The 57671-nt window shown below is 44.6% G+C and carries 33 protein-coding genes and 3 pseudogenes (2 of these 36 only partly in view); 11 read left to right on the top strand and 25 right to left on the bottom strand.

Annotated elements, in window-relative coordinates; genetic code table 11:
• The 4 genes and pseudogenes from HMPREF9007_RS16990 to HMPREF9007_RS17005 form a co-directional block, all read left to right on the top strand.
• Positions 1-213, top strand: the final stretch of a protein-coding gene (locus HMPREF9007_RS16990) for a CusA/CzcA family heavy metal efflux RND transporter (protein WP_008760886.1). Its footprint begins 4113 nt before the window's first position; only the last 213 of its 4326 coding nucleotides appear in the window; the start codon falls outside the window, past its left edge; the stop codon is at positions 211-213.
• Between the two features lie 76 nt (positions 214-289).
• Positions 290-1219 carry an efflux RND transporter periplasmic adaptor subunit gene (locus HMPREF9007_RS16995; protein WP_008760885.1) on the top strand — a complete coding sequence of 310 codons (930 nt, stop codon included), beginning with the start codon at positions 290-292 and terminating at the stop codon, positions 1217-1219.
• Positions 1220-1281: 62 nt separating this feature from the next.
• A complete protein-coding gene (locus HMPREF9007_RS17000; RefSeq protein WP_008760884.1) occupies positions 1282-2340 on the top strand; it encodes a histidine kinase in 1059 nt (352 codons plus the stop codon).
• Positions 2341-2357: 17 nt separating this feature from the next.
• Positions 2358-3148: pseudogene (locus HMPREF9007_RS17005) on the top strand (LytTR family DNA-binding domain-containing protein).
• A 130-nt stretch (positions 3149-3278) separates the two neighbouring features.
• Here HMPREF9007_RS17005 and HMPREF9007_RS17010 read toward each other — a convergent pair.
• The 24 genes and pseudogenes from HMPREF9007_RS17010 to HMPREF9007_RS17120 form a co-directional block, all read right to left on the bottom strand.
• A pseudogene (locus HMPREF9007_RS17010) lies at positions 3279-5617 on the bottom strand (GH92 family glycosyl hydrolase).
• Positions 5618-5630: 13 nt separating this feature from the next.
• The gene (locus tag HMPREF9007_RS17015) at positions 5631-6425 is read right to left on the bottom strand and encodes a basic secretory family protein (RefSeq protein ID WP_008764203.1); all 795 of its coding nucleotides are present in this window, start codon (positions 6423-6425) and stop codon (positions 5631-5633) included.
• A 29-nt stretch (positions 6426-6454) separates the two neighbouring features.
• Positions 6455-8794, bottom strand: a complete 2340-nt coding sequence (locus HMPREF9007_RS17020; RefSeq protein ID WP_008760882.1) for a GH92 family glycosyl hydrolase — start codon at positions 8792-8794, stop codon at positions 6455-6457.
• Between the two features lie 6 nt (positions 8795-8800).
• Positions 8801-11086, bottom strand: a complete 2286-nt coding sequence (locus HMPREF9007_RS17025) for a GH92 family glycosyl hydrolase (protein WP_008760881.1) — start codon at positions 11084-11086, stop codon at positions 8801-8803.
• 281 nt (positions 11087-11367) lie between these two features.
• On the bottom strand, positions 11368-12603 hold the full coding sequence (locus tag HMPREF9007_RS17030) for a DUF4302 domain-containing protein (protein ID WP_008760880.1): 1236 nt from the start codon (positions 12601-12603) through the stop codon (positions 11368-11370).
• 25 nt (positions 12604-12628) lie between these two features.
• A complete protein-coding gene (locus HMPREF9007_RS17035) occupies positions 12629-14155 on the bottom strand; it encodes a C2 family cysteine protease (protein WP_011109041.1) in 1527 nt (508 codons plus the stop codon).
• Positions 14156-14212: 57 nt separating this feature from the next.
• Entirely contained in the window at positions 14213-16177 is a 1965-nt protein-coding gene (locus tag HMPREF9007_RS17040) for a RagB/SusD family nutrient uptake outer membrane protein (RefSeq protein WP_008760878.1), read from the bottom strand.
• Positions 16178-16201: 24 nt separating this feature from the next.
• The gene (locus HMPREF9007_RS17045) at positions 16202-19354 is read right to left on the bottom strand and encodes a TonB-dependent receptor (protein ID WP_008760877.1); all 3153 of its coding nucleotides are present in this window, start codon (positions 19352-19354) and stop codon (positions 16202-16204) included.
• A 631-nt stretch (positions 19355-19985) separates the two neighbouring features.
• Positions 19986-23933: a helix-turn-helix domain-containing protein gene (locus tag HMPREF9007_RS17050; protein ID WP_032850267.1), complete on the bottom strand. Its 3948-nt coding sequence runs from the start codon at positions 23931-23933 to the stop codon at positions 19986-19988.
• Positions 23934-24237: 304 nt separating this feature from the next.
• Positions 24238-25629, bottom strand: a complete 1392-nt coding sequence (locus HMPREF9007_RS17055) for an alpha-L-fucosidase (RefSeq protein ID WP_008764196.1) — start codon at positions 25627-25629, stop codon at positions 24238-24240.
• A 78-nt stretch (positions 25630-25707) separates the two neighbouring features.
• A complete protein-coding gene (locus tag HMPREF9007_RS17060) occupies positions 25708-27063 on the bottom strand; it encodes a hypothetical protein (RefSeq protein ID WP_277754639.1) in 1356 nt (451 codons plus the stop codon).
• A 24-nt stretch (positions 27064-27087) separates the two neighbouring features.
• Entirely contained in the window at positions 27088-28443 is a 1356-nt protein-coding gene (locus HMPREF9007_RS17065) for a basic secretory protein-like protein (RefSeq protein WP_008760873.1), read from the bottom strand.
• 37 nt (positions 28444-28480) lie between these two features.
• Positions 28481-28762, bottom strand: coding sequence for a RagB/SusD family nutrient uptake outer membrane protein (locus HMPREF9007_RS28060; RefSeq protein ID WP_254306571.1), 282 nt, complete (start codon positions 28760-28762; stop codon positions 28481-28483).
• Complete coding sequence (locus HMPREF9007_RS17070; protein ID WP_346962710.1) at positions 28755-30416, bottom strand: RagB/SusD family nutrient uptake outer membrane protein; 1662 nt, start codon at positions 30414-30416, stop codon at positions 28755-28757. The genes HMPREF9007_RS28060 and HMPREF9007_RS17070 overlap by 8 nt, the downstream gene beginning before the upstream one ends.
• A 21-nt stretch (positions 30417-30437) precedes the next feature.
• Positions 30438-33581 carry a TonB-dependent receptor gene (locus HMPREF9007_RS17075; protein ID WP_008760872.1) on the bottom strand — a complete coding sequence of 1048 codons (3144 nt, stop codon included), beginning with the start codon at positions 33579-33581 and terminating at the stop codon, positions 30438-30440.
• Between the two features lie 296 nt (positions 33582-33877).
• A complete protein-coding gene (locus HMPREF9007_RS17080; RefSeq protein ID WP_008760871.1) occupies positions 33878-37852 on the bottom strand; it encodes a two-component regulator propeller domain-containing protein in 3975 nt (1324 codons plus the stop codon).
• A gap of 197 nt (positions 37853-38049) precedes the next feature.
• Positions 38050-39438, bottom strand: a complete 1389-nt coding sequence (gene glmM, locus HMPREF9007_RS17085; RefSeq protein WP_008760870.1) for a phosphoglucosamine mutase — start codon at positions 39436-39438, stop codon at positions 38050-38052.
• Between the two features lie 29 nt (positions 39439-39467).
• The gene (locus HMPREF9007_RS17090; protein ID WP_008760869.1) at positions 39468-40112 is read right to left on the bottom strand and encodes a DUF4827 domain-containing protein; all 645 of its coding nucleotides are present in this window, start codon (positions 40110-40112) and stop codon (positions 39468-39470) included.
• A gap of 118 nt (positions 40113-40230) precedes the next feature.
• Positions 40231-41268 (bottom strand): DHH family phosphoesterase, encoded by a 1038-nt coding sequence (locus HMPREF9007_RS17095; RefSeq protein WP_008760868.1) that lies wholly within the window; start codon positions 41266-41268, stop codon positions 40231-40233.
• 45 nt (positions 41269-41313) lie between these two features.
• On the bottom strand, positions 41314-43416 hold the full coding sequence (locus HMPREF9007_RS17100; RefSeq protein WP_008760867.1) for a ComEC/Rec2 family competence protein: 2103 nt from the start codon (positions 43414-43416) through the stop codon (positions 41314-41316).
• An 8-nt stretch (positions 43417-43424) separates the two neighbouring features.
• Entirely contained in the window at positions 43425-44075 is a 651-nt protein-coding gene (rpe, locus tag HMPREF9007_RS17105) for a ribulose-phosphate 3-epimerase (RefSeq protein WP_008760866.1), read from the bottom strand.
• A gap of 52 nt (positions 44076-44127) precedes the next feature.
• Positions 44128-45096 (bottom strand): methionyl-tRNA formyltransferase, encoded by a 969-nt coding sequence (fmt, locus tag HMPREF9007_RS17110; RefSeq protein ID WP_008760865.1) that lies wholly within the window; start codon positions 45094-45096, stop codon positions 44128-44130.
• A 62-nt stretch (positions 45097-45158) separates the two neighbouring features.
• On the bottom strand, positions 45159-46955 hold the full coding sequence (locus tag HMPREF9007_RS17115) for a chloride channel protein (protein WP_008760864.1): 1797 nt from the start codon (positions 46953-46955) through the stop codon (positions 45159-45161).
• Positions 46956-47519, bottom strand: coding sequence for an L-threonylcarbamoyladenylate synthase (locus tag HMPREF9007_RS17120; protein ID WP_008760863.1), 564 nt, complete (start codon positions 47517-47519; stop codon positions 46956-46958). It abuts the gene before it with no gap.
• Positions 47520-47597: 78 nt separating this feature from the next.
• Here HMPREF9007_RS17120 and HMPREF9007_RS17125 point away from each other — a divergent pair, with 78 nt between their 5' ends.
• The gene (locus tag HMPREF9007_RS17125) at positions 47598-48035 is read left to right on the top strand and encodes an acyl-CoA thioesterase (protein ID WP_008760862.1); all 438 of its coding nucleotides are present in this window, start codon (positions 47598-47600) and stop codon (positions 48033-48035) included.
• 188 nt (positions 48036-48223) lie between these two features.
• Here the strand turns inward: HMPREF9007_RS17125 and HMPREF9007_RS17130 are convergent, their stop codons facing one another.
• The gene (locus tag HMPREF9007_RS17130; RefSeq protein ID WP_032850266.1) at positions 48224-49078 is read right to left on the bottom strand and encodes a phosphodiester glycosidase family protein; all 855 of its coding nucleotides are present in this window, start codon (positions 49076-49078) and stop codon (positions 48224-48226) included.
• Between the two features lie 861 nt (positions 49079-49939).
• On the opposite strand from HMPREF9007_RS17130, the gene recJ reads away from it, so the two are divergent.
• The 6 genes and pseudogenes from recJ to HMPREF9007_RS17165 form a co-directional block, all read left to right on the top strand.
• Positions 49940-51658 (top strand): single-stranded-DNA-specific exonuclease RecJ, encoded by a 1719-nt coding sequence (gene recJ, locus HMPREF9007_RS17140; protein WP_008760859.1) that lies wholly within the window; start codon positions 49940-49942, stop codon positions 51656-51658.
• The gene (locus tag HMPREF9007_RS17145) at positions 51651-53555 is read left to right on the top strand and encodes an ATP-dependent DNA helicase RecQ (RefSeq protein WP_008760858.1); all 1905 of its coding nucleotides are present in this window, start codon (positions 51651-51653) and stop codon (positions 53553-53555) included. Before recJ ends, HMPREF9007_RS17145 begins: the two co-directional genes overlap by 8 nt.
• A 39-nt stretch (positions 53556-53594) precedes the next feature.
• A pseudogene (locus HMPREF9007_RS17150) lies at positions 53595-54556 on the top strand (tetratricopeptide repeat protein).
• A 350-nt stretch (positions 54557-54906) separates the two neighbouring features.
• Positions 54907-55755, top strand: coding sequence for a prephenate dehydratase (locus tag HMPREF9007_RS17155; protein WP_008760856.1), 849 nt, complete (start codon positions 54907-54909; stop codon positions 55753-55755).
• Positions 55730-56911 carry an aminotransferase class I/II-fold pyridoxal phosphate-dependent enzyme gene (locus tag HMPREF9007_RS17160; protein WP_008760855.1) on the top strand — a complete coding sequence of 394 codons (1182 nt, stop codon included), beginning with the start codon at positions 55730-55732 and terminating at the stop codon, positions 56909-56911. The genes HMPREF9007_RS17155 and HMPREF9007_RS17160 overlap by 26 nt, the downstream gene beginning before the upstream one ends.
• A 92-nt stretch (positions 56912-57003) precedes the next feature.
• Positions 57004-57671 carry the 5' portion of a bifunctional 3-deoxy-7-phosphoheptulonate synthase/chorismate mutase type II gene (locus tag HMPREF9007_RS17165; protein WP_008760854.1) on the top strand. 394 nt of this gene lie beyond the right edge of the window, so the window shows 668 of its 1062 coding nt (coding positions 1-668); the start codon lies at positions 57004-57006; the stop codon falls past the right edge of the window.

The raw sequence follows: 57671 nt of genomic DNA, 5'->3' as shown, positions 1-57671 counted from the left end.
CGATACAACGAGAGCCTGCGCTATTATACTACTTCCGCTCTCAAAGAAGCGGAAGAACTGACCAAAGCCGCCAACCTGCAACTGCAACAGAGCGAAACGGGCGTTGCCGAATACATACAGTCCGTCACGACGGCACGGGACATCCGGCGAGGGTATATCGAAACCGTTTATCAGTATAACATTGCCGCTCTGGAACATGAATTGTTTGAATAAATGGAGAGTTTTAATGAACAATTTCCCTGTTAATATAGAAGATTATTTTGCAAGAGTACTTAATATAAAAATGTGTATGAGAAAGATATTTTACCCCATCCTTCTGCTCGCCTTAGTAGCTTGCAAGGGACAACAACAAACGGCGGATTCAGAGTCTGTGGCGGACCCTGCAACAGAAAGCGTGAATCCGGAAATGGGAAAAAACAATGGTCAAAGCGACGCCGATGCCACTGCACAGCCCGAAGTGGATGCAATCACTTCCGCCACTTCCCGCCCCAATCAGGTTTCGTTCAACGGCCGGATCGTCCTTCCGCCCCAACGGCAGGCAACCGTCGCACTGACTATCGGCGGAGTGATCAAAAACACTTCCTTACTCCCCGGACAACACGTTACCAAGAATTCTGTAATCGCCACTTTGGAGAATCCGGAGTTTATCACCCTCCAACAGACTTACCTGGACAGCCACGCACAAACAGAATATCTGCGTATGGAATACGAACGGCAAAAGAATCTCTCTGCCGAACAAGCGGCTTCGCAGAAGAAGTTCCAGCAAAGCAAAGCGGATTATCTTTCGATGAAAAGCCGTCAGGATGCTGCCGCCGCACAACTTTCGCTTTTGGGCGTGAATCCGGAAACACTGCTTCGGGATGGCATCCAGCCGCTTCTGGAAGTAAAAGCTCCTATCAGCGGATATGTGGTCAATGTAGCTATGAACATGGGAAAGTACATCAATCCGGGAGAAGCTCTCTGCGAAGTGATTGATAAAAGCGCACCGATGCTCTGCCTGACTACCTACGAAAAAGACCTTGCAGATATGCAAACAGGCAGTCCCGTACAATTCCGTGTCAACGGCATGGGTACACAAACGTTCAACGGCACGGTCATCTCCATCGGACAAAAAGTGGACGAAGTGAACCGCTCACTCGAAGTATACGCTTCCATCAAGGAGACGAATCCGCAGTTCCGACCGGGGATGTACGTCACGGCACATATCCAAAAACAATAATCTGCCGTGCAGCGACAGCCATTCATCATGCATAATTCGTAATTAACCATTATCTTTGCAACATGGTATTGAAAGCTATCAATAAAGATAAGTATTTCCTGTCCACGGTCATCATCTCGCTGATGGTGGCTGTGCTCATTCATTTTCCGGAATCGGTCTCTCTCTTCGACCGTTTCGAAAGCCATTCGCTTTTCCCGGGGATGAAGTTTATGGATGTGGCAAATGAGATTCTGTTTACCTTCGTTTCGTTACTCATACTTTTTGCCATCAATACGCGCTTGTTCCATTTCAACCAGGCGTCCATTAAAATAACGGCTGCAAAGATTCTGCTTTCCTTCATCCTGACATGGATACTCAGCAATCTGCTGGGACAAGTGTTTGTCTTCCTGCACCGGACATTTGATATTCCTGCCATCGATGCGATGGTGCACCACTATCTCCATCCGTTGCGCGACTTCATCATGGCTTGCCTCGTCACCAGCAGTTGCTGCATCATCTACCTTGTCCGCCGCCAGCAACTGGTATTGATTGAGAACGAACAGTTACAGGCGGAAAACATCCGCAACCAGTATGAAGTATTGAAGAATCAGCTCAATCCGCACATGTTGTTCAACTCACTGAATACGCTGCGTTCATTGGTACGGGAGAATCAGGATAAGGCACAGGATTATATTCAGGAACTCTCGCGGGTACTGAGGTATACGCTACAAAGCAACGAATCGCAAAGTGTCAGCCTGCGGGAAGAGATGGAGTTCGCCTCTGCTTATATCTTCCTGCTGAAGATGCGTTTTGAGAACAACTTGCAGTTTGATATACAGATAGCCAAGTCTTTCGAAGACTACCGTCTCCCTCCGATGGCGGTACAGGTGTTGATAGAGAATGCCGTGAAGCACAATGAAATCAGCGACCGCAAACCGCTGACTATCCATATCGTCACCAACAACGAGGGATATCTGTCCGTCAGCAACGACATTCAGCCCAAACGGACCGCTGCCTCCGGCACCGGCATCGGACTTGTCAATCTCGCCAAACGCTACCGGCTATTATTCAAACAGGACATACAAATCACAGAGGACAAAGAGTTTTCCGTTTGCATTCCTCTTATTGATGAAGTACAATGAACGACAAGCCAAGTGTTATGAAAACAGTTATTATTGAAGATGAAAAAGCTGCTGTACGCAATCTGACTTCCCTGCTCAACGAAGTGAAACCGGAAGCTGAATTATTGCCATACTGGACAGCATCAATTCCACCATCGAATGGTTCGGCATCCACCCGATGCCGGAACTCGTTTTTATGGATATTCACCTGGCGGATGGTTCTGCTTTCGAAATATTCGATCATATCAGCATCACCTGCCCCATTATCTTCACCACGGCTTACGACGAATATGCCCTGCGTGCCTTCAAAGTGAACAGTATCGACTACCTGCTGAAACCTATCGGCAAAGAGGACATCGAACATGCGTTTGAAAAATTGGACAACTTGCAGGATACCATCCCCGAAAACGGAAGCAGACGGGAAAATAAGGAAGAGGAACTACTTCACCTCATTCACTCGCTGAAAAAACAGGAGAATTATAAGACGCATTTCCTCATACCGATAAAAGGCGATAAGCTACTTCCTGTCTCGATCGACATGATTCAACTGTTCTATATCAAAGATTGTCAGGTAAAAGCTGTCTTAACGGACGGGGTGGAATACAACTTTTCTCTTACGCTGGATGAGTTGGTCGATTGTTTGAATCCTAGTCTCTTCTTCAGAGTCAACCGGCAGTTTCTGATTTCAAGGGAGGCGATAAAGGATCTTGATTTATGGTTCAACAGCCGGTTGTCCATTAATCTGCACCACTCCAGAATGACAGAGAAGATATTGGTAAGCAAAGCACGGGTAGCGGAATTTAAGGAATGGTTTTCGAGCAAAAAGTAAAACAAGCGGGACTATATTGAAATCCCACTATATGCATTCGTTCTTTATAAGTATCGGATATCAGTTCTAAAAATGGAAAGGATGAAGCCCAGCCTCATCCTTTCCATTTTTATCTTAATACCTAACCTTATTAAAACCCAATTGATGATTTATACTTCAGCGTCTTCTCCGGTAAGGAAATCGAAGGAGGTACAGCCTCATCGGACACCGCCCGTTTGTAATTCGGCTTGCTGCTCATCACAAAACGAAGTTTCACTCCATCACGGATATCATCATACGTCAGGTAGGACTTATCGTACTTTTTACCATTGACATAAAGCTCCTTCACGTACAGGTTCTTCGGCGACCAGTTGTCCGCTGTCATTTCAATGTTTTTTCCATTACTCATCCGGACCGTAATAGCCTCTGCGCATGGCGAACCGATATTATAAATATTGCTGGACGGAGCCACCGGATAGAAACCGATGCAGTTGAACATATACCACGCAGACATCTGTCCGCAATCGTCATTACCACTCAATGCATCCGGTGTATTTCCGTAGAAACGGTCGACGATGGTACGTATCCACTTCTGACATTTCCACGGTTCTTTCAGGTAGTTGTAGAGGTATGCAACATGATGGCAAGGTTCATTTCCATGCCAATAGGCTCCGATACGCCCCTGTATATCATGTGCTCCGGGGATATCATCCGGCAGTTCTACCGTAAAAAGCTCATCCAGGCGTTTGCGGAACAGTTCCTTACCGGCCTCGTTGATATATCCCTGCACATCTTGCGGCACATACCAGGTATATTGCATCGTGAATCCTTCCGTGATATCACCCCAGCCATGTACCGATCCCGGACCCTGATAGGCAACCGGAGTAAACGGAGTGCGCCAGTCACCTTTGCTGTCGCGTCCGCGCATATATTTCGTTTCGGGATCAATCAAGGTCTGATAAGACAAAGCACGGTTGAGGAAATAATGATAATCGTCTTCTTTGCCTAATTTCTTGGCTGCCTGTGCGATGCAATAATCATCATAAGCATATTCCAGTGTCTTTGACACTGACTCCGCTTCCTTATCGAATGGTACATAGCCCATTTCACGATATTCCGGAAGGCAATCGTAGTTCGGATTCATCGCTGTGGTTTTCATCGCTTCGTATGCACGCTCGTAATCAAAGCCTTTCACTTCTTTCACGATCATATCCGCCAATACGGATACGGCGTGATAGCCAATCATACACCAGGTTTCGTTGCCGTAGAAAGACCAGATAGGAAGCATCTTCTCCACACTCTTGTCGTAATGAGCCAACATAGAATTTGCAATGTCCGCATTCACCTCCTGCTGAACCAAGTTAAACCAGGGATGCAAAGCCCGATAGGTATCCCAAAGAGAGAACACCGTATAGTTCGTGAATCCTTCCGCTTTTTCTATGTTCTTGTCTAGTCCGCGGAACTGCCCGTCCGAATCCTGAAAGATAAACGGATGCAGAGCGGCATGATAGGCGGAAGTATAAAACGTTTCCTTTGTCTTTCGGTCAGCAGTCAACGTATATTTTCCAAGTTCCTTTTCCCAAAGGGCTTCCCCTTTCGCCCTTAACTCGTTGAAAGTTAATCCGTCGAGTTCCTTCATATTATTCCGGGCACCGTCTGTGCTGACTGCAGAGATGGCTGTTTTCACCGTCACTTCTTCTCCTGCCTTTGTATCAAAGGAGATACAAGCCATCAGATTCTTTCCCCAGGCTTCGTAAGAACTGCGGAATCGGGAAGTGTTATAAATAACCGGCTTTTTGTCTTGTACAAAGCGCAGTCCGGTCAACTTCTTCGAGAAAGTAGCCGTGAAGTACACATGACGTTCCGGCCCCACCCTTTCACCAGTTTGTATCCGGTGATAGTCGAATCATTAATCATTCGCAGATTCGACCATTCGCAGGATTGCCAGAGCGTATGGTTCATATCAATCATGATGAACGCATTATCCGACTCTGGATAAGTAAAACGGAACATACCGCTACGCACACCGGAAGTCATTTCGGCTTTGACTCCATAGTCTGCCAGTTCCACAGCATAATAATTGGGGGACGCCCACTCCTTATCATGTGAGTAACGCGAACGATAGCCTTGATCGGGATCTTCATGAGTACCGGGTTCCAGTTTCATTTCTCCCGTTCCGGGGATAAACAGAAAGTCGCCCAAGTCCGGAATACCTGTTCCGCTCAAGTGCGTCAAACTGAATCCCATCAATGTCAGATGATTGTATTTGTATCCGGAAGCTGCATCATAGAAGCGGCTGTCCGTATCGGGGCTTATCTGGATTCCCCCGAAAGGAATCTGTGCACCGGGATAAACATTTCCATAACCATCCGTACCGACAAACGGGTTCACGTAGTCCGTCAGCTTTTCAGTTTGAGCCATGCCCGGCAAGATACTCACCAGACACGACCAAACCAAAAACAACCTTTTTCTACCAACTTTATTAACCATATCCAATCGTATATTACACCTGTATATCACCTACAGCAACCTGATATTCATGCCATAGTTCATCTATGCTATATTCTGTTCCCAAGATATGCTTGATAGCTCCGTCAAACGACCAGGGAATCACCTCCAGTGTGCTGCGGTTAAACTTACGCAGGAATTCAGGATCTTTATTGTCGCGCAACCAGACGAAGAAATAACCTGCTGTCCGATAACCGTCCATGTAGTTTCCTCCTTTCGGACGGGCATTCGGTCCGTCGAATCCGCCGTTGGCTACACGTACGGCATCTGCCATTCCTTCAATAAATGCCCAGAATACACGATTGGTTCCGTAAGAGCCGATGCCTTGCGGTTCCAGCTGATAGGCGTGTGTCAGTTCGTGCAACAGTACCCCACGCGTTTCGAAGAACAGCTTTGCCGTATCGTTTTCCGCAAATGATTTCTCGATATGCCGTGTGCTGTAGAAGATAGTAACGTCTCCATTACCACCGCCTTTGGCAGAAATTCCTTCGATGTCTTCCAGTGTATAATGTATCTTGTTCACCGGAGTTATGCTGTCTTCCGGTGAGTTATAAAGAGTAGCCAATACAGTGCGTGCCTGCTCTTTGATATAAGACTCCGCATCCGGAATGATCCGGTGATAAATGTCTGAACCTTTTGTTTCCGAAGCTTTATCTTCGAACAAGACAGTTCCTACATTGTAGCTTTTCCATACGTCCGGTTTTGCTTCAGCTTGCTTCTTCGCACTTGCCGCACAAGCTCCCATGCCCACAATCAGGGCAATTGCATATACCAAATGTCTCTTTTTCATATTCTTTTCTTGATTATTTATTGATGCTGTTAATTGATTCCATTAGTTAATGAATAAGGTTTGTCCTGCGCCGATACTCCACGACGTTTGTTGGGCGATGCCGACATTTTAAATTCCAATACGCCTCCTTTCAGGATATCCTCGTGTGTGATGTACATTTTATCATAAGACTCGCCGTTCAGTTTCAGTGACTGTACATAACGCTTCTTGTCGCTGACGCCCGGCGCTTTGATTTCCAGTGTCTTTCCGTTGGGAAGTGTCAGCTTCAGATAGGGCAGATAGGGAGCACCAAGGACATACTGGTCTGTACCCGGACAAACCGGATAGAAGCCCATCACAGAGAAAAGATACCATGCCGACATCTGTCCGCAATCATCATTTCCACCCAGTCCGTTGATGTCATTCTTATACATCTTGTTCAGGATTTCACGCAGCCAGTACTGTGTTTTCCACGGTTGGGAGGTCCATGCGTACAAATAAGGTACATGATGGCTCGGTTCATTGCCATGTACGTATCCACCTACCAGGCATTCTTCCGTAATATCCTCATTATGTTCATAGTACTTCTCCGGCAGATGCATGGAGAAGAGTTCGTCCAGTTTCTGTACGAATGTCTTTTCTCCTCCCATCAGGTCGATCATACCAAACACATCATGCGGTACATGAAAGGAGAAGTTCCATGAATTACCTTCGATAAAGCCTTCGCCGTAAGTTTGCAACACATCGAACTCTTTTTTGAATGTGCCGTCACTGTAGCGGGGACGGGCAAAACCGATGCTTGTATCATAGATGTTACGATAGTTGAGAGCACGTTTGCGGTAAGTATCCGCTATCTCTTTATTACCGGCTTTCAAGGCTGTCTGATAAATAGTCCAGTCGTCGTATGCATATTCCAACGTAGAGGAAGCTGCCGTACCACTCTTGTCCAGCGGGATATATCCCAGCTTCATATAATCGGCTACACCTTCATAGTAAGGTACCGTAGATGTGCTAACCATCGCCGATAATGCCTCATCCACATTTGAAAAAACTCCTTTGGTTATTGCATCCGCCAGCACAGACACAGCATGATAACCGCTCATACACCAGTTCTCATTTCCCATCAGGCTCCATATCGGCAACATGCCATGCACGCTCTGCTGTTCATGTTTGATCATTGATTCCACCATATCCGCATTGCGTTCCGGTTTCACCAGGTTAAGGAACGGATGTTCCGCGCGATATGTATCCCAAAGTGAGAATATAGTATAGTTAGTGAATCCTTTCGCCTGATGTATGTTATGATCCAGACCGCGATAGGAACCGTCTACGTCCATATACACGGACGGATTAATCATGGTATGATAAAGCGAAGTGTAGAACATCGCCTTCTGATCCGGTGTACCTTCTATTTCGAAATGATCCAGTTCATTGTTCCAGTCTGTCCGTGCAGCTTCCGCCAACTGTTCGAAGCTCTTTCCGGAAGCCTCGGCACGCAGGTTCTTTACAGCGCCTTCCGTGCTGACTGCCGACAAGGCTACCTTTACAACCAGTTCGGGATCTTTGGCCGTTTCGAAGTTAAAGTAAGCCACGATCTTTCGACCAGTGATTTCCGGGAAATTCTTCTCCAGCTTGAAACGACGCCAAAAGCCATTGTACAATACCTTTTCCTTATCCTTATATCCGTAATCCTTGATCGGCTGTGACAAGGAAATGGCAAAATAGGTATAATTCGTACGTGCCCATCCGTTGGTGATGCGGTATCCTGTCAGCAATGTATCGTTTTCCACCCGCAGGTTTGCCCACAATACTTTGCCGTCATAATTATAGATACCATGCACCAGGTCCAGGATCAGATGACCGTCTTTTCCTTTCGGGAAGGTATATTTATGTACACCCGTCCGTTGAGTAGCTGTCAGTTGCGCTTTAATGCCATAGTCGTCCAGCATCACTTCGTAGTATCCGGGTGTCGCTTTCTCTGTGGCATGATCGAAGCGCGAACGGTAACCCTCTTCCGGATGGTCCGCCCGTCCGGGATTCAATTTTACATCGCCGACAGCAGGCATCAGCAATATATCTCCCAGGTCGGAATGTCCCGTGCCGCTGAGGTGGGTGTGACTGAAACCTACGATGGTTTTATCCCGATACTGGTAACCGGCACAATATTCATACGCATTCTTCTGATAAGCTCCATTCACATTATGTGGAATTGTGTCTGTGTCCGGACTCAGCTGTACCCATCCGAAAGGGGTGCAAGCACCGGGAAAAGTATGCCCCATACCATTGGTTCCGATAATCGGATTAACGTAATCTACCGGTTGCTGAGCTACGGCGGACAAGGTTACCGCCGCCATAGTCATCATCAATACTTTCTTTTTCATCTTATTCATACCTGCTTACTTGTTATCACGAGAGAAGGAATAGGGGAAGTCGGATTCGTTAATACCTCTTCCTTTATTCGGTTTATTATCCATATCAAATACCAGACGTCCGCCTTTCAGCAAGTCGAAATGATTCAGATAATTCTTTGTATAGTTCTTACCGTTATAGTTCAGCGAACGGATGTAACGATTGGCATCACTATTTTTAGGAGCGGAGATTTCCAGTTTCTTGCCGTTCTCCAGTGTGATCGTCGCTTTCTTGAAATAAGGAGCACCCATCACATATTCATTGCTGCCCGGACATACCGGATAGAAGCCTAAAGCGGTAAACACATACCAGGCAGAAGTCTGTCCGTTATCCTCATCACCACAATAACCGTCGGGAGTGGCAAAGTAGAGGCGGTTCATCACTTCACGCAGCCAGTACTGTGCTTTCCAGGGCTCGCCTGCATAGTTATACAAGTAAATCATGTGCTGGATAGGCTGGTTGCCGTGCGCATAGTTACCCATATTGGCAATTTCCATTTCACGGATTTCATGAATCACACCTCCGTAGTAGCTATCATCAAATATCGGTGGAAGGTTGAACACAGAATCGAGCATACTGACAAACATCTTTCTGCCGCCCATCAAATCGGCCAGTCCCTGTACATCATGAAATACAGACCACGTATAGTGCCAGCTGTTTCCTTCGGTAAAGGCATCCCCCCACTTGAACGGATTAAAAGGAGTCTGGAAGGTGCCATCGGCGTTCTTGCCACGCATCAGTTTTGTTTCAGGGTCGAACAGGTTGCGGTAGTTCTGGCTTCTGCTCTTATAGAGTTCCAGTTCTTCTGCCGGACGCCCTAGCTTTTCACCCATTCGGTAGATGCACCAGTCATCGTATGCATACTCTAATGTACGCGCCGCATTCTCGTTAATCTTTACATCGTAAGGCACATAACCCAGTTTATTATAATATTCGTATCCACGGCGCCCTGTTGTAGAAACTCTCGGATGTACACTGTTGGCTCCTTTGAGCAAACCTTCATACATTTTCTCCGCATCCGCTTTGGTCACATTCTTCATAAAAGCATCTGCCACTACGGAAGCCGAATTGTTTCCGACCATACAGCCACGATGTCCCGGACTCGCCCATTCGGGGAAGAATCCGCTTTCAAGATATGTATTCAACAGTCCTTCCTGCATCTTCTCTCCCATTGAAGGATATATCAAATTGACAAACGGGAACAGGCAACGGAACGTATCCCAGAAACCGGTATCGGTAAACATATATCCCGGACGGATTTCACCGTTATAAGGGCTGTAATGTACCGTTTCACCCTTCGCATTCACTTCGTGGAACATACGGGGGAATAATACCGAACGATACAGACAAGAATAGAAGGTACGCATCCGGTTCTCATCATCGTCTTCGACTTTGATACGTCCCAGTACGTCATTCCAAGCTTTACGTCCGGCTTCCTTGGTCTGTTCGAATGTCTTGTTTCCGATTTCTTTCAGATTCAGTTCCGCCTGTTCGGGGCTGATGAATGAGGAAGCCACTTTGGCATGCACCTGCTCTCCTTTCTTTGTCGAAAAACCGATGGCAGCACCTACGTGATTGGATTGCAGTTCAAGATGCGTCTCTACCAAATGGTAGTCCGCCCATACTTTATTAAATGTAAAAGGCTTGTCGAACTCTATCACAAAGTAGTTCCTGAAATTCTGCGGAACACCGCCACTGTTACGTGTCGTATAACCTACAATCTTATTTTCTTCAGGAATCACCTTCACATACGAACCACGGTCGAAAGCATCTACTACCACATAAGCATCGGACGCTTCGGGGAAAGTAAAACGGAAATACGCACAACGCTCCGTCGGGGCAATCTCCGTTGTCATGTTATACTCTGACAGATAAACACTGTAATAATAAGGAGTTGCTTTCTCTGCCTTATGCGAAAACCAGGAAGCACGGCTGTCCTGATCAATCTTCAGCTGTTTGGTCATCGGCATAATGGAGAACTGTCCGTAGTCATTGATCCAGGGACTGGGCTGGTGGGTCTGCTTGAAACCTCTGATTTTGTCAGAAGCATACGTGTAAGCCCAACCGTCCCCCATCTTTCCGGTCTGCGGCATCCAAAAGTTCATCCCCCAAGGCAGTGCAATGGCAGGATAGGTGTTTCCGTTGGAGAGCGAAATCTTGGAGTCGGTTCCCATCAGGGGATTCACGTAATCCACCGGCTGCTTTTGCGCAAAGATAGAGGAGACTCCCAACAATAGAGTCATTGTGATAGACAGTAGTTTCTGTTTATTCATGATATAAGAGTTAAACTATTAATATTAGATTAGCGAGTGTTATTATTCACGTTACAAATTAACGCAATAGAAAATTAATAACTATACTCTAACGTGACAAAAAGCACGTCCGGGCGAGAATGTCAGAGTAGAGAACTAGGAGTCAAACAGAGCACAAATTAAATTACTAATAATCAAATAATTGCCCATAAGAAAATACAAATAGAGTACAAACAAAAACAAAAGCAAGAAAGTAATCGAGATTATGTTCTGTTTACTTTCTTGCTTTTTTCAAAGACTGGTTACTTCTTCATTCTAAACCAACGCTCGCCTGTAGCACTTAGCACATACACCATACTGTCGTTGTCATCATAACTCCAATAGAAGCCGTCTTCCGAAACACAGAAAGAGAGGAATTTACTGTAATCCTGCTGTACACGGTTATAATCAGCCGGATTATTATTCCATCCGAATAAATCATATGGTTCGCCCAAGCTGATGAATATACGACCAGTAGCATTATCTGCTGTCATAGTAACCGCAAAGCCAATATAAGATCCCATACCACTCCACGGACAAGCAATCAAATTCCTCGGATTACGATCATCAAACTCCACACCAGAGTGGAAGATTCCCTTAAAGTCTGCATGAATCTCATCCTGATCTACTATATGGGTCTTCCAACCATCTGCATACCATGCTGCAATATCAGAGGCTTTCCGAGTATCACATACAACATTAGCATTGTCAGTTTCAATTTCACCATTCAAATAGTTGTAATAGAGTTTATTTAAACTTATTCCATCTACCGTCACATTGCTACCCAAAGTCAACACTGCATTTTCATCATTCGTTGTATCAATTATCATCGGATACTCTGTGTGTTTTACCACACCGTTATCTATTGCAGAAATCTTCACTTTCCAATTATTGCTCTCGTCGCAAATAATCAAATAGTGTGCAAGGAAAGAAGAGGATGACCTACGAAATACACCATTATTCAACTCTCCCTTAAGCAAATCCATGGCCTGTGCTTTATTATAAGCAATAATGGCCAATCGTTTTCTCTCCTTAGCTTGTTGCAAAGCTGCAGTTGAGACCGGAGTCAAGATCATTTCTTTGCCATGCGTCTGTCCTACAGCTGTAATTTGTGAATCAGAATACCCCGTAATGACAAATGTCGTCTCCGAGTTTTCGTTCAAATATTGTAGCATTCCTCCATTCAGCAAGGTAAGCAACACCGCTTTTTCCCCCTGGAAATCCAGAGAATAATCTGTTCCAACCTCATTCTTCAACAACGTTTCGTCTGAATCCGATGCTACATTTCCTTCTTCATCAAACTGAAAGTAGAACGTTACTCCTTGATAAATCATTTTCCATCCGTCTGCCGCACACAGTAGTTCTTTTACCTCTGAAGGACGCAAGCGGTCTGCACTCATGTCACCTTCATGTTCCCAGTCTTTCCAAGGTTCCGTCATGCCACAACTATAAAAAACCAGGCAACACAACGACAACATTATATAAATAAGTTTCTTCATGATGTTTTTCTTTTAAGATTTGAAATTAGAAATTAGGTATATATCCTCCCAAGTCCGGTCCCACTCCATAATTCTTGGCTGCTCCCGGCGCACAAATACGTAAGTCAATCATCGGCGGAATCCGTCCGTCATCCTTCACTTTCATCACACCGTCAGTAGTACCTCCCCAAGGATTCCGCATCTTGAAAAGATGAGTATTATCATCCGGCAAGATAAACGTAAACGCATGCCCACTGGTCGTCTGCCAATTTTGATCTACCTGTTCACCGCTTCTTGTAAAACCACCGATCACCAGTCTACCCTGTTTGAGCGACACTTCCACCGCGCGTTGTAAGTCTTCGGCAATCAATGCATTTGCACCGAAACCTACACTTTCCCCGTCGCCGGTAAAGATAGCAGAAACATATTCAGTACCAATACCACCGACATTAGAACTACCTTGATAGATCTGATTCCACTTAATCATAGCCTTTTCGAGAATCGTAGCCCAAGTGACTTCTTTATTTCTGCCGCCTAAGGCACCTAAATCGCCACTATTACCGATAAAATAGTCGCCACCTACACCCACTGATATTTGTTTTCCTTTCGGGTCATACATAGTAACTGTGTATGTTTTGTCCATATTATCCTTGATAATGTGTTTTACGAAACGAGGATAGAGGTATGCCATCGAAGCAATCACCGCACAAGCACAGCAGTCACCTACCCAACGCTGATTTACATCAGACATCACAGGATTTCCATTTGGATAAATGGATACAACATTGAATGTATTCCAAGCCATCTTCGTCCCACCATCTCCAAATGGTTCAGGTTCTTCAGCAGGATCGGCAAGCCATTTCAAGTCTGCTGCCGTAGCTTCTCTGTCATTCTCATGCTGTCTACCCATCGGAGTTATCGCACTAAACGTACTGGAACCTTTACTAGCAATCAAGTCGTTGATATTCTCCGTATATGAACGCATGGCCACCAGTTTCCATTCAGCTATCTGCGTGGCAGCACCACCATTGTTCGCTTCAACAGAAAGTCTGTAGTAACGATAGGAAGTTGCATTATCCACTTCATAGCTTTTCTCTTCTTTTCTCGCTGCAAAAAGTTGGTTTGTCTGCGCATCCAGTTCTGTCCACGTAGTATTATCATTAGAACCATAGAGTGTCCAATCTTTCGGGTCCATTTCGGGAGTATCGGCAGCCGAGGTCAACGAATAGGCAGTGACAGCCTTACTACTATTTCCATTCCAAGTGATGTTGAAACTACTATGATAAGTAACATACTTCGTGTCAGCATTATCGTCTACCAAACGTCTGATTTCCGAACCGACAGGAGCATCAGCATATTGCGCTATAATTGTACCACTGGAGGGCATATTTGTGTTACCCGAACCAAGTACATAAGAAACCGGAGCATCTTCGTTCGGACCTTCTCCTCCATTATCTCCTTCATCATCGTCGGACGAACATCCTGCCAGACAAAAGGGAATTAGCAGCACCAAAAGAAAAATGATTCTCTTCACTGCATTCACATCGCTACATCTTATTTGAGGTATCTTCATTGTTTTTCTTTTCATTAATTTCTTTCATTCATTCGCAGATCGGACATCCGGAGTATATTACTCCGTTGTCCATCCCAGATTTTGTACCATCTTCGGATTACGACGTACATCTTCGTCAGGAATCGGGAAGAGGTAATGTTTAGGCAAAAATGTACGTGTTTCTACTACTACCTTCTCAAAAAATGCAGGAGCATCCGAACGGAAAGCCATACCATGAATAGGTCCGCCTTCTCCACCTCTATGATATTTAGGATAAATCCAATCATCGCCTACAGCCATATCGGCTACTTTCCAACGACGTACATCAAAGAAATGATTCCATTCGAACATCAGCTCAACCAAACGTTCACGATGAATACGTTTGTCCACTCCGTCACGTGTATCTTCATAAGGAATGCATGCAAATCCATTATCGTCCTTAGTACCTACCGCACCATATCCAGGAATACCGGCACGGGCGCGTATCTTATTTACATACTTAATCGCTTCATTACGTTGGTCACAAGCGCTCAACGTTTCAGCATACCCCAAGTACATGTCTGCCAAACGAAGCAAAGTTGCACAATGCCTGTTAGCCCCGCTACGTCCTTCTTTTGAAGCCATTTTACGCATACCATAACCCGTGTAAGGGGCATCCCAATTGGCATTAGCATAACCGGAATTACCGTTATAAGTCAGTTCTGTGGTTATTTCTCCACGCGGAGTATCTGTCTTCAACCAAGTAGAACCATGGAATGTAATGTTCGTATAAAAACGCGGTTCGCGATTAGCCCATTGTTTCAATGTTTGATTCGAATTGCTCTTGAAATAGGTTCTGGAAGGAACTACTTCGTCAGTATAGTTACTTGACCATCCCAAATATTCATTAGAAGGTACCCCCTCATATTCTTTATAGTTCGTATCGTCAACAATCCGGCGACCGTCTTTCATAAAGTACAAGTCCACCATTTCCTGAGGTACACCAAATCCCAGACCACCTCTCAAAGCACCATTATTATCATCGTACCCCTTGTGATAAGGCGTGGTTTCGTAAGCCCGGTAATCATGGTCTGCCAAGCGAATGAAAATCTGTTCTTTATTCTCTGTACCGTACAAAACTCCCGATGTCACTTTTCTATAAGATTCATAGAAATCAATCTTTCCATCAGCTGTCTTCTCCGTATATAAAGAGAAAGTGTTACCGTATTCATCAAAGAATTCCTTGTAAGCATCACGTGCAGCCTCCCATTTCGCTTTTTCCTGCGATTTATCTTGCGGGAAGAGTTGCTTGCCACTTTCCGGATTAACGATGGCGGCATAATCGGGATTACAATTGAATAGCGGACTTGCCGCATACAACAACATTTTCGCTTTGAAAGCTTTACATGCAGCTCTGTCTATACGTCCCAAGTTGGATCCGTCATATCTATCAGGAAGCTCATTTGCCGCATCATCAAATTCCTTCGCCATAAAATCCACACATTCATCTACCGTATTACGTTCTTTCAGCAGTTCAGCAGTAGAAATATCCAATGGAATTGGTTCTTCCCCCAAAATCACAAATGGGCCGTAGGAACGGAAAATCATGAAGTAATAGAAAGCACGCAAAGCTCTGGCTTGCGCTTTCCACTGTTTGCGTTGTGCGGCCGAAGCTTCCAAACAACGGTCTACATTCATGATAAATGTACTGGCACGAGAAATTCCTTTATAATACTCGATGTACCAGAAGTTTATCCATGAGGAACCTGCATAGGTGGCTCCGGAAGCCCATTCGCTACCATTATTTCCGTCCCATGAAAGCTTGCATTCCAACGAACCGGTTGTCCAGATCCCCGACATCGTATTCCTTGCAAAACGTTCTAATGTTTCATCGGGCACATAATTATACACATTATTCAAAAACTGTTCTGTCTTCGAGCGATTAGTAAACGTATCCTCCAAGTCATATTGTTCACCGGGGATTGCATCGAAGAAATCATTGCACGAACTAAGTCCGACCACCAAACACAGCGCCAAAGTTCCTATTTTAAATATATTTTTCATATCCTTCTTGCTAACTGATTATTATTAAAAACTTACATTCACACCTACTGAATAAGTACGTACATTAGGATAAGCAGTACCATTATTGGTATTCAACTCCGGATCCCATAATTTGAACTTAGAGAATGTCAATAGGTTGGTGCCCATCACATAAATACGCGCACTCTTCAGGAATGTTTGATTAATCAACTTCTTCGGGAGTTGGTAAGCAATAGTCAACTGTTTCAGACGCAGGAAACTGACATCTTTCTGCCACCATGTGCTGGTTTTCATATTATTTTGATTCGCATTGTTTCCATGATGCAAACGAGGATAGAATACATCCTGATTAGTCGGATTGTCAGCAGACCATCTGTCAGTAATGTTTGCAAACAAGTTCGTAATACCTGAACCATCATTAAAAGGATACATGGCATTGCCTCCCAAACAACGGTCTGCCTTGGCATTTCCGGCAAAGAGCGCACCGACAGAGAAATCACCTAATTGTAAATCTGCACCAAAACCATAATAAATCTTAGGTACGTCACCCTGACCTATCAGACATTTATCATAATCGTCAATTACTCCGTCACCATTTAAATCCTTATATTTGATATCACCCACTTTCGAAATCTGTCCCGGATGCCCTTCACCAAACTGCTTGGCATGGTCCATGATCTCTTCTTCACTAGTGAATAACCCTTCGGCGATCCATCCCCAACGTCCGTTCACGTTCGTTCCTCTTTTTTCCATCCACGGATACTGTACCCGGGGATCATCGTTCTCTATAATTTTATCTTCATTCCATGAGAAGTTACCACGGACAGTCAGGAAACATTTCTTACCGAGTTGCTGTGTATATTCCAATGTAGCTTCAAAACCCTTATTGTCTACCACTCCCAAATTAGCATAAGGCATTTCTACGAACCCGGAATAATCAGGAATAACGCGTCGGGTAATAAAGATGTCTTTACGATGTTCTTTAAAGATATCTAATGTCAGCGAAAGATTGTCTTTGAAAAATTTTAAGTCAACACCTAAGTCTTGCTTGCGGGAAGTAGACCAACCGACATTGGCTCCGTACTTGCTGAACCCCCAACCACCAACACCGTTATTCTGGTCGCCAAAACGATAACCATCTACGCTCGCCATCTGGTCTAGGTACATAAAACGCCGTCCTGTTACAGCATCCGTACCAACTAAGCCATCTGTATAACGCACTTTAAAGTAAGAAACAGTTTCTTGCAAAGATTCCCACCAAGCCTCATTAGAGATAGCCCAGCCAAGACCAAATGCAGGGAAGAAACCGAAACGTTTTTCTGGACTGAAGTTCTCGGAACCATTATACCCAAGGTTTGCCTCGAAAAAATAACGGTCGTTCCATGAGTAAGTAGCACGGGCGGCCAAGCCTTGTTGCTTATAGGGCAAAGAACCGATCAGATTATCAGAACTCGAACGGTAAATCTTTTGGTTATAAAGCAAAAGACCACCTATCCGATGCAAACCGAACGAACGGTCGTAATTTAAAGAAGCTTCAAAGTAAGTACTTCTAGAGTCGGAAGCGCCCTGGTCAAATGCAAGATCTTTATGTCCTGTATAGGTCAGTGCATACCGATAATTGCCATCTGCATCAAATACATCATCATTCCACAATCCGTTTTCGTCTTTAGTTCCGGCAAAATTGTAAGTATCTTCACGCTTGTTATACTTCAGGTCACGACTGTTATGCACGTCGAAAGCCAACATGGCAGAGGCGGTAAGCCCTTTACTCCACTTCCAGAAACCAAGGTCTTGCGTCAAACGAATGTTGGAGTTCAACTGATTTCTTGCTTCATTTTTGTAACCACGACGAGTCAAATCGGCATACGGGTTACGGAGGTCACCATTGGTAGAGATACCTGGTACAGAACCATCAGGCATCATTAACGGCAAATAGACCGGATTAATCTCCATAGCTGACGCAAACAAGTCACTGGTAGATTGCTGCGGATAGTTACCCATAGAAAGGAAACCATTGAAGCCCAAATCAATAGTAGTCGTTTCTGTTGGCTTCAAGTTCAAATTAGCGGTATAATTGTAGCGGTCGTAACGGATGTTAGCATCATAGTTCTCCATTTCAGCGGTACGTGTCAGACCTTTTTCATTATAATAACTCAATGAAACGTAGTAAGTGGCATTAGGTACACCACCACGCACACTTACATTTACACGACGATTATGTCCCCAGTCATTGAATAATTCGTTCATCCAATCAACGTTCGGATACAAATAAGGATTGAACATCAGTGGATTTTCATTCGGTAGTAATCCATGGGCTTTCTTCGTAGCCTCAATATATTGAGGAGAATATAACATACTGCCTCTAGTATCCATATACGCTTCATTGGCAGCATCCATATACGTAAAGGCATCCGCCATTTCAGGTTTCTTTGTCAATGTCACAAAACCTTCATAGTAGTCTACTGAGAATTGCGGCTTGCCCACCTTACCCGGTTTGGTTTTAATCAGAATTACACCATTAGCACCGCGTACTCCATATACAGCTGTGGCAGAAGCATCTTTCAGCACCGTAAACGACTCAATATCTTCAGGGTCGATATTATTGAAACTACGTTCCACACCATCCACCAATACCAGTGGTTTAGAGTTCTGACCCGCCAGTGTAGAAATACCACGGATCCAAAGATCGGAATCATCATGCCCCGGTTCTCCTGAACGTTGCACAGCTACTACACCCGGCAAACGTCCAGCAATAGCAGAAGATAAATTAGCTGTCGGCATCTTTATATCTTCTATTTTCATAGATGACTGCGCACCTACTACCGATACTTTACGTTGATGTCCGTAAGCCACAACTACCACTTCGTCCAGTGACGATACATCTTCTGCAAGAATTACGTCCAGCACTTTCTGTTTGCCTACTTTTACCTCTTGTGATTTATATCCTATATAGGATACGATAAGAATGGGATTGTTACTCGTCAGTTTCAGATTATACTGACCATTGGTGTCTGTTATGGTACCATTCGTAGTACCTTTTTCCTGAACGCTCACTCCAATGAGCAATTCGCCTTTTTCATCAGACACACGCCCTGTTACAGGAGTACCTTGTGCCCACACTACTGTACTAAATGTTAGCAGTAATGCCAATAGCCACAATGTCTTTGTGTGATGTTTTTCCATTTCAAACAAATTCATGTTACTTTGTTTTTTTTAATTAATACTAAGGTTATCAATCGCCTATATAATTCTTATAAGCGGAGGCAAATTAAAAACTTTTAATATTAAGAATATTCCGCAGAAGTGACAAAATTATGTCAAAATGAAAATGCTCATTCATAGAACAGAAAGGAGAAATAAAGCACATTATAAACATCTATATATCAACACATAGCATTCATTCGTGTACAAATAGAGCACAAGTTTACGTACATTGTATCAAGTTATAATAGCCACCTTTTCGCCACTTTAATTAAAATGTTTATTCGTAAGTAGTAATAAATAAAATCTATACAGACATGAATTCAAATATATCTGTCACCCCAAACGACCAAAGAACAGAAGGAATGAAGGAATCCCGAATCATTAACCGAAAGACTTTGAAAAACTAATTTCTTATCAGTCCAAATTGATTCGTTCTACTGTAGTTTCCCTTTCGTTCCACTATAGTTGGACGCAAGAAGCACTATAGTTCCTCTTGCGCCCAACTATAGTGGAACGAATAAATAAGGACCTCGAAAGACTTAATTATCCGGAATTACTGGTCTAAGGATTCGGGTAATACATCCATAAAACTCAATTAGTAAAGAATAAGATAGTGGAGATAGCATTATCGGAGTTGCTCCCGATAATCTTTCGGCGTCATTCCGAATCGGCGGGTAAACTCTTTATAAAAATAGGAACGGCTGGAAATACCAACTTCAGCGATAACATCCTGAATAGAAAGTTCTTCATTCTGCAACAATCGTGCAGCCTTCTCCATCCGATAACTCTTTATCAAGTCACTGGGAGCCGCATTGGATATTTCTTTAAACTTGCGATAGAATTGACGCGGACTCATCGCCATACGGTCGGCAATTAAGGTTGATCCCAATTCTTCCTGGTCAAGATTTTGTTCTATCACTTGCAACAGTTTCCGGATAAAGTCCGCCTGTTCTTCTGTAGTACAAACAATGCGTCCGGCCCAGTCACCAAGCTCTTCCATATAAATCTGCTTTGCCTCCCGAGTACCGTAAATAGCTTTATTGACGGCTTCTTTCAAAAATATAATATCATAAGGAAGTACAATATATGAATCAGCCCACATAATCAATTCACGCTGAATGGACGAACTTACTTTCCAACTTAACATTGGAATAAATGCCGTTTTCGAAAGTTGAGTACGATTCTTATTCACATATTCTAGGAAGTCACTCTCTGCTTTTGCATACATCAACATATCAACTAGTAACAAAGCAGGAGCCGATCTACGTATTTCTTCAAATGCAAGTTGTACACTTTTCACCGGACAAACAACAAATTCATCTGCTAAGAGATCACTTATCAGCCATACCATTTCATCCCTATCCTCCAGCAGAAGAACCGTTTTCTTCCCATGCTCTTCAGTCTCCTTGATGATAGCCGGTTCAAAGGCTAACGTCAATAAATGATCCTTTTCTCTGTCGGCATAGTGAAGCGTGACATTTAGCTGTCTCAAAGCCGCTTGCACAGAAAACAGTAATTGGCGGGTAGTTATCGCCTCTTCTGTTTCCTTACTATCTCTTCTTCCCTCTTCTTCCGAACCGGAAAGTTGCTTATATAATTCCTTCAGAGTATCATCTACAGTAGAGAACTGCAGCAACATCCGTCCTTCCTCTTCCTTTACATCCACTACAATATCCGACTTATGTTTTACTCCGCCAATATAAAGGTAACACCAATAGAGCATACAGCGTAAAGCATTCTTATAAACAGGATAAACAAAGTGTTCTGGTATAGCAAGTTTTACAGAAGATATATCAACGCCCTGTCCTTCCAACACATGCAAGACTTCTATAGAGAGCTCTTTCATGCACATACAACCAGTAATCGCATATTCCGTAGGGAAAAATGACTTAAGTTCCTCTACAGCCAAAGTTCCCGAACGGAAAAGAGTTGCAATAACCGTCTCGTGTACCTGCTCCATAATTCTGAGACGCTGTTCATAAGGGAGATTTTCCGCACGCAACTGATCACAAGAGCGATAAATGGACGTAAAACGATTCAGTAACTCACGATTAAGACTGGCGGACTCCGGTAGAGCTTCATTGCTTTCTGCTGTCAACAGCCGCTGCATCATACGCTTCTGGAGAAAATATTTTCTTAATAAATGAATCAGATAACCGGCTATTAATATGAAAAACAGCAAGTAAATGACATAGGCTACCGTAGAAAGATACCAAGGCGGAAGAATGTACAAAGGGATAGAAAATACCTTATATTCCGTATTAAATACATCTTTCTTATAACGGACCTTTAAAACATAGCTACCCGAAGGTATTTCTAGATACGATGCTTCATTTATACTACTAAACGAGGTCCAGTCTTTATCAAATCCGTCCAGCATATAGGAGTACTCCACATCACCTCCAGTAAGAAAGTCTGGAACAACAAAAGAAAGGGAAAAAGAAGCCTTCGCTCCTTTAAAACTTAACGCTTTGCCACCATCGGTATAATAATCCCCCAGATTAACCTCCTTACGTCCAATCATTAGCTTACGCAATAATATGTTCGGATAGAATTCCGGAGCTGTCGCCACTTCCTTATCCAGATAAAGCAAACCGTCAATGCCTCCAAAGAAAAGACGTCCGGTATAAGGACATTGATAATAGGCATCATCACTAAACTCGCCCACCTGCACACCGGCGGCATAATAATAAGCATGCGAAGAAGTGTTTTTGGGATTATATTTAATAAGTCCACGATTAGTGCCAAGCCATAAAAAACCATTTGCATCCTCCAATATGCCATGAATCATATCATTAAGCAACCCTTGTTCTCTACCGATATAGGAGGCACTGATTTGTTCCTTATTAAAGGTCAAACACACTAGTCCCGATGTTGTTCCTACATACATCCTACCATCTTTAGCACGATGCAGGCTAAGTACATCATCAACAGATTTATGCAATATTTCTTTCAAAGAAATGACTTTATATTCTTCTGTCTGTTTATCAAATCGAATTAACCCTTTTTCCCGGCTTCCCAACCAAAGAATGGAATCTCCTTCAGCTAACATAGGATAAAACATGGTTATCTCTTTTTGTTCATAAAAGAAATGATAACGCTTTTGCGATTTGAGGTGAATCTCCCCTTGTTTCCTCTCCAATATCAATTTACGAAATCCGACCCCAGCCGTAACCGCATAGAGTACGCTGTCATTCTCTTCATAGATATCATGTATTTCGATAACAGGATCTGCAGACTTATCCTCAACACAATGCAAGGCTTTATCTGCAAAAGAATAATAAAACAGTCCGGGATTACCCGATCCTACCCAAAAGCCATCCATATAACGGCTTTGTTTTAATGAGTATGCTTGAAACTCTCTATTCCAACGGGTATAAGATGAGGCATCCTGCCTGCCTACTGGAGAGTAAACTGTAGTAGCAGAAGCATCCATACCACCTTCATAATCATGTACATGCAAAAGTCCATCTCCTTTCGTACCAAACCATAATCCGCCATATTTGTCTGTCATGACAGAACGTACCTGCCGACTTAGATTGGATGATAGTTTGCTAAGCATCAGATTAGTGGCTATCGAGTACTTCTTAGCGTACATGACAGCTCCCTGCCCATCAGAAGCTACCCAAAGAATATTCTGATGAGGATCGCGGAAAATATCATATATACGTACATTACGGTCCACCACTTCTTCTTCATATTTTTTCGAGGTGCGCAAACGTACTAAACCATTGGTTTGAAAAGCAATTATAATGTCTTCATAAAAAGGAACAATTCCCACAACTTTCCCATATCGTTGCACCAACGAAGAAAGGTTACGAATATAGATTTTAGACCTTCTGGAAATATCATATACATAAAGATCCCGCTCTGCATCCACAAAACAGAGAATGCCATTCTGATAAAATACATTATCGATAGGTTTTGCATGAAAATCAGAAGATGAAACAGTAGGATGGACAGACAATGTATCCCGGTCAAAGCCATCTAATGAACATTGAATCAGACTACCTGTATTCCGTGGAAAAGTCCATAAGACACCATCATCCGTGACAAAAGCACGCTGATCCATATTCTCGACAGGAGTCTCTATATTTTTGAGATGGACAAACTTTTTATGATAAGTATTATAATAAAAGATTCCTTCATCGCTTACTACCCAAGTATCTCCTTTCGGATTGGAATGCAGATAATAATCACCTGTAAAATCATAATATCCCACTACCTGACGCGAATCTTGCGAAAAACGATTAACTCCCAAATGTGTAGTAATCCACAAACAACTGCTATCTGCCTGCTGAATAGAATGAATGACATTGTTACTCAACGTCTTTTTCATTGAGAAATCAGAACGAAAGACCTCGATACCTTTCCCATCATAACAATTCACGCCATCATAAGTGCCAAACCACATCAGCCCTGCTTTATCCTGATAGAGGCAAAGCACAGCACTATTAGAAAGCCCTTGTTGATAATCGACTTTCCGAAAAAGATAAGCATCTTTACCCGCATCAGCCCAACAGACCAACGAACCAATAAATGTAAAAAGGCATAATATCAGACATCTTCTCATTATATTAATAGCAAGTGTTATTGTTCATGTCTTATTAGATAAAGCGGGAACAAATATACTAAATATAATATAAATGAGACATTAATAAGTAAGAAAAGTAACAAAAGCCATCGGATAGACCATTAGAAAGCTGATACAAATGTTTGGCCTAAATCCAAATATTATTCTACACGCAATTCCCACAAAAAGGGAAGTACGGACGTACGATAAAGAGTTGGATGAAATAGAATCACCATCAAAAAACACGACTTTACCTGATGGTGATTCTATATAAAATCAATGATTTAACTCTAAGATAAATTCATCATCTTCTCTCACAATATACCCCGAACTCTGCAATGGAGGTAGTACCATTAGAGTTTAAGACAGTCATTCGTACCGCATCTCCCCAAACCGTATCGAAACGGTGGATTTTCACACGCAGACCGGTAGGAGCCTTACCTTCGTAAAGGGGTTTCCATGTACCACCCGCACGGTATTCCAGACGGTATTCCTGCAAACGGTCATTGTTACGATCCGTAATAACCACCATATTGAAAGATTTCTCGCGCTCAAAAGTAACCGAATACCAGGGCACTTTCACTTCAGGATTAGAATTCCAGCAGGTCCCGAAATCATCGTCATTGGCAAAGTCCATGATAGCATAGTCACTGCTCCATGTACCTTCGGCAGGCTGATATTTGGCAATGTTGGAAGATATAATAGGAGCATCCGCTTCGGGAACCGTTGCTACACGACCGTCGTTCTTCCACAGTTTACCTATTTCCTTCAGAGCTTTCAAGGCGTTGGCATCCATCAAGCCGTCTCTGTTGGGAGCTACGTTCAGGATAAAGTTACAGTAGGATTTGCCCATCGGGATGATATTATCATTGACCATTTGTGCCGGAGACTTCACAGGGGTAGTCGGGAAACTTTCTTTCCAGAACCAGTTCTGCTGTAACGGCAGGCAAGACAAGGCAGGCAGACGGTTGGTATCTTTCGAGATATGCTGTCCGGCTCCTTGTTCGTAAGACTTGATGTCCGTGTAAAACAAAGCCTCGGCAGGATATTTCGCTGCATTCAAATCCATCACCAGACAGTTGGGCTGGATTGATTTGACCAGACGATAAATATCTTCAAAAGGTACGTCATCGTAAGAGATACGTGACCACGGGGCATCCCAACCGTCAATGATCAAAGCTGTTATTTCACCATAGTTGGTCAACAGTTCGCGAAGTTGCTCCTTGATCATTTCGATATGCTGCGGAGTTATACACTTGGGACGCAGGCGGGCATGCGTATCGAGGATCGAATAATAGAGCATCACTTTCATCCCTTCGGCACGGAATGCGTCGGCATATTCTTTTACCACGTCACGTTTGAACGGGCTGCTCATTACACTATAATCGGTCGTTTTAGTATCCCATATACAGAAACCGCTATGATGTTTCGTTGTCAGACATCCGTAGGTCATGTTGGCTGATTTTGCCGCTTTTGCCCATTGTTTGCAGTCCATCCTGACAGGGTTGAAAAGCTCGGGAGCAGCATCCGGGTCCGGCCAGTCCTCATTAAAGAAGGTCGGCATGTTGAAATGAATGAACATACCACAGCGTAAATCAACGAATTCCTGTTGCAGCTGGTGCAACGACTTAGTTTGAGCATTCAGGCATAACACCGAAGTTACACCCAGGATCATCAGTAAAAACAGTCTTTTCATCATCTATTCATTTATTAATTATTAATTAGTTAAGTACGTTAGCATCATTAGCTTATACTATCTTATTCACATTCATTCTCAGTCTCTCTGATACTTCATCCACATTCCACCTTTCGAAGTGGCTTCCGTATCGGGACACAAAAGATAGATGTAGAATTTATCTCCTGCACTCTGACGGTCGTGACGAACAACAAAAAGCCCTTTCTCATTGAACCAGGTATCTATCAGGTCTTTACAGTAGGCATTTATCTCAGCTACTTCAGTCGCGTTAAGAGTACCGCCGCCGCAAGTCTGTCCGCTGCCGGATATGTTCTTAAACAAGACACGGTCTTTATCGGAATTATTCATCAGGATGCTTGCTCCTTCTTCACTGCTCGGGAAAGCGAGGTTTGCAAACCACCATGTCCAGATAACGAGCGGTCTTTGCTTCGCGCTTCCACTCCATCCGAAATCATAGCTCATGGCATTTATATCGGCGATTGTTCCACCGGAGCTTGTAGCCTGTCCGCCTGTTCCCGCCCATATTTCATCGCAAGCGGCACCATGATCCTGCGCTTTTCCGAGTGTGAATTTTCCTCCGGAAGTCACATAGTCGAAGTCATTGACCGCTCCCTTGTTGGAGGTCAGGGTTACATTTGACATACCGTCTACCGCCACCGCATCACCGGTGCAATCAATGGCTTTGAAGGCATAAGTGGCTCCGTTCACCGATTTAATCTGTTCTACCGGCGTGTCCAGTTTGAAGATTTGCCCTTCTTTCGTCAGTTTAGATTCATAATATTGCGTATGGCCGTTCGCATCGCTTCCATCCTTGTTTTCAATCGTTATTACCTTGACAGAAAGATCATTGACACCATTCAGTACCAAGCCATAATAACCGATCAAATTGCCGGAAGCGTCACAGATGGACTGATTATCCAATAAGTTTTTCTCAAAGAGTTCGGTAAAGTCCACTTTTGAAGCAACTTTACCATCGATGTATGCCTGTGTAGTCGGCTGCAGTTCAATGGTATTGCCGGTAGATTCACCGTATAAGTTCAGCTGTGGTGCCTCTCCTTCTGCCGGAATCTCTGATACGACAAACTTGGTATCTGCAAATTCACTACCCAGGTTTTGCAGATGGACATCGCAATTCTCAATATCCAGTGCCACTTCCTTGCCTTTGGCAGAGAATGATGTTTTTCCTTCTACCGCCATCTCCAGAAAGTCCGAATCCAGTGTCACTGTTCCGTCTTCATGAAACTGGAAGTAAAACTCGTGCCCCTGATAGTCAGCTTTCCAACAGCCATCGGCTGTGCCATACAATATTTCTTTAACGGAGGAAGCCTTCAGACGGTCACCATCTCCGTAACCCACGTCATTCAAATCCAAGGTATTGCAACTCCAAAAGCTCGTGCACAGCACAGCTAATGCAAATAATACTTTCTTCATCATAGTTGTTTTTTAAAGGTTGCTCTATTAGTTATTTTGCAGGAACACTTCCACCTCTGTCTTGTATTCGTTCCAGAGTTCTTCCATCGTAAGGTCCGGGTAGCTCTCCTTCAGGATATACTTCACCGCATCCTCCAGGCTCCACTGGTTGGTCAGTTCGTCCATCAGCACCGTCCACGGCAACATACGCACGAAGTCGCCATTATAAAGACGCAGCCAGCTCATAAAAGCACCGGAAGTATTATAGTCAACCTGCCAGACAAAGTATTTATCACTCTGCGGATTCCGGTAAGACTTGGCGATAGCGGCCTGATACTCTTCTTTTTGCGTAGCCAGAATATATCCTTTGCTCGCTACTTTCACAGCGTCCGGCCATCCTTCCTGATACCCCTGTCGGTCACAATCCTGCACACCTTCCATGATATATTTTCCTTGTTTGGGCATCCACTGCACGCAGTGTCCCATCTCGTGCATAAACACATGCTGCATGTCCGGCAGTTTCCACCACGCATCGTTCGGATTGCTTTCCGAAGCCGGATAAACAATACCTCTTCCTTCGTTATGGGTGGGGTAATCTATCGCATACGCTCCTCCGGTCTGGTCTTTCTTGATAAAGACACGCAGTTTGCTGTAAGGGTCGAAAGCCAGATTATAGGGGTCGAATGACATAGCCGCACAATCCATATAATACCATTTCCGGAACTCTTCCTGAGTAGCAGCCTCATCTCCGTTACCTATCAGATTATACAATGCAGAAACGGGACGTATCTCCGAATCACTCTCAAAGGAAATCTGAACTTGTGTCGCCTGGCTGGTTTTAAAATACTGCCAGGCAGCATAGTTCATATCCACTTGAAGTTCATACTTATCCGCCTGATCGCTCAGATTCGTCCAGTCACTTGTCTGCCGGGCACCGTCGGCATCTTTGTAGATAGAACGGAAACGAAGTTCCTCTACACCGTAACGGTCTGTAACCACTACTGTACGATATTTACTCAGACGCAGAGTGGTCGGCTCGTTGCCATAATCCCGCCTTTTCACAGTCAGGTTGCCAAAATCACCGACATTCGGGATCATGACGCGCTTTATCTTTTTGCCGGAGAGCAGGGAGTTGAATTCTACTTCCACTCCCACATATTCATCTCTCTTTTCCCAGCCAGAGTTACTGCCGTCCCACGTGAGGTAAAGTTCATTCAGCACCTCATCATATTTCGCCTCTTTGAGAGGGGCAGCCGCATATCCGGCTACGGTATTCCCGTCTTTCAGTACAGGCTGATAATCTTTATAGATGTCAGGAGTTGCGAAGCTGTCTTCCTCACCGTAGCAGGCAGCCAGTGTCAGTGAGACAAACAACCCGAAAGCTATATCTTTCCAATGTTTCATAATCTTCTTGTTTAAGCGTTATTGTTCGAATATCGTATTACCATCCTAAGTTTTGTACCAGTGACGGGATACGACGGAGGTCATCATAAGGTATCGGCATGAAATATTGCTTTTTCGTAAATGCTACACGAGTCTCAAAAGAGGTCCTTTCGAAGAATGCCGGATAATCCTTGTCCATATTCATACCGTATACTTTGCCTCCTTCGCCTCCGGTGTGATATGCCGGATAGATCCAATGTTCGGGATCATTCTGTCCTTCCGCCACTTTCCAGCGACGCACATCGAAATAGCGGTTCCATTCGAAGACTAGTTCAACCAAACGTTCGCGGCGGATACGATTCAGCAGATCGGTCTGTGTCTTCGGACAGGTTATTTTTGCCGGCTGTTGCGGTAAATGTATATTCGGGGATGCCTGCACGGACACGGATTTTATTCAGATAAGTCAGGGCATTGTCGAGATCGCTGCACATACAAAGTGCTTCGGCATATCCCAAATACATATCTGCCAGACGAAGTACCGGAGAGAAGTGTTTCGAGCCGTTGTTGTTAGAAGCTTTCGCACCCCGACGGATCAAGTATCCCGAATCCGGACAGTCGCCGGAGGCTTTGGACTTGCCGCAGGTTCCGTTTGCACCGTTGGTGAAGTCTGTGCGCATTTCCTCATTGTACTTACCTTCGTTCAGCCAGATAGAGCCGCTATAGGTAATATTCACATAAAAGCGCGGTTCACGGTCTTTCCACTGTTTCAGCACTTTGGACTTATCGGCGTCAAAGTAAAGACGGGAAGGGTTATTGGGGTCATAATATCTTCCGGATGTGAAGTTGTTGGCGCTCGGTATGCCCTCGAATTTGTCATAGCCGGGATCTTCTTCGATGGTCAGTCCGTCTTTCGTAAAGAACAGGTCTACCGTTTCCTGTGTTGTATAATAGCCACCGCCGCCAGTCACATCGGTATCCTGGAAGTCGGTAAACTTAGGGCATACCCAGTAGGTATAGTCGTACAAATCTCTCAGTTTCACAAAAATCAGTTCATCAACAGCTTCCCAGGTTGTGGTGAAAAACTCGCCCGCAGCCCTGCACGAAGCATAAGGGTCTAGTTTTCCATTCGTATAGACCTCGGTCAGCTTGTATCCCTGTCCGGTTGCGAAGGTCATAAACCGTTCATATGCATCGCGTGCCTGAGCCCATTTGGAGTTATCTTCGGTCTGAGGGAAAAGTTGTTTGCCGTCTTTATTCTTGACTGACGCCTGATCCGTATTTCCGTTGAAAAGCGGACTTGCCCAATAGAGGTACAGCTTTGCCTTGAGTGCCATACAAGTGGCGACATCCATACGTCCCAGGTTTGCCTTTCCGGCTCTCTGGAGCAAATCGCCGGAATCAATGGCGCTCTGCAATTCCGTAGCAATGAAGTTTACGCATTCATCTACCGAATTACGTTCTTTAATCAGTTCTTCCAAGGAAGCGTCCAAAGGAATGGGATCTTCGCCAATCAACGGAATGGGACCGTAAAGGCGCAGCAATTCAAAATAATAGTATGCCCGCAATGCACGTGCTTCCGATTTCCACTTTCCACGTGTAGAGGCGGCGGCTTCTGTACATTTATCTACGTTCTGGATGAACGTACTTGCTTTGGCTATTGCCTGATAGTACTTTGAAAAGTATTCACTTGCCTGAGCTGAAGCGGAGTTAAAGGAGCCGTTGGTCCATTCCGCATACGTTTTGTTCCAGCGGTTTGCTCCGTCCAACGATGCTTCCGTAAAGATACCTCCGTAGGTGTTCGGATGAATGGCATCTGTCACTTCACGCACGTAGCTGTATACATTGTTCAGATATTCTTCCGTCCTTTGCTTGGAGGCAAACGTTTCGTCCAGTCCAAACTGCACACCGGGAATCGGTTCAAAGAAATCACTGCAAGCAGTCAGTCCGACACACATCGATGCAGCCAACAGGTATTGTTTTATTCTATTCTTCATAACGATTATTTGACTTTAGGGTTAAAAACTAAACTTGACTCCGACCGAATAGCTGGATACATTCGGATAAGCTGTTCCATTACTTGAGTTCAGCTCCGGATCCCACAGCTTGAAGTTAGAGAAGGTAAGCAGATTCGTACCCATGAGGTAGACGCTTGCACTTTTGAGGAAACATCTGTCCAGCAGCTTTTTCGGTATATTATAGGATATGTTCAGTTGCTTCAGACGCAGGAAGCTGACGTCTTTCACCCACCACGAACTTTTCTGAACATTATTCGTGTTGGCGTCACTGCCGACATACATGCGCGGATAGAACACATCTTGATTGGTCGGATCGTCGGGACTCCAGCGGTCGTGGATGTTGGCAAAGACATTGTCACGGCCTTCGTCATCCCAGAAAGGCTTGATACAAATGCCGTCCAGATAGCGGTCGGCCTGTCCGGTTCCCTGAAACAGGGCGCTGATAGAAAAGTCTCCGATCTGTAGGTCAGCACCGAATCCGTAATAGATTCTGGGGACATCACCGCGTCCGATGACGGTCTTGTCATAGTTGTCGATCACCCCGTCTCCGTTCAAGTCACGGTATTTGATATCGCCTACATGTACTGTCCCGAACTGGGTAGCATGGTCTTCAATCTCCGCCTGACTGGTAAAGAGCCCATCGGCTATGAATCCCCAAGTCGCATTTACATTCGTACCGCGTGTCTCCATCCAAGGATAGTCTACCGGCGGTTCGTCGTTCTCTATAATCTTGTCTTTATTGAAAGTCAGATTGCCACGTACCGTAAGGAATGTCTTCTTACCCAGCCGTTGTGTATAGTCCATCGCCAGCTCTATACCTTTATTTTCTACGACACCCAGATTAGCATAAGGGTTTTCGATCCATCCGGCGTAGCTGGGGATTGTACTGCGTTGCAGGAAGATGTTGTCGCGACGTTCCTTGAAAAAGTCGACTACAAAGGACAGATTATCATTCAGGAACTTGATATCGATACCCAAGTCTTGCTTTCTGGATTTAGACCAAGTGACATTCACACCATACTTTTCTTCTCCATAACCGTTGGCACTTGTATAATTGGTTCCGAACATGGTTCCTGTCAGACCGGTGAACACCCCCTGATACATGAAGCGTCTGCCTGTTGCGGTATCACTGCCGACCCATCCGTCCGTATAGCGGAATTTGAGGAAGGAAATGTATTTGCGGACCGGATTCCAGAAAGATTCATTGGAGACTGCCCATCCCAGACCAAAAGCAGGGAAGACACCATAACGCTTGCCCGGACTGAAGTTCTCCGAACCATTGATACCGAGATTGAATTCTGCGAAGTAACGGTCGTTCCATGAATAAGTAGCACGTCCGGCAAAACCGCGTTGCTTGTAAGGCATACCGCCAATGACATCCGTCGCATTCAAATCCCAATATACTTTCTGATTGTAAAGCAACAGACCTCCTACCCGATGAGCACCGAAACTACGATCATAGTTCAAGGATGCTTCTGTATACACCGTGCGGCTGCTCCATTGCTCCGGTGTCTGAAGTGACAGGCTACCATCCGCTTCTTTCAGCACCGAGTAGAGGTAATCGCCTGTTTCTTCATCAAACAAGGTGTCTTCTATCCAGATTCCGTTTTCATCCGTTTTACCGGCAAAGGTGTACATCGGTTCATTCCGGTTATACTTTCTCTTACGTGAATTGTAAGTATCGAAAGCTACCATGGCAGAAGCGGAAAGTCCTTTGCTCCACTTCCAGAAATCCAAGTCCTGCTTCACGCGGATATTAGAATTTAACTGGCTGGAAAATTCATCATAATAACCTCCGCGAGCCAGCAGACCGTAAGGGTTGAACTTTTGCTGTGAGTTGATACCGGACACGGTACCGTTGGGCAGCAACAAAGGATAAATAACCGGATTCACATCCATACAGGCTGCGTACAGCGAACTGGTGCTGCTCTGCGGATAGTGTCCCTGTCCCAGATAACCGGAAAAACCCAGATCAACCGTCGTCTTGGAAGTCGGCTTCAGATTCAGGTTGGAGGTGAAGTTATAACGGTCATACTTCATCTGAGTATTGTAGTTCTCCAGCTTGAAGTTGCGGGTCATACCGGTTTCTCCGTAGTAACTCAATGAAGCATAATAGTTTGCATTAGGTACACCACCACGGATATTAATATTCCCGCGACGGTTGTGTCCCCAGTCATTGAACAGGTTATCTGCCCAGTCGATGGCCGGATACAGGTAAGGATTATACAATCGGGGATTGTCATTCGGCAATAAACCGTTGGCCTTCTTTGTCGCTTCAATATAAGCAGCCGAATATTTAAGTGTACCGCTTGTATTCATCTGCGCCTCGTTGCGTGCATCCATGTAAGTGTAGGCATCTGCCATATCTACTTTCTTGGTCAGGCGGGTAAAACTTTCGTAATAGTCCACACTAAACTGCGGTTTGCCTACTTTACCGGGTTTGGTTTTCACAATCACGACTCCGTTGGCACCACGTACACCATATACTGCAGTTGCGGAAGCGTCTTTCAGCACTGTAAACGATTCGATATCTTCAGGGTCGATATTGTTGAAACTACGTTCTACCCCATCAACGAGCACAAGGGGACTGGAACTCTGTCCGAGCAAGGAAGATAAACCACGAATCCAGATATCCGATTCATCGTGACCGGGTTCGCCGCTACGCTGAACGGCAACCACCCCGGCAATGCGTCCGGAAATAGCAGAAGACAGACTTGCAGCAGGCATCTTAATGTCTTTCACATCCATCGTAGACTGAGCGCCTACCACGGATACTTTACGCTGATTGCCGTAACCCACTACTACCACTTCATCCAGTGACGACACATCTTCCACCAAAACGACATCTACGATTTTTTGCTTTGCTACCTTTACCTCTTGCGGCTTATATCCTATATAAGATATGAGCAGAATAGGATTCCCTGTTGAAAGCTTCAAGGTATACTGACCATTCATATCGGTAATGGTACCATTCGTTGTACCTTTTTCCTGAACACTCACCCCTATGAGCAGTTCTCCTTTTTCATCAGAGACACGGCCTGTGACGGAACTTCCTTGCGCCCATACTGTTACACTACACGTAAGTAACAATAGCAGTAGCCATAATGACCTGATGCGATGTTTTTTCATTCCAAACAAATTCATACTACTTGTTTTTAATTAATAATAATAAGGTTACCAAATACGTTTAATACGTTGACGCAAATTAAAGGAATAACCAAAGAAATGAGATACTCCTGTGCGCCAAAAAACAGAGAAGAGAAAAAATGTCTGTTTAAAGTACAGATGGTAAAATAGAGTACTGGATAACACCCTATATATCAGAATAATAAATAATGGAAAACAAAAGAGAGTACAAAGGAGACCAACCTTAAAAAGCAGCACAGATCAGCATGGGAATTTATTTCTTGGCAACTAATACCAGACCGCTTCCTGGCTGTTCACTCCTGATTTTTATGAGTGTCATTCCCTAAAAGCTTCTCTCTATATACCTTAGGAGTTACGCCAAACTTACGGGTAAACTCTTTGTAGAAGTAAGCACGACTGGATATACCTACATCGGAAATTACATCCTGAATAGACAGTTCCTCGTTCTGCAACAAACGGGCGGCCTTCTCCATCCGGTAATCTTTAATCAAATCGCTGGGTGACATACCCGAAATCTCCTTAAACCTCCGGTAGAACTGACGGGAACTCATCAACATTTGTTCTGCCACAAACGTGGAGCCCAAATCTTCACGATCCAGATTCTGCTCCACGACCTGCAAGAACTTCCTGACAAAATCCGCCTGTTCCGTAGTGGTACAAACAATAGAATCTGCCCAGCCTTCCAGGTCTTCCATATAAATCTGTCTGGCTTCCCGCTTGCCATAAATCACTTTATGGATCGTTTCTTTCAGGAATGGTATATCATAAGGAAGAACAATATAAGAATCTGCCCATAGAATCAACTCCCGCTGCATAGACGCACTGACTTTCCATGTCAACATCGGAATAAACGCTGTCTTCGACAACATAGAACGATTCTTATTGACATACTTTATAAAGGTACTTTCCGCATCGGCATACATAAGCATATCCACCAGAAATAAAGTCGGTGCGGACTTATGCATCTCGTCAAATGCCAACTGCACACTCCGCACTGAACGGACTTCATACTCATCGGAAAGTAACGCACTGATCAACCAGACGATCTCTTCCCTGTCTTCCAACAACAAAACTGTTTTTCTCACTTCATTCTGCTCTGCCACAACAACCGGATCGAATGTGATAGTCAACTGATTATCCTGCCCTACAGGGGTTATATAGCGCATCACACTATTCTGCTGCTTCAATGCAGAAAACACGAAACGTTGCATGGTCCGTATCCTGAACATATCATCCGAATCTTTCGCCCTGATAGACAAGAGTTCTTCTCCGGACAATACATCATTCAATCCTTTCACTGTTTCATCCGGAGAAACAAATGTCAGCATCATACAACCTGCTTCTTCTGTCACCGTCACTGATACCTTCTCTGTCTTACAACTGGAAATATAAAGGTAACTGAAATAAAGGATACAACGTAACGCATTCTTATAGGCGGGATAAGTGAAATTTTCCGGAATGTCTAACTGTATCGAAGAGACATCATGGCCTTCTTTTTCAAGTACTTGAAGCACCTCTTCCGCCAACTTCAAAAGAGACAAACGCCCCGAAACCGAAAAATGCAGCGACGACAACAAACGAAAACATTCATCACCCAACCCACACCCAAAGAGCAAGGACATCACAGATTCACGAATCTGACCTATTTTCTCTGCATGTCCTTCAGAGGAGATATTCTTGTCGTTTAGCTGATCACAAGCCTGATAAATGAGAGTACAAGTATTGAGCACCTCACGCGCCTGATAACTATCCGCCGCCAGAGATATATTTCGATTTTCCGACTCCAGTAGTTTCTTCATCATCCGTTCATGACGAAAATACTTGCGGAAAAGATGAATCACATACATTGCCAATACGATACCCAATAGTATATAAATAATGTACGCATACACTGTGCGATACCAAGGGGGCAGAATGTGCACGGGAATCGTGAAGGTCTTGTATTCCGTAGCAAACACATCTTTCTTATAGCGAACCTTAAACAGATAATCTCCGGACGGGACGCTGAAATAGGATGCTTCATTCACACTGCTGAAAGCTCCCCAGTCCTTATCATAACCTTCGAGCATATACGAGTATTCCACATCGCCACCACTGGCATAATCAGGTACTACAAAGAATAAAGAAAACGAAAGATTGGCTCCCTGCATCCGCAGCCCTTTCCTGTCCGGCAAATAATGGTCTTGCAAATTGACAAATGTCTTTTCTATGATCAGCTTACGCAATAATATTTCCGGATAATATTCCGGTGCTGCCGACACCTTCTTATCAAGGTAGAGCAATCCGTCGATTCCTCCGAAGAAAAGACAACCGGTATATGGACAACGGTAATATGCATCATCGCTAAACTCTCCTATCTGAATGCCTCCGCTGTAATAATAGGCATGAGAAAATGAATTTTCCGGATTGAATTTGATCAGTCCGCGATTCGTACCCAGCCACAGCAGCCCGTTGGCATCTTCCAGAATACTATGAATCATGTCATTAAGCAACCCTTGTTCACGACCGATATAATCCGCTTCCAGTTTGCGTTCTTTAAAAGTAACGCGCACCAAGCCGGAGGTAGTGCCCACATACAATTGCTCTCCATGCCAGTGCAAACAGAGAATATCGTCAACAGATTTATGCAGAATCTCATTCAGGGAATAGATCTGATACTCTTCCGTTTTCCGGTCAAAACGTATCAATCCCTTTTGCCTGCTTCCCAGCCACAACAGGGAATCTCCTTGTGGCACCATACTATAAAAGAGGTTAAGCTCTTGTTGCTCATGGTAAAAACGATAATTCTTCCACGATTTGATTTGAACGTCCTGCTTACTGTTATCTACTATTACTTTATAAAAACCTTTACCCGAAGTCGCCAGATAAAGGACACTGTCACTTTCCTCAAAGATGGAATGCACTTCTGCCACTTCTCCTCCAGTTCCTGTTTCCCTATTTGAAAGTTCATGCAACTTTCCATTATCAAAAGAATAATAGCACAAGCCCGAAGAGCCGGTTCCAACCCAGAATCCATTCCTATAACGGCTCTCCAACATGGAGTATACCTGAAATTCCCTGTTCTGCTTGACATACGACATCGCATTCTGCTTTTTATCCAGCGAGTAAACCTCTGTGTTGGATGCGTGTACCCCGTCCCGATAGTTTTTCACATGCAGCAGCCCGTCTCCCTTTGTTCCAAACCAAAGTCCCCCGTATTTGTCGGTCATTATCGACCTTACCTGACGGGTCAAATTAGGTGAGAAACTGTTTAACATCAGATTAGTGGCAATAGAATACTTCTTGGAATACATAATGGCTCCTTGCCCGTCGGTTCCTACCCACAGTACCCCTTGCCGGGAGTCATTATAAATACCATAGATACGCATATTCTGATCGATAATCTCCTCTGCATACTTTTGAGAAAGACGCAAGCGAATCAGACCATTCGTCTGGAATGCGATAACAATATCCTCATAGAAAGGTACAATTCCCGTTATTTGCCCATATTTATGAACCATCTCACCAATGTTACGGATGTAAATCTTAGACTTTCTTGATATATCATACACAAAAAGATCATAATCCGAATCATAGAAACAGAATACACCATTCTGATAGCAGACATACTGTATCTGCTTGGAGTGAAAATGTGAGGGAGTAGTAGTGAGACGCGTAGACAAGGTATCCTGATCGAAAGAGTTTAAAGAGAAACGATACAGGTCACCGCTTTCATAAGGGAAAAGGTATAATTCACCTTCGTCGGTAACAAACGCGCGAACATCTACTTTCAGCATTTTAATATCGGGCATCGGAATCCGCACAAAACGGCGATGGTGGGTATTGTAATAGGCAATCCAGTCATAACTCAACGCCCATGTATTACCTGCATGGTTGGAATGAATCACGAAATCAGTGTCAAATTCGTAATTGCAGATTACCTGCCGTGAATCCTTCGAAAAACGATTGGCTCCCAAATGTGTAGTTATCCATAAGCAACTGCTGTCTGCCTGCTGAATAGAATGAATAATGTTATTGCTCAGCGTCTTTTGTTCCGAAAAGTCTGAACGAAACACTTCCATACTTTTCCCATCGTAACAATTTACCCCATCATAGGTACCAAACCACATCAATCCCTCATTATCCTGAAAAAGACAAAGTACAGCGCTATTGGACAATCCCTGCTGGTAGTCCACCTTTTGGAAAAGATAGGCATCCTTTACATTGTCAGCTATGCTAATCAATGGACAAATCAATGTGATAAAAACTAGAATCAGGCGTATTCTCATAGCATTTTGGAAAGTAATCAGATAATAATATGCACAAAGGTATATTTTCGGTAGCAAATTACCAAAAGTTTTTTTCGCCTTCAGCGGTTACAAACCTAACATTAACAAATAGGTATCTCAGAAAGGCATAATAAGAGAGGGAGGACTCGTTTATTAGTCCTCCCTCTCTTATTATGCTCAAAGCTAGTTGATTGCTGTTACTTGGCTAGTTCATTGATTACATCCATAATTTTCTGACCGATCTCTTCAGCAGCTTCCATGGTCGAAGCCTCGCTGTACACACGAATAATCGGTTCCGTATTGCTCTTGCGCAGGTGCACCCACTTATCAGCGAAGTCAATCTTCACACCGTCGATGTCATTGATTTCCTCGTTCTTATAGATTTCCTTTACTTTAGCCAGGATAGCATCCACATCGATTTCCGGTGTCAGATCTACCCGATTCTTGGCTATGAAATAAGGAGGATAAGTAGCACGAAGCTCGCTCACCTTCTTCCCTTCGTGAGCCAGATGGCTGAGGAATAAAGCGATACCTACCAAAGCGTCACGTCCGTAATGGCTGGCAGGATAGATCACTCCACCGTTTCCTTCACCGCCAATTACAGCATTCGTTGCTTTCATCTTGGTGACTACATTTACTTCTCCTACAGCAGAGGCGCTATATTCCATACCGTATTTGCGGGTTACATCACGCAAAGCACGGGTAGAGCTCAAATTAGAAACCGTATTGCCCGGAGTATGCTTCAATACATAATCAGCTACAGTAACCAATGTATATTCTTCACCGTACATGACACCGTTCTCGCAGATCATAGCCAAACGGTCAACATCCGGGTCTACAACAAATGCAACATCCGCTTTTCCACCTTTCATCAGGTTCATGATGTCACCCAGGTTCTTTTCAAGTGGTTCGGGGTTGTGCTGGAAGTTTCCGGTAGGTTCGCAATAGAGTTTCTCTACATGTTTCACACCCAGACGTTCCAGAAGTTCCGGAAGGATAATACCTCCTACAGAGTTTACACAGTCGATAGCTACACGGAAATTCGCTTTCTTGATAGCTTCCACATCTACCAGGTCGAGAGCCAGTACGCTATCAATATGTTTTTGATTGTAAGTCAGGTCTTTGCGATAAGAGCCCAAGTGGTCTACATCGGCATAGTCGAATTCCTCAGCCTCAGCAATACGAAGTACTTCATTGCCTTCTTCCGCATTCAGGAATTCTCCATGTTCATTGAGTAGTTTCAGTGCGTTCCACTGTTTGGGGTTGTGAGAAGCTGTCAGGATGATACCGCCACAGGCGCCTTCCATCGTCACAGCCAGCTCGGTAGTCGGGGTAGAAGCCAGATCGATGTCTACAACATCCCAGCCCATTCCCATCAGTGTGCCGACAACTACGTTTTTTACCATTTCACCTGAGATGCGGGCGTCGCGTCCCACTACAATTTTGTTGCTTTGTGCCTTACAGGTCTTACGAATCAAAGTAGCATAAGCCGAGGTGAATTTTACAATGTCAAGCGGATTTAGTCCCTCACCCGCTCCTCCGCCAATAGTTCCGCGGATTCCAGAGATAGATTTGATTAGAGTCATAGGTCTTTTAACTAAGATTTATATGGGGGTTAATTCAGTGCTTTGCTGAATGTCCAAATATCATAATAGTATGGATTGACGTATTGTTGTGCTGATGAATGTCCTACCTTGGAAGGAACGATCAAACGTACATGGGCATAGTTGCGCACAAAAGGTAGTGCAAGCAGCCAGCCTGCAGGTACTGCTGTTGATTGATAATAACTTGCCCAATAATAGTCCATTTGTATGAAAGTACCGTACACATAGCTGCCTTCGGCTACATAACGGAATACAGCAGGATTCGTGTAAAGCTGATTTGCATCTCCCCACTCTTCGAGGAAAACATTGAAACAGGTAGTGTCGCGTGTCATTATATCTTCTTCGATATAACGGACGCAGATTTCATTGTTGTTAGCAAAAGTATCCGTTTTGTTCTCGGCACTTCCACGATCTACAATCTGCATATATACACCATCGGAGAGGGCAACGTATTCGTTCCGGATCAAATCGGTGACAGTATCATTCTTCTCAAATTCGTCCTGTGAAATGATCTGGATTCTTTTATCTTTGATGAATTTATTCACCGCATTCTTTTCGTCCTCCAACATTTCAGCATAAGTCTTTGAATCGTCGCACGCCTGGAATATACCTCCGGCTGCCAACAAAGAGAGAAATAAAAATACAAGTTTCTTCATTATCTGTTATTTAGCTATATTCTGCACAAATGTATCTCAAATTCATTGAAAGATGAAAGGGGAAAGTTGAAAGTTGGTAACTTTTAACCTTTCTCTGTCTACTTTTAACCTTCCATTCTTAGCTTTTGGCTGTCAACAAAGGTTTATATTTCTCCAGTGCCTGTTCGAAAACGGCTTTCGCCTCCTCTATCGTTCCGAAAAATTCACCGCCCGAAGCATTCAGATGACCGCCTCCGTTAAAGAATTCGGCTGCAAGCTGATTGCATGGGAAAGTACCGACCGAACGGAGCGAAATCTTAATCATCGGCTTTTCCGTATCTTCCCGCAAGAAACAGGAAAAACATACGTTCTTAATGGTAAGGGGAATATTCACAAACCCTTCGCTGTCACCTTTTATATAGTCAAACTTACTTTGTTCTTCCTTTGTCAGCGATATCAATGCGGCATTGTAATCTGAATAAACCACCATATTTGACAACACATACCCCATCAGACGCAGGCGGCTCTCTGAATATGTATTGTATACTTTACGGTAGATATCATCTTTATCAATCCCTTTGGAAAGGAGTTCGCTGATGATAAAATAAATCTCACGATTGTTGGAATTGTAGGTAAAGCCACCTGTATCCGTCATCATACCGGTATAGATACATTCTGCTCCTTCCTTTGAAATATCACTGAAGTAGCCCATACGACAAATCAGACGGAATATCAGTTCGGAAGTAGAAGATATTTTAGGATAAGACATGGTGATCTTACAGAATTCTTCAGGATAAAGATGGTGGTCGATCATCACTTTGCGTGCCGGAGAAGCTGCCACGGCATCCGCCATCTCATCAATACGCTTTAAGGCATTAAAGTCCAGACAGCAAATCACATCAGCTTCGGCAATCAATTTGTCCGCAAAGTCCTTATAGCGGTCATACAAAAGGATATCCTTGCTGCCCGGCATCCAGCGGAGGAAATCGGGGAAAGCGTTAGGAACAATTACATTTACTGTCTTCTCCTGTGAATCCAGGAAGTGATAAAGCCCCAGTGAAGAGCCGATAGCATCGCCGTCGGGCGACACATGAGAAACGATTACTATTTTGTCAGCGCGCTCAAACCACTTGGTAAAGTGGTCGATTTTTGCCTGTTCTATTACTTTAGTCAACATACCATATTCTTTTTCGAGTTGCAAATGTACGATAATTCTTCGTACTTAGAGCAAAAACCGCACAGAACCTTCTTCAGACAGAGTGATAAAATGCAGATGCAGTCTCTTACATTCCTCCCGAAAGAACTGTTTGCGATCATCGGAAAGGGAAGCATCCAACAGGATACAAGATGGAGAAAAGAGTCCGGTAAGTTCTTCCAGACGACCGTTATAGCCTTTGCATAAGTACATATAATTAATAAATAACGGCGAAGCGGCAGATTTGTTCCGCCATCGATTATCGGTCACCATACAAATACGGCAGCCATGATAAAATACAATCTGCTGATGACGACAGAAGTCAACGTTCTGACAATCAGCCGTTACTTCTATTGGAGGCAGAAGTTGATGACGTCTCCAATAATTAGCCGCTACAGCCTGCAAACGGCGCTTATCAGAAAGGGTATCGGCATAGTTCAGCCAAGAAGTCCCATCCTCAGCAATACAATGAATCGCCGGACAACCACGGACATTGTAAAATACAAGGCTCGGACAAGGACGGTCATACCAGCGCATGACCGTGTGATAAATGCCCAGACACAACAGGCAGGAAAAGCAAACAACAAGATTCCTGAACCTTCGGGTCTTCAAATAATAAAGGAAAAGCAACAAGAAAATGTAGATGCCCAACACCTCCAGACGATAAAGCCAGATACCATCCAAGGAAGCATAAGGAAGTTGCTCAACCCACCGGACAAAATCATTCAGCACTTTCAACAGGAATCTGACTGCTCCCGCCATAACAAACTGAACGGCAGGCAGTGGAGTCAGAAGAAGCATAAGAACGGCAGCATACAAAGTTACAGTCACCAAAGGTATGACTACTAAATTAGTCAGCAGAAAATGAGTGGAGAAATGGGAGAAATACAGCATTACAAGCGGAGCAGTTCCTATTTGCGCAGCTATCGATACACTCATCAATCCCCAAACATATTTTCCTATCCTGCTCTTCACAGGCAACAACTGATAGACCGGTTTCTGAATCATCAAAATAGAAAGTACAGCTAGAAAAGATAATTGAAAACCAACATCGAACAACCAAGCCGGATTGACCAACAGCATTACCCATGCGGTAGCAGCCAGTGTATTCAGAGTCAATGATTGGCGTCCGAACAGTTCCGCTATTGCCAAAACCGAGAACATACTTACCGAACGGACGACAGACGGCGACAGACCGGTAAAAAAGGCAAAAGACCATAATAAAACAAGGAGCAGAACGGAACGGAAATATCGCCCTGCCTGCCACTTCCTTGCTAGAGGTTTCAAAAGGAGGAAAAGCAAAGCATACAAAAGCCCTATATGCAGGCCGGATAGAGCCAAGACATGACTGGCACCGGATACTGAATAACTTTCACGGATAGAGTCACTTAAATCGGTCTTCTCACCCACGGTCAACGCTGAAAGCACAGCCAGTTCATCTCCTTCAAATCCCAGCTTCCGATAAAGGTTTATCACCTTTTCCTGACAAAACATCGCAGTATACCTGATAGATGGTGACCATAACGCCCATTTCCCGGATGCTACGTACCCCGTTCCACTAATGCCATGACGCATCAAATAGCGGGCATAGTCAAACTCATCAAAGTTTCCTCCGTTAGCGGGTGGAGCAATGCGGGCAGATACCAGCAGTTCATCTCCTATCTTTAATTGTTTATCCCCCAGTTTCAATAAAGTAAACAATGAATCTTTCTGCAAATAAAGAATAGCCTTTCGCCCTATCGGACATACCCCTGACGAATCTCGCAGCTCTTTAAGCAATACCCTACAGAGCAACGTCCGTTCTTTAGTCTCCGGAGTATCCGTTAGTCGTACCCGATAAACCGCTTCCTTCTCCGGAAAGTCATATACCGTTTGTTTTAATTGACAAGTAATGCCTAGCCACCCGCCTGCGAAACAAAGTGCAAAGACAGATATTCCAAAACACCACCGAAGTGAACGCCGTTTCAGAAAATAGAGGGCAATGCACAGTCCGGCAAAGAGACCAAAGTTCAGAATACTCCAAAACAGTTCCGTCGATTGATCAAAGAACCAATCTCCACAAAAAACGCCTGCTATCCACGGGATAATCAGGCGTATATAAGGATACTGATGTAAAGAGGCAGTATTCAATGTGTCCGTTACAACTTGTGTAACTGGCGGATCATCTCTTCCGGGTCCGGTGCTCCGAAGACAGCATTGCCGGCTACCAGCACATCCGCTCCTGCTTCCACCAGTCGGGCACCCGTTTCCAAATTCACACCTCCATCCACTTCAATCAATGCTTTTGAACCGGCCCGTTCTATTAAAGCACGCAATTCACGGACTTTCTCTACAGAATACTCAATGAACTTCTGACCGCCAAAACCCGGATTCACACTCATGATAAGTACCATATACACATCCTGAATGATATCCTGCAATAAAGCAACAGGAGTTGCCGGATTGATTGTCACTGCCGGCTGCATTCCAGCTTCTTTGATTTGCTGAATCACCCGATGAAGATGCGTACAAGCCTCATAGTGAACATTCATCGTATGTGCGCCCAACGCTTTCACTTCAGGGATAAACTTCTCTGGATTGACTATCATCAGATGTACATCCAACGGTTTGTCCGTCAACTTTGCTACATACTTCAGCACCGGGAAGCCGAATGAAATATTAGGAACAAATACTCCATCCATTATATCAATATGTACCCACTCCGCTTCGCTGCGGTTTATCATTTCAATATCTCTCGCCAGATAACCAAAGTCGGCAGAAAGGATGGAAGGAGAAATAATCGGTTTCATCATTCTATTGTTTTAAGTTCTAAGTTAGCTTGACCGTGGTCAGTTCATTCTATCAATTCATTTTATATCCATCCGACAAGCGGAATCCACGAAGCAATTCATCGGTCTTCAGACGTTTCTTGCCGGGAAGCTGCAAAGAGAGGACAGAAACAAATCCATCGGGCACAGCCACCTTTATATATTTCTTGCCATCCGTCACAACTGTTCCGACAGGCAACTGATGTGCCTCATAAATCTTCTCGCTCTCAAAAATCTTCATCACCACCGCTTCTCCTTCCGGACTGACCAACTCACTCCATGCAGCAGGATAAGGCGACAGACCACGAATGAAATCATACACCTTTTTCACCGAAGAATTCCAGTCAATCCGGCAAGTCTCCTTAAATATCTTCGGAGCGGGACGTAGTTCGCCCACCACTGCCATATCTTCCTGAGCAATTGGTTTCACCGTATCATTCAAGATCGCATCCACGGTTTCGAGCACCAGCTTACCACCGAGGATCATCAGTTTATCGTGCACCACTTCCACATTATCCGTGTCGGCAATGGGGACACGTACTTGCTGAATCACTTTTCCGGTATCAATCTCGTGTTGCAGGAAGAAGGTAGTGATACCAGTCTCCGTATCGCCGTTGATAACCGCCCAATTGATAGGAGCAGCACCCCGATACTGAGGAAGCAACGAAGCGTGCAGGTTGAAAGTACCCAACCGCGGCATATTCCAGACCACCTCCGGCAACATACGAAAAGCAACCACAATCTGAAGATCAGCTTTCCACTCACGAAGTGCCTGCACAAAAGCCTCATCCTTCAGTTTCTCCGGTTGCAGCAACGGCAAGTTCTGTTCGAGTGCATATTGCTTGACAGGAGAATATTGAATTTTGTGTCCGCGTCCGGCCGGTTTATCGGGCATCGTTATCACGCCTACCACGTTATAACCACCCTCTACCAACTGACGCAGGGCCTCCACCGCAAAATCGGGAGTACCCATATAAACGATCCTTAAATCTTCTTTCTTCATAATCTTCTTATTATCTTCGTAGAAGTTATCTGCATAGTAACCTGGCTCCGGCACCTTGCCGGTTAATCTTCAGAAAAATGTACCAGTACTTGGCGGTATGAGTTAAATATCTTTGATTTGGAGACAAATCCCTGATATCGTCCTTCTTCGTCCACTACCGGCAGATTCCATGCTTTGGTATCATCAAACGTCTGCATCACTTGTTCCATTCCATCCGTATCGAATATCTTGGCAGGAGCAGATGTCATTAATTTATTAACAGTAAAACGGTGATAAAGTTCTTGCCGGAACATGATGTTGCGGATATCGTCGAGCAGGACAATTCCCAACAATTCGCCGGTCTTTTTATCCGTCACTGGAAACATATTACGGTGGGAAGCGGCAATGGCTTTTACCAACTCTCCCAAGTCCATTTCCGGATGCACGGCTACAAAATCTTTCTCCACCACATTCTCCATCTTCATCAAGGTCAGCACTGCCTTATCCTTATGATGTGTGAGGAGTTGACCGCGCTTGGCAAGACGCATGGAGTAAATACTATGAGGCTCGAAAGCTATAATCGTTAAATAAGAACTGACAGACACAATCATCAACGGCAGGAACAAATCGTAACCTCCGGTCAGCTCGGCTATCAGGAACACTCCTGTCAACGGAGCGTGCATAACCCCACTCATAACACCCGCCATTCCCATCAAGGCGAAATTCTTTTCGGGCAGATAGGCGGAAAAGGCAAAGTCATTGCTGAAATGAGAAAACACGAATCCGGCAATACACCCTAGATAAAGCGAAGGAGCGAAAATACCACCACACCCGCCGCCACCGTTCGTCGCACTGGAAGCAAACACTTTCAGCAAGATAATCAGCATCAGATAAACCTGCAACAGATTACCATAGCCGTAGAACATAGAGTTGTTCATAACCGTGTCCCATTCCGCAGCCGAAGTTCCGTTCAGCAGAAGTTCGATTGTATCATAGCCTTCACCGTAGAGCGGAGGAAAAAGGAAAATCAGCACACTCAGCATCACACCGCCAAAAGCAAGTTTCTGATAAGGGTTCTTGAGTTTTCCGAATACTCCTTCAATGGAGTTCATCGCCCGTGTGAAGTAGAGAGAAATCAGTCCGCAGAAGATTCCCAGCAAGATCACGTAAGGGATACGTTCCAGTTCGAAAGCCTGGTCGAGGTTGAACTTGAACATAGCCTCCGTTCCGGTTGTGATATAGGAAACAGTTGCCGCAGTCACGGCGGAAATCAGCAAAGGAAGCAGAGAAGACATCGTAAGGTCGATCATCAGCACTTCCAGCGTAAATACCAGTCCGGCAATCGGGGCCTTAAAGATTCCCGCAATCGCCCCTGCCGCGCCACAGCCGACGAGCAGCATCAGCGTGCGGTGTTCCATCTTGAAAACACTTCCCAGATTGGAGCCGATGGCCGAACCCGTCAGCACAATCGGTGCCTCCGCTCCGACCGATCCACCGAAGCCGATCGTGATGGCACTGGCAATCGTAGACGACCAGATATTATGTCGTTTGATACGTCCCTGACGACGCGAAATCGCATACAGAATCTTGGTAACACCATGACTGATGTCATCCTTCACAATATTACGCACAAACCATCCCGCCAGGAAAATACCGATCACCGGATATACCAAATACAAATAGTTGGCCGATGTCGCATTAAAGTTGTTTGTCAGAAAATTCTGTATCTGATGAATAAGGAACTTCAAAAATAAAGCGGCAATCGCAGTGAAGATCCCGACCAGAAAGCTCAATATCAGGATAAACTGCTTTTCCTTAATATTAGCTTCCCGCCATTTGATGCAACGCTGTAGTAAACTCTGTCTCTCCTCTCTTTTCATCTATTCACGAATTATCTTGATCACTCCGCCTTTATCTAACTTTATAATACTTGAGGGCTTGGGACGGCTCATATCATCCTGTCGGAAGCCGACTATATAGTCCACTGCCGACTTGACTTCTTCGCTGATCTCAGTAAAGTTGGCCGCTCCCGGCTGTCCGCTGATATTGGCAGAAGTGGAAACAATGGCTTTACGAAATTGCTGACAAAGTCGTCTGGAGAATTCTTCATTGGTCACCCGGATACCCACGCTGCCATCTTCCGCCAGCAGGTTCGGGGCCAAATTCCGTGCACCGGAATAAATAATAGTCAATGGTTTGTCGGCTACTTCTATCAGGTCCCATGCCACATCGGGGACATCCTGTACATAAAAATCCACCTTCACAGGAGAGTCTACCAGTACCAGCATAGCCTTGCTATCGGCACGTTTTTTTATCTCATACACCCGGTGTACAGCCTCTTCGTTAGTAGCGTCGCAGCCTATGCCCCATACGGTATCGGTGGGATAAAGGATGACACCTCCTTCATTCATCACTTGACAGGCTTTTTTAATATCTTCTATCATTTCTTGAACTATTTCTGTTGAGAATAACACGCAAAAGTAGTACTTTTGCGTCGAAATAAAAAAGATTAAGGGAAAACAATGGAAGAAATCGTATTTCATCATGCACTGCCTATCCAGTTGCGCTTCAACGACGTAGATAAATTCGGTCACGTCAACAACACTGTCTACTTTTCTTTCTATGACTTAGGGAAGACTGAATATTTCGCATCCGTATGTCCGGGAGTGGACTGGGAAAAGATCGGCATAGTGGTCGTTCATATCGAAGCCAATTTTGTAAAGCAGATTTTCGCATCCGATCATATTGCCGTACAAACCGCCGTTTCTGAAATTGGAACCAAAAGCTTTCATCTCATCCAACGGGTGATCGACACGGAAACCCAAGAGGTGAAATGTATCTGCAAATCGATCATGGTAACTTTCGACCTGGAAAAACATGAGTCGATGCCACTAACCGAAGACTGGATAGAGGCAATCTGCAAATTCGAAGGGAAGGACGTACGCAAGAAGAAAAACTGAAAGAAATAAGCCTTCCCCGGTGTCGGGACCATTCCTCATCGGTGCCTGACTTCGGAGAGCCAAAACCTAAGCGATAAGAAAAGTTTTATACTGAATCATGTCCGCTATATAATAGAAATTACTTGCTTATACATTATATTATATAATTCCTCTCTCCAAAAGTGAACAGCAACCATGTGAATACTCTCTTAATGAACATAAAGGAAGTTTGCCACTTTACGCTCTCCTTGATGATCATAGTTTCTGTTATCACAGGGAAAGTTCACAATTCCCTCTTCCGGTGCACCGGACAGCCATAAGGCGGTAGAACCTCCTCCATCCAGATTCAGCGCATCTTTTCCACCCAATGCATGAAGCAGATGTGCCAGTTCCGGAATGTTGATTCCGACAGCATTTTCCGGAGATCGCCCATCGACAGTAACAAACAGAATCTTTCCTTCTTCAGTCAGACAAACAGCACTACGCGGATGTTTGGTTTCTATAAAATTGGCATTGCACTGACTCCAGTCATAGTATTCCCCGTCTTTCAGCATCAACGGGCCAGAAGCTAACACAGAACCTTTATTTTTCTTGTAGTTCTTCTCGATCTGCCTGTCCCAAGGAATGAGCTTCACTTTTCCTTTCTTCTCATAAACTGCTCCTGTCACCCGCAACTTCAATTCATCCAACGAAGTAGTGTCCACAACCTGACTTCCCACCTTCAGAAAACAGACGGAGTTTCCTTTCGTCATATCAAAATAGGAGCCGTTGATGGCTCCGATGGCCTGATATTTCCGGGCAATCCGGCTTATTTTCTCCAATTGTCCGGTAAAGGCAATGCCGATCTTTTTGCCAGTCTTCGGATTTATCTCCAATATATTAATGGACTGAGCGCCTTGATAAAGAAAAGGGATGGAAGCCCGCTTATGTACAATTCCATTTTCTACGGTCACCACTTCCCAAGGAGCTGTCACTATTGCTATAGAGTCAGCAACAGTCTGTGCATTTACGACCCTAACGGACAACAAGATTAGAACAATGATACCAACAAGATTTCTTCTCATAAACAGTCTGTAAGTTTTGGATTCATATTTCGTGTAGCAACTAATCACACAAAGATATACTTCTCCCGTCATATAACTAATATATTCGGATATAAATTAATTCATTTATATGTGATTTGTAATCAGATGTATGAAAGAAGCATGGAGGACTTGACAAACCGCTTTTAATGTTGTATCTTTGTAAGTGAAAACCGGAAGTAAATTCGATAACATTGATAATATAGACGAAATATGAGCAATAATAAGTATTATATAATAACAGATTACAGGCATTCCCACTCCGGGTAATGCTTGTTGGATAGTCTGATACAAGCTAAGGGCTGCGATTCTTTATGGGAATTGCGGCCCTTTTTGTTGCTTAATATTGATATTTATTGCAGGAATAACGAAATCCGAGTTTATAATAAACTTGGAGGACGTTTATAATAAACGATGAAAGAATTTATTAATAAATGATTGGAGGTTACTGCATAATTAGTCAAAGTCTTTCGTATAGATGTTGGTGCTGATTTTGAAAAGTTCTTTATTTTCTAGGTAAATCGATGAATTATTGCTACAATACTACCTTTCTCTTTTTGTGTCATATAACTGAATACCTTATGATGTTATGAGGAGAATAATCTTCGGACTTAATTTTCATTTTCGCTTTATTAGCTATTAATACGAATCAGCGGTTGATTCAAATCTGTATGCATTTGCTCCATTTGAATACCAAGCCCGTAAGGAGCTAATTCCACAGGTTTTGAAATATTTTCGTCATATCTACTATACCCTTCCGCTTTTTTTCGTACTTTTACCCCTTGTTGGAAAGTAGCGCCTTTCTGACCCCTGAGAACAGAAAAAGAAAAAACAATATATAAAATGAATCACAAATGGAATTATCAACCCATTACACCCGAACAGGCAGAGACAAGCCAGACATTGGCCCAGGAATTAGGCATTAGCCCGATACTTGGACAACTTTTGGTGCAGCGGGGAATAACGAAGGCAGGAGATGCCAAGAAGTTTTTCCGCCCGCAATTGCCCGACCTGCACGATCCGTTCCTGATGAAGGACATGGACATTGCAGTAGAACGTCTGAACAAGGCGATGGGAAAGAAAGAGCGTATTCTGATTTATGGAGATTATGATGTAGACGGTACTACTGCCGTAGCATTGGTCTACAAGTTTATTCAACAGTTCTATTCGAACATTGACTATTACATACCCGACCGCTACAACGAAGGGTATGGCATTTCTAAAAAAGGAGTTGACTATGCCTCAGAGACCGGCGTAGGATTGATCATCGTACTCGACTGCGGAATCAAAGCAGTGGAGGAAATAACGTATGCGAAAGAAAAGGGAATCGACTTTATCATCTGCGACCATCATGTGCCGGACGATATCCTCCCCCCTGCCGTCGCCATCCTGAATGCCAAACGCCTGGACAACACTTATCCATACACCCACCTTTCCGGTTGCGGAGTTGGTTTTAAGTTTATGCAGGCATTTGCTATCAACAATGGTATTGAATTTCATCATCTGATTCCATTGCTCGACCTCGTAGCGGTGAGCATTGCATCGGACATCGTCCCGATCATGGGCGAAAACCGTATTCTCGCCTATCACGGTCTGAAGCAACTGAACAGCAACCCCAGCGTCGGCATGAAAGCCATCATCGATGTATGCGGACTCTCCGAAAAGGAGATCACCGTCAGCGATATCGTGTTCAAAATCGGACCACGTATCAACGCATCGGGACGCATCCAGAACGGTAAGGAAGCGGTGGACCTCCTCACAGAGAAGGACTTTTCTGCCGCACTGGAGAAAGCGGGACAGATCAATCAGTACAACGAAACCCGGAAAGACCTCGACAAGAGCATGACAGAAGAAGCTAACAATATTGTGGCCAATCTGGAAGGGCTGTCCGAACGCCGTTCCATCGTGCTTTATAATGAGGAATGGCATAAGGGTGTCATCGGTATCGTAGCTTCCCGTCTGACAGAAGTTTACTACCGCCCGGCAGTAGTACTCACACGGACAGATGATATGGCGACCGGTTCCGCACGTTCCGTCTCCGGATTTGATGTGTACAAAGCGATTGAACATTGCCGCGACCTGTTGGAGAACTTCGGCGGACATACCTATGCAGCGGGGTTATCCATGAAAGTGGAGAATGTGGAAGCCTTTACCCGACGATTTGAAGAATATGTGTCACAACATATTCTGCCGGAACAAACCAGCGCCGTCATCAATATAGATGCGGAGATCGACTTCAGAGACATCACATCGAAATTCTTCAATGACCTGAAGAAATTCAATCCTTTCGGTCCGGACAATATCAAACCGATCTTCTGTACGCATCACGTCTATGACTACGGAACCAGCAAAGTAGTGGGACGCGACCAGGAACATATCAAGCTGGAACTGGTTGACAACAAGTCGAATAACGTCATGAACGGCATCGCATTCGGACAGAGTTCTCATGTGCGCTATATCAAGACGAAGCGTTCATTCGACATCTGCTATACGATCGAGGAGAACACGCACAAGCGTGGCGAAGTCCAACTTCAAATCGAGGATATAAAGCCGATTGAATAAGTATCAGGAGATATTAAAACAATACTGGGGTTATGACTCCTTCCGCGACTTGCAGGAGGAGATCATCACCAGTATCGGCGAAGGCAAAGACACACTGGGACTGATGCCTACCGGAGGCGGTAAGTCTATTACATTTCAAGTGCCCGCTCTCGCCCAAGAGGGCATTTGTATCGTCATCACCCCGCTTATCGCCCTGATGAAAGATCAGGTGCAGAATCTGCGGAAGCGGGAAATCAAAGCTCTTGCCATCTATTCGGGCATGACGCGGCAGGAAATACTTACCGCACTCGAAAACTGCATCTTCGGCAATTACAAATTCCTTTATATTTCTCCGGAACGGCTGGATACGGAAATATTCCGCACCAAGTTGCGTTCGATGAAAGTCTCCATGATTACGGTAGACGAAAGCCACTGTATCTCACAATGGGGATACGACTTCCGTCCGGCCTATCTGAAAATAGCGGAGATACGGGAACTATTGCCGGAAGTTCCGGTACTGGCACTGACAGCTACGGCCACTCTGGAAGTCGTAACAGATATTCAGGCCCGTCTGAAATTCCGGGAAGGAAATGTCTTCCGAATGAGCTTTGAACGGAAGAATCTGGCATATATCGTGCGCAAAACCGACAACAAAACGAAAGAACTCCTGTATATCCTGCAACGAATATCGGGCAGTGCCATCATCTATGTCCGCAACAGACGCCGTACCAAAGAAATCACTGAACTGCTGATGAACGAAGGTATAACCGCCGACTTCTATCATGCCGGACTGGACAACGCCGTCAAAGACCTCCGGCAGAAACGCTGGCAAAGCGGAGAAGTCCGCGTCATGGTGGCAACCAATGCCTTCGGTATGGGTATCGACAAGCCGGATGTCCGCATCGTGCTGCATCTCGACCTGCCTGACTCTCCCGAAGCCTACTTTCAGGAAGCCGGACGTGCCGGAAGAGACGGAGAGAAAGCCTATGCCGTCATCCTGTACTCCAAATCGGACAAGACAACACTCCATAAACGAGTGGTCGACACCTTCCCCGACAAAGAGTACATTCTGAATGTCTACGAACATCTCCAGTACTATTACCAAATGGCGATGGGCGACGGTTTTCAATGTATCCGTGAATTCAATCTGGAAGAGTTCTGCCGGAAGTTCAAATACTTTCCGGTGCCGGTAGACAGTGCCTTGAAAATACTGACTCAGGCAGGCTATCTGGAATACACGGACGAACAGGATAATTCATCACGGATTCTCTTTACCATCCGTCGGGACGAACTATACAAGTTGCGGGAGATGGGAAAGGAGGCGGAAGCTTTGATACAAAGTATTCTTCGCTCATACACAGGAGTTTTCACCGATTATGCCTACATCAGCGAAGAGTCTCTTGCCGTCCGCACCGGACTAACACGCCAGCAAATCTATAATATATTGGTGACGTTAACCAAACGCCGTATCGTGGACTACATTCCCCGCAAAAAGACACCTTATATTATATATACGCGCGAACGACTGGAATTACGCTTCCTGCATATTCCCGCCAGCGTCTACGAAGAGCGCAAAGCCCGCTATGAAGCACGCATCAAGGCAATGGAAGAATACGTCACCACCGAAAACATATGCCGGAGCCGGATGCTTCTCCGCTACTTCGGAGAGAAAAACGAACACAACTGCGGGCAATGCGATGTCTGCCTCAGCAAGCGTGCCACCGACAACTTATCCGAGGAATCTTACGAAGAAGTGAAAAGGCAAATACTCGACTTACTCAGCCACAGCCCTCTCACTCCTGCCGAAACAGCCGATCAGATAAAGGCGGAAAAAGAGGATATCGGACAAGTAATCCGATATTTATTGGACGAAGGCGAGCTGAAGATGCAGGACGGAATGCTACATATTTCAAAATAAGTTATTACATTTGCAGATAAACTCTAAAACAACACTATCATGCCGAACTTTTTTAAGTCTTTTTCTCCGGTAAGTCCGAAACTCCGGAGAGTGAAAAACAGAAAAACGATCAGAAAAACTTCGAGATATTCAAATATGACGGTTTGCGTGCACAACGCATGGGACGTCCGGATTATGCCATAAAGTGCTTTACCGAGGCGCTTGCCATCGAAGAGGATTTCGAAACGATGGGCTATCTCAGCCAACTTTACATCCCGATGGGAGAAACCGAAAAAGCCCGCGAACTTCTGGAGAAAATGGCAGTAATGGAACCTCATGTGACCAGCACATTCCTCACACTGGCCAATGTCTGCTACATCCAGGAAGATTACAAAGCAATGGAAGAGGCTGCCGGCAAAGCAATCGCCATCGAAGAAGGAAATGCAGCCGCACACTTCCTGCTCGGAAAAGCCCGCAAAGGACAGGATGACGAAATCATGACCATCGCTCATCTGACGAAAGCCATCACTCTGAAAGACGACTTCATCGAAGCCCGTCTGATGCGTGCGGAAGCTCTGCTGAAAATGAAGCAATACAAGGAAACAATGGAAGACATAGACGCCGTACTCGCCCAGAATCCGGAAGAAGAGACCGCCATCCTGCTGCGTGGCAAGGTGAAAGAAGCCAACGGACAGGAAGAAGAAGCGGAAACGGACTACAAGTTCGTAACGGAAATAAACCCATTCAACGAACAAGCCTATCTCTATCTGGGACAGCTTTATATCAATCAGAAGAAACTGGCGGAAGCAATCGCCCTGTTTGACGAAGCCATCGAGTTGAACCCGAACTTCGCCGAAGCCTATAAAGAACGCGGACGCGCCAAACTACTGAACGGTGATAAAGACGGTTCCGTAGAAGACATGAAGAAGTCACTGGAGCTGAATCCAAAAGACGAAGCTAGTCTGAACGGAGAATTCAAGAACCTGGGACCGAAACCGGAAGCACTCCCGGGAATCTTCTAGGCAGACGGCGGTATATACTCATTTTTAACTGAAACATTACTGTCATATCAGGTGACCTTTTCATCTTTTTTAGAGAAGAAAACAAAAAAAGTATCGCTTTTTGTTTGCATCTAACAGAAAATTATTACTTTTGCCCCAGAATTAGAAACCAAAGCAGAAACAAAGATTCGTATGAAATCATTTTCTTATGCATATTACTTCTTTTTTTACTTTTACTTTAGCCAGAAAGTAGAGCGGGAGTTTGTATGTATCAAGTGACATGATGCTTAAGGACTGAGATGAAGAAATTAATCATATAAATCCCGCTTCCATATGGACGCGGGATTTTTTTATATAACCCTATTAGAACAATGAAAAAGATAGCAATTCAAGGAACACTCGGCTCATATCACGATATCGCCGCACACAAGTACTTCGAGGGAGAAGAAATAGAGTTAATCTGTTGTGCCAACTTCGAAGACGTGTTTACTTCGATACGGAAAGACAGCCAGGTCATCGGAATGCTAGCCATCGAAAATACGATAGCGGGAAGCCTGCTGCACAACAATGAACTGTTGAGACAAAGCGGTACGCAGATTATCGGCGAATACAAGCTGCGCATCTCACATAGCTTCGTCTGCCTGCCCGAAGAAAGCTGGGAAGACCTGACAGAAGTCAACTCCCACCCTATCGCCCTGATGCAATGCCGTGATTTTCTGAATCAGCATCCGCAACTCAAAGTAGTGGAAGGAGAAGATACGGCACGCAGCGCGGAAATCATCAAGAAAGAAAACCTGAAAGGGCATGCAGCCATTTGCTCGAAAACGGCGGCAGAACGCTACGGAATGAAAGTGCTCCAAGAAGGCATCGAAACCAACAAGCACAACTTCACCCGTTTTCTGGTAGTTGCCGATCCGTGGCAAGTGGACGAACTCCGCCAGCATCACGCAAAGGCGACCAACAAGGCAAGCATGGTATTCACATTGCCACACACAGAAGGAAGCCTGTCGCAAGTATTATCCATTCTTTCGTTCTACAACATCAATCTGACAAAGATACAATCGCTGCCGATCATCGGACGGGAATGGGAATACCAGTTTTACGTCGATGTATCTTTCAATGATTATCTGAGATATAAACAATCTATAGCAGCAATTACTCCATTAACCAAAGAACTTAAAATATTAGGCGAATATGCAGAAGGAAAGTCAAACGTATAAAATCGCTCCTGCCGAAAGACTGGCAAGTGTCAGCGAATACTACTTCTCAAAGAAGCTGAAAGAGGTAGCACAAATGAATGCAGAAGGAAAAGACGTTATCAGTCTGGGTATCGGAAGTCCCGATATGCCTCCTTCAAAGGTTACCATCGAAACATTGTGCAACAATGCTCACGATCCCAACGGACACGGTTACCAACCGTATGTGGGCATACCGGAACTCCGTAAAGGTTTCGCAGCCTGGTATCAACGCTGGTATGGAGTGGAACTGAATCCGAATACGGAAATACAGCCGCTGATCGGTTCCAAAGAAGGTATTCTTCACGTCACGCTGGCTTTTGTCAATCCGGGCGAACAGGTACTGGTGCCGAATCCGGGATACCCCACCTATACTTCTCTGAGTAAAATACTCGGTGCGGAAGTAATCAGCTACGACCTGAAAGAAGAAGACGGCTGGATGCCCGATTTCGAAGCATTGGAAAAGATGGACCTGAACCGCGTGAAACTAATGTGGACCAACTATCCGAATATGCCGACAGGAGCCAACGCTACTCCGGAACTCTACGAACGTCTGGTAGACTTCGCACGCCGCAAGAATATCGTCATCGTGAATGACAACCCGTACAGCTTTATCCTGAACGAAAAGCCGATCAGTATTCTCAGCGTACCGGGAGCCAAAGAGTGCTGCATCGAATTCAACTCCATGAGCAAGAGCCACAATATGCCGGGATGGCGTATCGGAATGCTGGCTTCGAATGCCGAATTCGTACAATGGATACTGAAAGTAAAAAGCAATATCGACAGCGGTATGTTCCGTGCCATGCAACTGGCAGCCGCCACAGCTCTGGAAGCCGAAGCGGACTGGTACGAAGGTAACAACCACAACTATCGCGGCCGTCGCCATCTGGCCGGCGAAATCATGAAAACACTGGGGTGTACCTACGACGAAAACCAGGTGGGTATGTTCCTTTGGGGAAAGATTCCCGCTTCGTGCAAGGATGTAGAAGAACTGACCGAAAAAGTATTGCACCAGGCAAGGGTATTTATCACGCCGGGATTCATCTTTGGCAGCAACGGAGCAAGGTTTATCCGTATTTCCCTTTGTTGCAAGGATGCCAAACTGGCGGAAGCATTGGAAAGAATCAAGAAGCTTTCTTAAAAAGAAAAGACCGATAAAAGTAAATCAGCGGCAGACCAGGAAACGCCTGCCCGAAAGAGTAAGAACAAGAATAAAATAAAAACAATAAGAATATGGAACTCGAATCAATTTTATTACCGGGCATCGAAGCCAAAAGACCGATTGTTATCGCCGGCCCGTGTAGCGCAGAGACTGAAGAACAAGTAATGGAAACCGCCAAACAACTGGCAGCCAAAGGACAAAAGATATACCGTGCCGGTATCTGGAAACCGCGTACCAAACCGGGAGGTTTCGAAGGAATCGGTGTGGAAGGACTTGCCTGGCTGAAGGAAGTGAAGAAAGAAACAGGTATGTATGTTTCTACCGAAGTAGCGACTGCCAAACACGTTTACGAATGTCTGAAAGCAGGAATCGACATCCTTTGGGTAGGCGCACGTACCACAGCCAATCCTTTCGCCGTACAGGAAATTGCCGACGCATTGAAAGGGGTCGACATCCCCGTGCTGGTAAAAAATCCGGTAAACCCAGACCTGGAATTGTGGATCGGTGCACTGGAACGTATCCACAACGCAGGCTTGAAACGTTTGGGAGCTATCCACCGTGGTTTCAGCAGCTACGACAAAAAGATATACCGCAACCTTCCGCAATGGCACATTCCTATCGAACTGCGTCGCCGTCTGCCTAACCTGCCGATTTTCTGTGACCCAAGTCACATCGGAGGAAAACGCGAACTGGTTGCCCCGCTCTGCCAGCAGGCAATGGACCTGAACTTCGATGGTCT

The sequence above is a fragment of the Bacteroides sp. 1_1_14 genome (assembly GCF_000162515.1).
Taxonomy (GTDB): domain Bacteria; phylum Bacteroidota; class Bacteroidia; order Bacteroidales; family Bacteroidaceae; genus Bacteroides; species Bacteroides thetaiotaomicron.
This window is presented reverse-complemented; position numbering and strand designations above follow the sequence as displayed.

What these genes read in the sequence shown, in the direction of transcription:
- HMPREF9007_RS16995 (WP_008760885.1), top strand. Translation starts at nt 290, where the DNA reads ATGAGAAAGATATTTTACCCCATCCTTCTGCTCGCCTTAGTAGCTTGC.
- HMPREF9007_RS17000 (WP_008760884.1), top strand. Translation starts at nt 1,282, where the DNA reads ATGGTATTGAAAGCTATCAATAAAGATAAGTATTTCCTGTCCACGGTC.
- HMPREF9007_RS17015 (WP_008764203.1), bottom strand. Translation starts at nt 6,425, where the DNA reads ATGAAAAAGAGACATTTGGTATATGCAATTGCCCTGATTGTGGGCATG.
- HMPREF9007_RS17020 (WP_008760882.1), bottom strand. Translation starts at nt 8,794, where the DNA reads ATGAATAAGATGAAAAAGAAAGTATTGATGATGACTATGGCGGCGGTA.
- HMPREF9007_RS17025 (WP_008760881.1), bottom strand. Translation starts at nt 11,086, where the DNA reads ATGAATAAACAGAAACTACTGTCTATCACAATGACTCTATTGTTGGGA.
- HMPREF9007_RS17030 (WP_008760880.1), bottom strand. Translation starts at nt 12,603, where the DNA reads ATGAAGAAACTTATTTATATAATGTTGTCGTTGTGTTGCCTGGTTTTT.
- HMPREF9007_RS17035 (WP_011109041.1), bottom strand. Translation starts at nt 14,155, where the DNA reads ATGAAGATACCTCAAATAAGATGTAGCGATGTGAATGCAGTGAAGAGA.
- HMPREF9007_RS17040 (WP_008760878.1), bottom strand. Translation starts at nt 16,177, where the DNA reads ATGAAAAATATATTTAAAATAGGAACTTTGGCGCTGTGTTTGGTGGTC.
- HMPREF9007_RS17045 (WP_008760877.1), bottom strand. Translation starts at nt 19,354, where the DNA reads ATGAATTTGTTTGAAATGGAAAAACATCACACAAAGACATTGTGGCTA.
- HMPREF9007_RS17050 (WP_032850267.1), bottom strand. Translation starts at nt 23,933, where the DNA reads ATGAGAAGATGTCTGATATTATGCCTTTTTACATTTATTGGTTCGTTG.
- HMPREF9007_RS17055 (WP_008764196.1), bottom strand. Translation starts at nt 25,629, where the DNA reads ATGAAAAGACTGTTTTTACTGATGATCCTGGGTGTAACTTCGGTGTTA.
- HMPREF9007_RS17060 (WP_277754639.1), bottom strand. Translation starts at nt 27,063, where the DNA reads ATGATGAAGAAAGTATTATTTGCATTAGCTGTGCTGTGCACGAGCTTT.
- HMPREF9007_RS17065 (WP_008760873.1), bottom strand. Translation starts at nt 28,443, where the DNA reads ATGAAACATTGGAAAGATATAGCTTTCGGGTTGTTTGTCTCACTGACA.
- HMPREF9007_RS17070 (WP_346962710.1), bottom strand. Translation starts at nt 30,416, where the DNA reads ATGAAGAATAGAATAAAACAATACCTGTTGGCTGCATCGATGTGTGTC.
- HMPREF9007_RS17075 (WP_008760872.1), bottom strand. Translation starts at nt 33,581, where the DNA reads ATGAATTTGTTTGGAATGAAAAAACATCGCATCAGGTCATTATGGCTA.
- HMPREF9007_RS17080 (WP_008760871.1), bottom strand. Translation starts at nt 37,852, where the DNA reads ATGAGAATACGCCTGATTCTAGTTTTTATCACATTGATTTGTCCATTG.
- glmM (WP_008760870.1), bottom strand. Translation starts at nt 39,438, where the DNA reads ATGACTCTAATCAAATCTATCTCTGGAATCCGCGGAACTATTGGCGGA.
- HMPREF9007_RS17090 (WP_008760869.1), bottom strand. Translation starts at nt 40,112, where the DNA reads ATGAAGAAACTTGTATTTTTATTTCTCTCTTTGTTGGCAGCCGGAGGT.
- HMPREF9007_RS17095 (WP_008760868.1), bottom strand. Translation starts at nt 41,268, where the DNA reads ATGTTGACTAAAGTAATAGAACAGGCAAAAATCGACCACTTTACCAAG.
- rpe (WP_008760866.1), bottom strand. Translation starts at nt 44,075, where the DNA reads ATGAAACCGATTATTTCTCCTTCCATCCTTTCTGCCGACTTTGGTTAT.
- fmt (WP_008760865.1), bottom strand. Translation starts at nt 45,096, where the DNA reads ATGAAGAAAGAAGATTTAAGGATCGTTTATATGGGTACTCCCGATTTT.
- HMPREF9007_RS17115 (WP_008760864.1), bottom strand. Translation starts at nt 46,955, where the DNA reads ATGAAAAGAGAGGAGAGACAGAGTTTACTACAGCGTTGCATCAAATGG.
- HMPREF9007_RS17120 (WP_008760863.1), bottom strand. Translation starts at nt 47,519, where the DNA reads ATGATAGAAGATATTAAAAAAGCCTGTCAAGTGATGAATGAAGGAGGT.
- HMPREF9007_RS17125 (WP_008760862.1), top strand. Translation starts at nt 47,598, where the DNA reads ATGGAAGAAATCGTATTTCATCATGCACTGCCTATCCAGTTGCGCTTC.
- HMPREF9007_RS17130 (WP_032850266.1), bottom strand. Translation starts at nt 49,078, where the DNA reads ATGAGAAGAAATCTTGTTGGTATCATTGTTCTAATCTTGTTGTCCGTT.
- recJ (WP_008760859.1), top strand. Translation starts at nt 49,940, where the DNA reads ATGAATCACAAATGGAATTATCAACCCATTACACCCGAACAGGCAGAG.
- HMPREF9007_RS17155 (WP_008760856.1), top strand. Translation starts at nt 54,907, where the DNA reads ATGAAAAAGATAGCAATTCAAGGAACACTCGGCTCATATCACGATATC.
- HMPREF9007_RS17160 (WP_008760855.1), top strand. Translation starts at nt 55,730, where the DNA reads ATGCAGAAGGAAAGTCAAACGTATAAAATCGCTCCTGCCGAAAGACTG.